A 57,671-nucleotide genomic window follows, 5' to 3' on the forward strand; every position below is an offset into this window, starting at 1 on the left:
TAAGGGTGATTGTCCAATTGTAGCTTTAAAACTACTATAATCAATTATCTTAGAAACAGCAGTATAGAGAAACAGAACTACTAAAAGAAGACTTATGGTTTCAATAGTTACCTTTCGCATAATTTTTGCATTGAATACTTAATTGTTCAAACTAAAAGTTAACAGTGGTTAAACTGGGTTTACGTAGTCATTTTGGCTCATGTACTCAGAAGCCAGGTCTAATTAAATGATCACTTCAACTCTATCAAAGCAGAGTTAGCCCTACTCTATAAATTTCAACATAGATGGATCACTCTCGTCAGGAATATAAAGTTCAGAAATCAAACTGCAATTAACACGCAGTGATAAAAAATTCCTAACTACAATTCCTTTTGATAACATCATATAATAGCAGAGAAACATAAAGCACAGTAATGAATCCGAACGATATTCAACAAATCCTCAAAAAAAATTGACTTAAATTCGAGGCTGTTCGGATACCAGTGTTCTATAAATCTGCTGAGAAAAGCCCTTCTAAAGATTTGGATCGGGCTTTAAATTGTAACTGGCGTTGTTACAATAGCAATAGACAATCTTACCTTTAGCCCGCCTCGGATTAACATCTAATTTTTCAAACAAGGCTTTTTCATTTCAACTGTGGTGTAGGATCTGTCTAGTTGCGACGCGACCTGTATACTTTAAAATGCGGCTGAAAGCATTGAAAACCAAGTCGGGAGTAGGGAAGATTCGGCACTGCTAAGGCCTGGCTATCGTCCTGAAATGAGTCTAGAAAGAAAAAACAATGCACGGAGTAATTGAGACCCATCATCAGATTGCCTGCTACGTTAGGACTATCAAAGGAGGAGTAATATCTATTGGCAAATTTCAATAAATTGAAATAGCTACGATTTAATCTGACAGTTAGGGTTAATTTTAAGTAACCACACTTTCAATCAACCCTTTAAAACTGCCAGACATGAATGTAGCAGCTAAGTTAATCAAAAACAAGGTAGGCTTACTCAGATTAGCCGAAGAATTAGGAAACGTATCCCAGGCGTGCAAAATATTCGGTTATAGCCGGGATAGCTTTTACAGGTACAAAGAACTGTTTGATGAAGGAGGCGAAGCCGCCTTGCAGGAAATCAGCCGAAAGAAGCCCCTTTTAAAGAACCGAATTGAGTCTCAAATTGAGAACGCCGTTATCGCAATGGCTACAGACAATCCTGCTTATGGCCAGCTCCGGGCTAGTAATGAACTTCGCAAGCAGGGTGTTTTTATTTCACCAGCAGGTGTACGATGTGTCTGGTTACGGCACAATCTGGAGACCTTTAAAAAGCGTCTGAAGGCCTTGGAAACCAAGGCCGGCAAGGAAGGCCTGGTGCTAACCGAGGCCCAGGTTATTGCCCTGGAACGAGCCAAAGAGGAGAAAACAGCGCACGGAGAGATCGAAACGCATCATCCAGGTTACCTGGGAGCGCAAGACACCTATTACGTAGGGACTATCAAAGGAGTCGGCCGGATCTACCAGCAAACTTTTATAGATACCTATACCAAGGTTGTTTTTGCCAAGCTGTATGACCGCAAAAATGCCCTTGTAGCAGCCGATATGCTCAATGACCGTGTAGTACCCTTCTACGAAGAATATGGTATTCGCCTATTGCGGGTTTTGACCGACCGGGGAACAGAATACTGCGGCGCCCGGGAGTACCATGAATACCAGCTCTATCTGGCTCTGGAGGACATTGACCATAGCAGAACCAAGGCGAGAAGCCCCCAAACAATGGTATTTGCGAACGGTTTAACCGGACTGTTCAGGACGAGTTCTTTGCCATTGCATTCCGGAAGAAAATCTACAATACGCTTGAAGAAATGCAGGCAGACCTTGAACTCCTGGCTTTATGACTACAATCATAAGCGGACACACACCGGAAAATACTGTTTCGGCAGAACACCTTTCCAGACTTTTGAGGAAACCTTATCTTTAGCAAAAGAAAAACAGCTGGACGATATACCGCCAGCTGCCTAAATATTTTTAACCCGACTGTTAGATCAAATCGGAACTATCACAAATAAATACATATGCAAAGGTCGCTTTTGCCTAGCTCTATAGCCCCAATGCATTTGTAACAGTCGAACGCCCGATGATCGCATCATTTTCTTCTACGAAGAATATAGCATTCGCTTGCCAAGGGTTTTGTTTCGACCCACAGCGAAACAGACTGTATCTTTGAAAAAAAGTATGGACAACATACGCCACCTGTCTAATATTTTATCCCAGCTGTTATCAAATTCGGTACTATTAAACAAAAATTTTAATTATAGCCGGGATTTTGTGGTTGTAAATTAGGATTTCTATCAATCTCAGTCTGTGGAATAGGATACAATTTGTATTCAGGCTTCCATTCCCCTCCTTTCAGATGAGTAATTGCAGGCATTATTACATCAGCCTTTCCAGAACGTTTTAAGTCAAACCATCTATGTCCCCATTCCGTAAACAATTCGGCAGTCCTTTCATACTCGAGAGCTGTCAATGCTTCCTCCTTTGATAAACTTTCTGATAACAAAGGCAGGGGATTAGGTACTGTTGTTGTTGGGGTTGCTCTAGCCCTATTGCGCAGGATATTCAAATCAGAAACTCCTTCGTTGATCCTACCTAGATTAATTTTTGCCTCCGCCCGAATAAGATATTGCTCTGCCAAGCGCATTACTACATGATACTCTGTAGGTGGCGTCGCCGCTGTTGGTAAAAAACGTACCTTATACTTAAATGGGAAATAATAAGTTTGTCCAGCTGAAGTGACGCTACCTATCCAACTAATCTTTCTCCTATCTCCTGGTTCAAAGACATTCACTTGATGATCACTTAACGACACGTTGGACGGAACAGAAACAAGTATAAATGTCAATCCATCATAACTATTATACTGAGGAATAACTGGCTGCAGCGACCAAATTACTTCCTTACTGTTCTTTAGAAAAACTTCATTTAGTTCCAATAGGGAAAACATAGATGTTTGATTTATGACAAGATCAGCCTCTTTCTCCGCATTTGCATAATCTTTTATATATAAGTATATACGTGCCAGCAAAGCACTTGCGACATACTTAGTTGGCCGTACCCTTTCAGTTGTCTTGACATTTGCAGCATCAAGGTAATTGCCATCCAACCCTTCTTTAGCATCTGACAAATCCAAAACAATTTGTCTATAAACCTCTCCTGCACTTCGTTTACCGGCAGTACTATTAACCTTGTAATCAGTCGAAAGAACTATTGGCACATCGCCATATAAGTTTACTAGATAGAAGAGACAAAGTCCCCGGATAAATTTGGCTTCACCTTCAAGTTGCTTTTTTACAGGTAGAGAAAGCTGCTTGGACTCATTCAGTCCCTCTAAAATTGCATTCGCATCATAAATATATTTATACAAATTAACCCATAATAAATACGACGATCCATTATTAGCTTGTAACGAATTTGTATAAAATTCTCTTTGAGAAATATCTATTGAAAAATTCTGAAGTTCATCTGAAGAAAGGCCGCATAATAAAGAAATACTACCGGAACCACTTGCAAACCTAGCGCTACTGGATTCAATCATTCCATTGTAAACCGCTAGAACCGCTGAAGTAGCAAGGGCATCGTTACTAAATACTGAGCTAGAAAAAACACTGTTAGGAGGTGCTTCTATTTCCAAAAACTTTCTGCATCCAACTTGAAAAATTAATAAAAAAAAGACGGCATAACGAACCATTAAGCAAAATAAATTCTTCATTTCTAACAATTTATAGCGTAACTTGAATACCTGCAACAATAACCTTAAGCGGTGGCAAGCCGTTATTTAACGTCTCCGGATCCAGACCTTGATACTTCGTAACGGTAAATAAATTTTGAGCTTGTACATAAACTTTAAACATTTGTAGGCCTATTTTTTTGTTTAGTCTATCTGAAAAACCATATGAAATTGCGAGATTGCTTAATTTTAAGTACGAAGGATTTGAATATTTATTGCTCCCGTTAGCAATACTCCTGGACCATGCAATATATGCCGGCGATGAGGTTCTTTGGGTAAATTTTTGAAATGATCGAATATCTCCATCTTTCGTCCATCTATCTAGCACAATTACTGGTTGATTGGACATCATACCGGGCGCATAACCAGTTGTAGTGAGATTATAGTTATTTCCAACCTGTTTAACAAACTGAAACAGAAATTCAAGGCTCCACGTTTTATAGTCTATACTATTATGTAAACCTCCGTACAACTCCTTTGAAGGATTAACCAATGATATCCGATCAGTTGAAAACGATGGGTTTGAAGTCGGGTTCCCTTTTATATCAACAAACTCATAAACTCCCGTTGACGGATTTACCGTTCTGTACAAATAGACACGCTGAATTGATAACGGCTCACCAAGTACAAATTGATTGGCGTAACTTGTATTTTCAAAATTCGGGAATCGAACTAATTTATTTCTGGGAACAGTTAGGTTCAAAGAAGTCTTCCATGAAAAATTCTTATTAGCAACGTTGATGCTTTTAACTTCTACTTCAACACCTGTATTTTGCACGACGGCTGGCAAGTTTGATGTCACTCCATTAAATCCCGTAATGTTGGGCAACGGATAGTTTACTAGTTGATTCCCCGATCTGTTTCTGTAATAATTTAAAGAGAAGAAAAGATGCTCTTTGAAAAAACCAAGCTCAATCGCCGCCTCCATCTTTTTGTTTATTTCCCAAGCATAGTCTGGATTAAACAATCTGTTTGAGTACAACCCTTTATCACCCAAGTACATTCTAGTTCTAGATATCCATAAATCCCAAAAACCATAATCAGAAATCAAATCATTTCCAGTTGTTCCATAGCTCATCCTGAGTTTCCCAAAGTTCAGAACAGAAAGATTTTTTTTAACAAAGTCTTCGTTTGAAAACAACCACCCTATGCCAACTGCACCAAAATTTGCAAATTGCCTACCTGGGCCAAATCTGCTTGAACCGTCTCTACGACCTGTAATGTTAAGTAAGTACCTACTATTTAAGATATAATTTACCCTACCAAAAATTGCTAAATATCGGTATTTACTATAGTCAGAGTTTGCAATGAAAATGCTTTGTGCAGACTTAATGTCTTTTAACTGTGAGTCATTAGTATATCCGGTAGCCGAAATGTTCGTGTTTTCTCGAACATTCTGCTGAATAGTTGAACCTACTAGCGCAGTAAGTTTACCTTTTCCAATCCCCACACTGTATTCGGCTTGTGGTTCTATGATCCAAGTCCTAATTGAAGCATTGGAAAAATCAGTAGACCCGGTTTTTATTGTCCCAAATGGGTTCAATGATGAAATAGGTATAGTATTAGTTTCGTCTAATGAAGTTCTAGTATATCCAAAACTTGATTTTAAAGTAAGACTAGGAAGTATTTTATAGCCAACAGTTGAATTAAATATTGTATTGTATGCACTTCCGTTGTACTTCTTTTTTATTTCTGAAAAAGGATTGACCCAAGTATTATTTTGCCAATTTAATGACCCGTCTTGATTATAGGCATTTGGCGCAACAGGAGGAAGGCTTATGGCCATATTTGTTAAATCAGCACGAATTAAATTATTATTATCTATAACATAATTACCGGTAAATGCAGCGGTAAATTTATCATTATTCGATTTGTGATTTATACTGAAATGCAGCGAGTACTTTTGATCAGAAAAAGCCCCCGGGAAAACTGTTGTTTCACGATAGTAGCCCGCGCCAAATAGGAATTGAGTGTTTGTTGTACCTCCTGATGTGGAAACTCTAGCATTTGTTAATCTTGATGTGCCTCCAATTAATTCATTTTGCCAATCTGTATATCTCGTTGTATCCCACTTAGTCAAATCATTGACACCAGAGGTGCCCGGTGTTAACAAAACCCCATCATTATACAAGGCTTCATATCGCATATCCAGATACTGTCTGGTATTAAGCAAATTCAATTTTCTTCCAATCTGCCCAAATCCTTGATACAGATTCAAATCAACTTTTGTTTTTCCATTCTTTCCCTTCTTAGTAGTAATTAAGATAGCTCCATTAGCTCCCCGGCTTCCATAAATTGCCAAAGCATCTGCATCTCTTAGCACTTCAATACTCTCTATATCACCTGGTGAAAAGTAATTTAAGGGGCTTCCACCGGCAATAATCGTTCCACCGCTTTGCACCAGAGTATTCGATACATAGGGAACACCATCAATAATATAAAATGGCTCATTTCCCTGATCAATACTATTTCTACCTCTAATTTGAACATTAAACCTGCTTCCTGGTAATCCGCTGGTCTGAGCAATCTGTATACCCGTCACTCGTCCTTGAATAGCTGCCAATGGATTACTTATTGGCTGTGTTTCTATCTCTTTCGATGTGACCCGTCCAATACTTCCAGTTAGTAATCTTCGGCTTACCGTTCCATACGCAATTACCACCTGTTCCTCCAAAGCACCAACAGCCCTTCTTAATTTCACAATCAATGTTTCAGACCCATTTATTCTAAATTCCTGCGGTTCATATCCTGTGTAGCTAACATATACTAAAGACATTTTCGGGACATCTGATAAAATAAATCCACCTTGACTATTGGTTGTTGTGCCTTTCTTTGTTCCTTTAATAACAACTGTTGCACCAGGCAATGGATAACCCTCTTCAACCGTCACCGTGCCTTTTATGGTACCCCCATGAGGTATGCTATCGGTTGCAGAAAATCTCTCAATTTGAGAGGCTGGCTTGCTATCCTGCAAAATCACAATCCCAGCCCCCCTGATCACCCACCGCAAGTTCCGCTTCCCCAGCAACTCCCGCAGCACGTCCCCCAGCTGCTCCCGCTTGAAATCCACGGACACCTTCTCCTTCTTGTCAATCAACTGCGTAGAGTAAGTGAATGAAAAACCGGTCTGAGCCTCTATCCGGAGAAAAACATCCTCAATGGGAGCATTGCTCACCTTGAGGGTAACCAGCGCAGCACTGTCCTGGTTGGCAGCGGCATGTACCTGTATGGTGAATGCCATAAGTGCAATAAAAAGCCATTTCCCTGGGAGGGAAGCCATGCGGTAGAGAGACTTCATCGAAAAGGTGTTTGCTAGTTCTGAAAATTATTTACTAAGTCTTAGATGAATTACATAGTCTACCGGGGTGAAAGACTATCATACATTTTCAAAAGAATTTGCTGTTTTCTAAAAAAAGCTCTAAAAAGACGGGAATTCTTTTGAATTTTCAAATGTTTGTTCAGTACAATTAGCACGCTAAAACTTAATAAACATTACCACCAAAGCCACTTGGAGAAGACTTTGAAAATAAGCCTCATACTTCTCAATGTTCTTCCTGGCAAGGCGCAGATGCGTCTTTACCGTATTCTTGCTAACGTTCATGATGGATGCAATATCGTTGTAACAGTGTTTTTCGACATAAGCCAGCCGCATGGCGGTTTGCTGCTGGTCGCTGAGGGTGGAAAGGATTTTGTCACGAAGGGACTTCTCATATCCTTCAATAGCGGGCTGGTAAGTGACCGGCTCCCCGGAGTTGGGGAACGCGGCATGTTCATCCATAAAAAACTGTGTTTGGTACCGCCGGAGGCGCTTCTGTTTGTTCAGATGAATAATGCATAGGTTATGAATGCCTTTTTGCAGGTAATACTTGAGCTGTGTAACCTGCTCCCATTTGCTGAAACGCAACACATGGTTCACAAAAAAGTCCTGCACCATTTCTTCGGCCTCCAGCCTGTCTTGCAGTATCTGGTAAGCCCTCGCAAATAACAGTTTCGCGTACTTCCGGTAAACTTCGCTGTAGGCTTCTTCCTTTCTTTTGGCCAGTCCTTCTAAAATAAGTACATCTTCCATACCCTGATGACGAGGTTAGATTTTAGTTAAATTGATGAACGGGGACGAACGGATGAAGTAAATCCGATAATAAAACTCAGGGATCGTTTTGGAATTTTTGTCAGGGCTACTTGCGAGAGAAACGAGTCTAATGGTTCCGTTTTCTACAACAATGATGAATTAACATTTCATTGTTAAATACGACTGCAATATGTTAATTTCATTATTCACTTTTTGTTAAGCTAACGTTAACATAAGGCCGCCCATACAGGGTACACTTCTCCAAGCAATCCTCCGAAAACAGCCACCACAAATAGATACAGCCAATTGTGGAAAAATACCTGAAAAATAAAGTTGGTTTACTTCACCCTGTTTTTGAGGCGTTTTTACAAAAAAATACCAGGCCTGGAAAGGCCCGGTGTATTTTTATGTGCTAAATGTACTTATAGAACTATCAGGGGAAAAGAGCCCTGTTGAGCTTTTATTTACAGTGCAATACGTTGTTTTCCCAATACATTTCCACCTGCCCGGTCTCATTCAAAACATCTATTACCTCCTGCACAGGCCGGTTGCGGTAAAGCTTCAGCCGGAATTTCCGCCCTGCCACATCCGCATTGTCCATCACCACCTTCACATCGTACCACCGCTCCACCATGGCGGCAATTTCCCGCATGGGGCTTTCTTCAAAATAATATACGCCGCGCCGCCACGTGATGAGGTCGTTATCAAAAGGCTGCACCTTTATCTGCTCCTCACCCCGTACCACGGCCTCTGTACCGGGCTTCAGCTCCACCTGCCGCTCCTCTGCGGCCACGGCCACCTTGCCGTTTACCAGTGAAGTAGTGATAATGCCCTGGTTATACGCATTCACGTTAAACTCAGTGCCGAGCACGGTAATATGGGTGTTACTGGTGTGCACAATAAAAGGCTTTCCTGCATCCGGCGCTACCTTGAAATAAGCTTCGCCTTTTATGTACACCTCGCGCTTTGCATCATTAAAATGGAAAGGAAATTTGATCTCTGAAATACTATTCAGCCACACCACCGTACCGTCTGCCAGCTTCACCTGGAAGTCTAGCCGGGGCGGTACCGTCAGCGTGTTCCAGCCGCTGCCGCCGTCTGCCCCGCCATTGTATTCCAGCTGCCGGTTGTTGGCGGTAAGGGTGGCATTGTCAAGATGAATGGTTTGCCGGCCGCTGTCATTCAGCGCAATTCTTTTACCGTTGGCCAGCTTCAGGGTTACACCGGCCGCACCGCCATCTGGGGCCGCCATTCCGGGATCTGCTGCATTGCGGGGAGAAAGCAGGAACCAGGTAGCACCGGCTGCCAGCAGCAGCACAGCTGTAACTCCGGTGAACAGGTTGCGGCGCTTCCGCTGCCGTATAATTGCAGCCTCATGCTGAATAAGTTCGTAACTGCGGGCCTCGTCAAAATTCCCCATGGCCTCCAGCGCTTCTTCTTTCGGCACCGCCTTCCGCACCTCTTCCCGCAGCCTGCGTGCCTCCTCACTGGTGGCCAGCAGGGCATCCAGCTTCTCCTGCTCCTCCGGCAAGAGAATACCGTAATGCTCCTTGAGAATGAGTTCCTGAATTTCTTCGTGGTCCATAAAAATTACCCGGCTTCTGTACTATGACGCTATTTTCATATGCACAGGGTGAACGGCAAAGGAAAGTCTTTTTTTATTTCAACGGTCAGATTGACAAAAAAATTGTCACAAACCTGTTTGCATAACAGGGAGCAAGATATTGAAACAGAACTGATTACTAAACATCCGCAAATTTGTTTGTCAGCGGATGATGGTAACACCGCGGGGAGCATTCACGGAAGTTTTCACCTGGCCGGCGGTATTTTTTTCATGCCGCACTTTTACCAGCCCATAAGGGGTGGGAAACGTGCCTTCGGCAAATTGCAGGTCTCCCAGGTGGGGCCTGATCCTGATCTTGCGGCAGCCGGGTGCGGCCACCTGTATGCCCAGCACATGTTCCGTCAGCCAGGGCGTGGGGCCGGCAGCCCAGCCATGGCACAGGCTGTGGCGCAAGCCCTTGTAACAATAGGCGCCGTAGTCTGCATGAATGTCTTTTTCACCGGGCCGGGGCAGCTCGTCTATACGCCCGGCGCCGGGTACCCACTGCAGGTTAAAGTCTTCCCAGAAAGTGGTGGCGCCCAGGTTGAGCATAGCGCCCCAATAGCTGCGGATGGCATCCATGGCGCCTTGGTAATTGCCGGCGCGGGCCATGGCCTGCAGCATATAGTAGCCGTAAAAGGTGGAGAAGTTTTCAGCGCCGTTCACGGAAATAATGGATGAATCCATCTCCCCCGGCCTTGCCAGGCCAGACAAAGCCATCAATGCGGCGGCCTGTTTGCTGTGATTAGGATCGGGCACATGGCGGCGCAGGCGGTTTACGGCACTGTCACAAGAGGCGGCGGCAGCGGGCTCCTGCAATACGCGGCACAACTCTGCTCCGGCCTGGAGGCTCCATATCATCATGGCTTGCAGGCCGGCGTGCACACCTTCAGGGTTTTCGCTGGAAGGCCAGTCAAGGAAGCGGTGGCCGTCCAGCTTTTCGCTGTTATTTTCATCTATGTAGCTGGCAATGTGCTTTAGCAGCGGCAACAGGTAAGCCTTCTGTTCCCGCAGGTAACGCAGGTTGCCATGGTGGCGGTACCAGTCACGGTGAATGATGACCCACCACATGGAATAGGTGCTGATGCCATTCATCCAGCCGGGCAGCGGCGTAATGTTGCGCACCAGGTCAAGACTGCGGGGCACTACTTCATTGTACCCGAACACGGCGCTGATGGCGGAGGTTTCAGGGTGCAGGTCTCCTACCCACACCAGCCTGTCACGCTTGATGCCGTCCCATAAATATTCCTGCATGTTCAGATGTACGGTGTAGGCGCCGGTCAGCCAGATCTTGTTGAGCACGGTATCGCTGCAACGGAAAGAGCCGAGGTACGGAATATTGCGGTAGCTGAAAATGGCGCGCGCTTCTTTCAGCAGCAGCAGGGGAGCATTATCTGCCACGTCTATGCGTACAAAACGGAAACCGGTATTGCCTATTTCCAGCTTGCCCAGCCATGGTACGGCCACCGTCATATCCCGCATGGCGTGATCGTTGGTGGCGCCTTGGAGGGTATCAATATCGCTCATGGCCTCACTGGCAGATTCCCCAAAACGGATGCGCAGCTTCACGGGCTGATTGCCGGGCCACATGCCGGTAACGAGTTGCAGGCCGCCATGGAGCTCTGTACCAAAATCAAGCAGGATGGAAGCCTGGGTGCTGCCGTCTGGCCGGAAGGCGGAAACATTTTTGCCTACAAGGTCTGCCTGGCCATTGCCGGGCTTCAGCAGGTTTTCAGGCTGCGTGATGCGCCCGGCCTGCCAAAGAATGCGCACGGGTGAAAGATATTGACGGGTGATGGTGGTGGTTTCCGCAGACCGGTTGAAGATGGGCGGTAACTGCGCCTGCGCATGCAGGCAGCACAGGGTGCATAATATAATGATGATGGTTCTCATGCTGATGTTTTAATAGCTCACGGCCTGCAAGGTTACAGGCCCCAGCAGTCCCGAGGCTTCATAAGTGCTGGCGGGTTTGTAAGGGTTTACATTGGTCCAGGTGGTGCGTTCATGGGCAGGCAGCTTGCTGTCTCCTATCAGCCGGTTCACCCAGGTGTTGGCCACGGCAATTTCGATGGTGTTGGCGCCGGGGCGTACCAGCTCTGTAACGTCTACCTGCCAGGGGGCCGTCCATGCCGTGCCTGCTTCCCGGCCGTTCACTTTTACGCCGGCAATTACCTTCACGGCGCCCAGGTGCAGGTACAGCCGGGCGCCGGCTGGCAGTGTTGCGGCGTTGAACGTGACGGTGTAAATGGCGGTACCGGAGAAGTTTTGCACGGCGGTATCTTTACTCCAGTCCCGCAAACTCGCCCACATGTACTCCTGGCTGCCGAATTGCACCTTCCAGGGGCCTTGTATGGTTTGCAGCACATCGGGCTGCGGGAAATTGGAGCGCACGGTGTTAGCGGCTTTTCCTGCAGGCATCTTTGCCGCGGAAACTTCTCTGAACACCACAAACCCGCTCTGGAACGGCTCCAGTTGCAACGGTACGGTGGTACCCTGCTGCCCGGCGGTATAGACAGGCAGCGGCCGGTGCTGGCCGGTAACTGCATCCCACCACTCCGGCTGGCGGCCACTCACCCGGAATTGGGCGCTGAATGAAATACTGCTGTCTTGCTGGTTGGTAACGAAATATATTTCTTCTGCGGGTGTGCTGCGGTGGGTGTACAACACCGGTACGGCGGCGGGCGCTTCAAAGTCCGGCCGCAATTTAATAAGCGCCATTACTTCCTGCACGCTCATGCCGGAGGCTATGATGCCTTTGCCATAACGCGCCCATTTTACGCGCTGCCCGTCTACTTTCCCCCACAACGTTTTTGCCAGTTGCTTCACTTCCCTGTCTGCAGCCGGATAGTTCTGCAAACTGGGCGAGCGTTCCGGCGCTGGGCCCAACACAATGCCTCCGGCAGCTACCAGCGCCTGCAAACGCCTGAGCAACTCCGGCCGCATGGTGGTCAGCTTGGGTAATACCAGCAGGCGGTACTGCATGCCGTCCGGCAAGGTGAAGCGGCCGTTCTGTACCTGCAGCCTGGTTTGTATCACCTCCGCGTTGATGTAATCAAACCCGTAGCCCGGCGGCAACGCGGGGTCACGCACGCCGGTCATTTTGGGTGCGTCTTCTCCAATGAAATAAGCCACATCATTGACCGGCAGCCCTTGCTGCAGCAAAAAGTTGCAGCGGCGGATGTAGTCTACAAAAGCTTTTCCCAAATAGAACCAGGTGTTCTTCCGGTTAAACTCCGTGCCGAAGCCGGCGTTGACGCCGGGGCTCCTTTCTTCATAAGGTTGCTGGATGTATACATGCAGCAGCGTGTGGTTCACGCCTTCGGTAAAAGACCAGTCACCGCGCTTTTTGAGCAGCGCAGGGTAACGCTGGTAAGCGCGGCCGCCGGCGGTGAAAGATTCTGCGGATACTTTTCTTTTGCCATAGATATGCGCGGCGGATGAGGCGGCCTTGTTCTCGATGCTGCCCAGGTCTCCTTCGTTCCAGAACTCCCCGCCTACTTCGTCAGACTGGCCGCCGTATTGCAAAAACTCACCGGGGAAGCCCCAGTGGCCGTAATTTTCCAGCCACACCCGCAGGCCGTTCCGGTGGCTCAGCTCCCGCAAACCGCCTACATAATCATATGCCACCCGGTCTGCCACCATGCGCCGCAGGTCCCAGAGGAAACGGTCGCTTTGGTCTGCGCTGCCAATGATGTGCCCGGTTAAAACGGGCAGCCATGGCAGCGGGTCATACCCGTATTTTTTCCGGAAGTCTGCGGCCATGCCGTCTGTCCAGTTCTGGGAGCCGGTTTCATAACTGTCTGCCACTACGTATTTTAAAGCGCTGCGCTCCGCCGCGGGCATGCTCTGCTGAATTTTGCCCACAAAAGCGTTGAAGTGAGCGGCCAGCGCCTGTTTGTTCATTTTGTCCACCTCCGGGCCCGTGCCTTCGGGTACGGCGGGTGAGTTGTTAACGCCGGTAGGCGCCATGCCGAAGCGGATGATGTCCCACTCACCCGGCGGCACGTTCCATTGCAGGCTGCCATCCGGCTGCAACCGGCGGCTGAGGTCTACCACCTTTGCGGGTGCGGTTACGGCGGCATCGGGTTCCGGGGAGGGCGCCCACTGGTATTCGTTCCATAGCGGCAAGGGCGTCTGGAACATTTTGGCGAGTTGTTTTTCTATGTAGCGCTCTACCCTGGGCGCGGCGCCCAGCGTAATTTCCGCGAAACCCATTTTGCCCCGCACACCGGTAAATACCAGCCTGAAGGCATGGCCCTTCACTGCCGGGAAGGAAATGGCCACAGGCCCGTAAGGCATGAAACCTACTGCTTTCTGGGGGTTGCTGCGGTCTACGCTGAACTGCCTGACGCTGCGGTACCGGCCGTTTTCCAGCACCTGCAATTCACAGCTGGCTGAAAAAGGCGCCGGCGCAGGGTACAGCACGAGGCTGCGGATGGTGACGGCGCCGGGGGCGCTGAGGTCAAGCGTAGCCGCTTTGGTACCGGCCGGGAAGAACGCAACGCTGGCGGTATCTCCGTCTGTCATATGGCCGATGTCAGGAATAGTGGCATCCGCCCTGATCTCTTTTACGGACTGATTTTCCTCCGCCGGTACGGCCAGCACGGCCACATCCTGGAAATGCGGCACGGGGAGCTGTAAACGGCTATTGAACTGCTGCGGCCCTTTTACCCGCTGCACCACCGGCGCCAGGTAACGCATGGCCTGCTGCGGCTGTACCCAGGGGCCGCCGGATTGGCTCCAGCCGGGACTGTTGAACAGGCCGATGTCTATGCCCAGCCTGCCTGCCGTGCGGATGGCCAGCCGGGTGATGCGCCACCAGTCCTGGCTGAACATTTTCACATTCCCGTACGGCGTTTCCGCGGCATTCATCCCGATGTTGCCGATGAAAGCGCGGCCGATGCCGACGGCGGCCATGGCCTCCAGGTCTTTCACCACGCCGCTGTCCGAGATATTATCACTCATCCAGTACCAGTAAATGGAGGGTTTCACGGAATCAGGCGGATGGGCAAAACCGGGGCCCAGCGAAGAAAGGGACTGCCCGGCGGCATGGAGGCATAGCGCCGCAAGCAGGCCCGTCAATATACAGTAGCGGAAAATAAACATAGGAAGCAGACGTGGAACTGATTATGGTCCGTCACCAAAATAACCGATTTCACCATAAACCCCATCCTGCACTCTCCTGCCCAACCAAGATAAGATATGCACAAAAAGTGCAAAAAAAACCGCCTTCGGAGTGCATTATCCTCTCAAGGACTATTATATTGTGATTGAATTACGTCGATGGTCAGCAAAATATATAAATCTATCCGCCAGGGTTGTGCTTTTGCCTGGATAAGTAAACGTGTAGCAAAATCTTAAAATCTATTTCGGGGCGATGTATTTGTGCCCTCAAAGTAAACAACAGTAGCAAAATCTTAAATCTAATTCGGGGTGATGTATTTACCCGTTAAAAACGCAAATGGTTAGCAAATTTTAATCTGCCCGGGCAAGGCACTTGCACGCGGGAGGAAGCATTTTTTCTATTGGGACTTTTCAGCAAAATTTAAATCATCCGGGAATCATGAAAGGTATCCATCCCATACCGCGTGCCAGTCAATATCAGTAACGATGTAAGGATATTTCTTGCCGTACAGGCACGGATACGCGCAATTGTAACAGATCAGCCAAATATTTTTCAATTCAAAATCTAAAATTCAGAACAATGAGAAGAACTCTCCGGTTATTAGCGGTCTATGCGTTAGTGATGCTGATGCTGCCTGCTGCGCTGCTGGCACAGCAGAAAGCTGTTACCGGCACGGTGCTGTCAGACGAAGGCGGCCCTATGCCTGGTGTAACGGTAAGAGTGAAGAACACTACCCGCAACACCCAAACAGACATTAAAGGCAATTTCAGCATCCAGGTAGCCGCGGGCGAGGCCCTGGTATTTTCCTTCGTGGGTTATGAAACCCAGGAAGTAACACCGGGAGACGGCCCGGTGAACATCACCATGAAAACCTCCGCCAGCTCGCTGGGCGAGGTAGTGGTAACCGCCATGGGCATCAAAAAAGAAAGGAAGGGCCTTGGGTACTCGGTGCAAGACATCAAGTCTGAGGAGCTGCTCAAAAACAAGGATGCCAACATCGTCAATTCCCTCAACGGTAAAATAGCCGGGGTGAATGTGACCAACTCCGGCGGCGCGCCCGGCTCTTCGGCCTCCATCATCATCCGCGGCGGTACTTCGCTGGAGCGGGACAACCAGCCCCTGTTCGTAATTGACGGTATGCCGATGGACAACTCTACCGGCCAGGGAGACAACAGCGCCTTTGACGGCAGCGTTAACCTCTCCACCACCAACAGCAACCGCGCCATGGACCTCAACCCGGAAGACATTGAGTCCATTTCCGTGCTGAAAGGCCCCGCCGCCGCCGCACTGTATGGCCTGCGGGCCGCTGCGGGCGCTATTGTGATCACCACCAAGAAAGGGGCGATTGGCAGCGTTACGGGTTCCGTTACTTCCCGTTACATCAACAATTGGGTGAACAAGCTGCCCAAGCAGCAGGGGATCTATAAACAGGGTTCTTATTATAATGGCAGCTATATTGCCAACACCACCCGCTCCTGGGGGGATAAATTTGCGCCCGGCGAAGCCATCTACGATAACATGGGCGATTTCTTTGAAAGAGCGCATGCGTTTGACAACAGCTTCACCGTTTCAGGCGGCTCCAAAACCGGCAACTTCTTCCTTTCCGGCTCTAACCTGATACAAACGGGGATTGTGCCTACTACTGACTTTACGCGTAGCACCGTACGTTTCAACGGGGAGCAGAAGCTGGGTATTTTCACCTTTGGGTTAACTGCTTCCTACGCGCGCAACGAGTCACAAAAAACCCTCACCGGCAGTGGCTTATGGGGCTCAAGCGGCAGCGGTTATATGGAGAGTATCATTGCCTGGCCCAGGAACGATGATATGAAGAACTACCTGAACCCGGACGGCACGAAGCGCAGGCTGATATTGAACCCAGACCTGGTGGATGATATCGATAATCCGTACTGGCTGGTATACAGGAACCCGCAAACTGACCGGAATACGCGTTTCATTGGCACCGTATACACCACTGCCAGAATCACCGACTGGTTTGATGTGACCTACCGGCTGGGGGTGGATAATTACACCACGCAATACACCAGCCTCACAGCACCGGGCTCCGGTGTAAAAGCGGCCTGGCAGAATGGTATGCTGTCTGAAACAGACCGTACTTATAACTACGTAAACTCCAACCTGATGCTGAACTTCCACAAGACTGCGGGAGATTGGGATTTAGGACTGCTGCTTGGTAATTCCACGGAAGATACCTGGCTGAAGTCCAACTCCATCAGGGCAGAAAACTTTGTGATACCCAACTTTGTGAGTATCAACAACGCTGCAAAAGAAAACCAGTACCTGTCCGAAAACCTGACACGCAGGCGCCTGGCGGGCTTTTATGGGGATTTGAGGGTTTCTTATAAAAACTTCCTCTATCTCAACGTAACAGGCCGTAACGATATTTCTTCCACTTTGCCTCCGCAGAACCAGTCATTCTTCTACCCTTCTGTGAGCGGCAGTTTTGTGTTTACAGAGCTGCTGCCGAAAAGCAGCATTCTTTCCTTCGGTAAAGTTCGTGCATCCTGGGCGCAGGTGGGTAAAGATGCCCCGGCATACCAGACGGCCACTTATCTCTTCGGCCCTGAACTTACAATTGGCGGTGGCTTCCGTAACTACTGGGCACGCGGTAACGCTGACCTCAAGCCGGAAACAACTACCTCTACAGAATTTGGTACGGAACTGCGGTTTCTGGACGGCAGGTTGGGCCTTGATGTAGCATACTATATTAACAATAGCCGGGATCAGATACTTCAACCTCGTGTAAGTAACGCCACTGCCTATATTCTCAGCTTTGTGAATACCGGCGAGATAGAGAACCGCGGCATAGAAGTGTCTATCAATGCCAATCCTGTCAAAAGGAAAGATTTTAACTGGGACGTGACGCTGAACCTTTCCCATAACAAAGGCCGCGTGAAAGCGCTGCCCGGCGCGCTGCCTATTCTGTATGTAACAGACGTGCAGGTAGGCAATGCCAAAGCCGCTTCTTTTGACAACGGTTACTTCATGGGCCTGAGCGGTACCAAATGGCAGACAGATGAGAGCGGCAACCTGCTGCTTGACTGGAATACCGGCTACCCTCTCACCAGCACCAACGCCACATCACTGGTGGGCAATCGTGAACCGGATATGATCGGCGGCTTGAACAACAGTTTCAATTACAAGAACTTCAACCTGTCTTTCCTGTTTGACTTCCGCCTTGGCGGTGACGTGTACAATGGTACAGAATACCTGCTGGTGGCTTATGGCCTTAGTAAAAGAACGGAGAACCGGAATGAAGACATCACCTTTACCGGAATGTCTTTGAACCCGGCTACCAAGCAATACGAGCCCGTTACCAAAACAGTGAAGGCTACAGAAAAGTACTATCGGGATATCTACTTGTCTCATGCCCCCTTCTTCATTGAGAAAGTGAACTGGCTCCGCCTCCGTTCCCTGTCACTCGCATATTCATTACCTAAATCAGCTCTGGGCGGCATCAACTGGCTGAAGGGCGCCACCCTTACCGCCACCGGCACTAACCTGCTGCTGTTCACCAACTATACGGGCATGGATCCTGAAACCAGTGCTGCCGGCGCAGGCGTAATAGGCTCCGGTTCTGTGGGCGTAGATTACTGCGGCGTACCTGCTACTGCCGGTTTGGCCATTGGTTTAAATCTTAAATTCTAAAAGTCAGGGAAATGAAAAAGATACTATATATGCTTAGTTTGTCCGCCGTTTTTACCTCCTGTAAAAAATGGGTAGATATCAATGAAAATCCGAATAGCGCCAACTCTACCATTCCAACGGCAGAACAGCGCCTTCCGCCATTACTTGCCCAGTTTGCGGACGCATATGAAAGTTCAGGCACAAGGGCTGCCTTTATTTCACAGCAGTTGGCTGTTACCTATGCGGTGAACAACAACTGGAACCTCACCCGCTGGTATTCCAACACATCCAGCGCCAACTGGCCATGGCAATGCTGGTATGTTAACTCCGCCGTAAATGTGGCGCCACTGATAGCCGCTGCAGAAAAAGTAGAGGCATGGCACTACATAGGTGCAGCTAAAATTGTGAAAGCATGGGGATTTGGTACTCTGGCAGACTTTTACGGCATGCTACCTTACGATGAGTTTGATAACAAAGACATACTGACACCCAAATTCGATGACGCTTCTCATGTGCAGGAGAAAATACTGGCCTTGCTGGATGAAGGCATAGCCGACCTGCAAAAGCAACAGGGCCCCATTGCGCCCCCGCTGTCCAAAGGAGACATCCTGAACAAAGGGAATGTTGATAACTGGATACGCCTGGCCTACGGCCTGAAAGCACGCTACCTGAACCATCTCAGCAAAAAAGCTGAATATAACCCGCAGGCGGTGCTGGATGCAGTGTCTAAGGGGCCGCAAACAGAAGCGCAAAGCAGCGTGATGCAATATGTAGATGAGGGGCCTACCGTTCCCAGCGCTGCCAAGGAAGCGCTGCAATATACCAATACCGGTACCACAGCGAGGGTAACTAAACTGTACGTAGATTACCTGACCAACAACTACACCGGTGCCCCCACCGGCGGCGCCAACATGTCAGACCCGCGTATTCCGTTGATGATACCGCACAGTACGGACAAAGCCGGCAACCTGGTACGCTCCAGAGGTGTAGATATGGCATCCGATCTGCCGAAAACCGGCCCATTAGGCTATACCTACAACGCAAACACCAACTCCTTCTCCAGCCCTGACTCCCAATACGTGGTAATGCGCAAAACCCCCTACGCCCCCACCGCTGGCCAGCGCATCCAGTCTACCGGCACCTGGTACACCGCACGTGGCGCAAAAGGGCTGCTGCTGACCAATGCGGAAATGCGTTTCATTGAAGCCGAAGTGAAATTCAAACAAGGCCAGGCCGGAGAAGCGCTTGCCGCATACAAAGCAGGCATCCGCGCCCACATGGCGCACCTGGGCATTGCGGGCACAACAATAGACAACTTCCTGGCCAGCACTTCGGTTGTGCAAGATGCCAACAACCTCACGCTCAGCCACATCATGATACAGAAATACCTGGCGCTCTCCTACTCTCCTGAACTGTGGGTAGACCTGCGCCGTATGGACTTCTGCACAGATGCTTCCGGCAATTACAACGAAGCGGCAGGCGTGTACAAAGGCTTCAAACGGCCTTCTCACGTATTTACGGAAGCATATCCGAACGCAACAGACTGGCCGCGCCGGTTTGCAGTAGCCAGCTACGAGATCAACTACAATCTGGTGAAAGTGAAGGAGGCCAATCCCAACGCGGACAAACCTACTTACCTCAACGAACCGGTCTGGTGGGATAAAAAATAGCCACCGCACCATTTGTTCCTGAAAGGGCTGAACATGTTTCAGCCCTTTTTTGTTGCATTAACTGGCACATCTACCCCTAAAATTCGCGCATCTGCCCGCCCGCCAGGTGGCATATTGGCCGCATATTTGTGCCATGTCCGTATTGTTCACCCGTAAATAACAGCATTATGTTTACACATACCAAAGCGTTCACCAGCTTTTCAGTTAATAATATCGAAGAGGCCAAAAAATTCTATGCTGAAATACTGGGGCTCAACGTAAAAGAAGGGAGTGAAGCCGCCATGCCTTTGCTGGAGCTGCAACTGGAAGGAGGGCATACCATCATGCTCTATCCCAAGCCCAACCATACACCGGCAACCTATACGGTGCTTAACTTCCCCGTAGACAATATTGAAAAAACAGTAGAAGAAATGACCGGCCGCGGCGTGAAATTCCTGCAATACGATGGCGAGATCAAAACAGATGAAAAGGGCATTATGCGCCAGGGCGGCCCGCTGATAGCCTGGTTTGAAGACCCTGCCGGCAATATTCACTCCATTATTGAAGAAAAGGCCAAATAGTCAACGATATGGGGTACAACCGCAACAAATAACAAAAGGTACGGCTCACACCGTACCTTCCTTTTTGCGATAACACGTACTATGTCCTAGTGTGATGAAACGAATTTCAGGCCAATGATGGAACAGATCAGCGTGCTGATGAAAAACAGGCGCCAGAAAGTAGCCGGCTCCTTAAATACCAGTATGCCCATCAACACGGTGCCTACCGCTCCAATGCCCGTCCATACGGCGTAAGCGGTGCCTATAGGCAGGGTTTGCTGCGCCTTGTACAGCAGCAGCATGCTCACCGTAAGACATATAAAAAAGCCCGCGCCCCACATGATGGACGTGCTGCCGGTAGTTTCCTTCATTTTACCCAGGCAGGATGCGAAGCCTACTTCGAACAAACCTGCAATGATCAATATGATCCAGTTCATATCTCCTGTTTTTAATTGCACTGCAAAGGTGGCATTTCTCCGGCTTCCGGAATTTTACAAATGATAAAAATTATTTCAGTTCGGCCCTGATGCGGCTGAGGGTTACCTGTGTAATGCCGAGGTAAGAAGCAATATACCCCAGCTGCACCCGGCGCAGCAGCTCCGGCGCCTCCTCCATCAGCGCCTTGTAGCGCTCCGTGGCGGTTTTGAACTGCCGGGAAATGAACCGCTCTTCGGTTTGTATCAGCTCTTTTTCCGTGAGCTTGCGGCCCCAGTTGGCAAACTGGAGGTCTGTCTGGTACAGGTGCTCCAGCTCCGCAACGGGCACCTTGTACAGCAGCGCGTCTTCCAGCAGCTCAATGGTCTCATAACCGGCGCTGTTGTTCACATACCCGTTGAAAGACATCAGGAAATCTCCCTCCATGCCGAACCAGAAGGTAAGGTTGCTGTCTCCCGTGCTGCAATACGCACGGGCAATGCCTTTTTCAAGAAAATACAGGTCGCGGCAGGTTTTGCCTTCCCGGAACAGGAGGTGGCCCTTTTTTAATTCCACAGCTTCCAGCATGGCAGTGAAGTGCTGAAGACGGTCTTCCGAAAGCGGGTATACAGATTTGATCCTGGCAATGGTGTGCTGCATCCCGCAAATTACAAAAAACGGCCGGCAGGCCCGGCATCAGCATCCGTCATTTTCATCTACCTTTGCCGGATGAATTATTTTTCAGCACTCCTTGACCTGTTGAAGACGGAACGGGAAGAAGACCGGAAACAATACCAGCAACTGATCAGCAGCAGCTCCGTGGGAGACCGGCGGGCGGCGGGCCTTACCTGGTACCCGGTAGCCGTCAGGGACACTGAAATGAGCCGGGGAGACTACCTTACGGTGGAGCTGGAGCGCACCACCCACCAGGACGTTCCCCACCAATTGCGCTTTGGCGTATCTGCCATGCTGTTTTCCAACCACAACCCCAAAGAAGATGCCGTAGAAGGCGTGAGTACCTGGCAGAGCGGCAACCGGCTGAAGCTCACCCTCAGAACGGACGAGCTGCCGGAATGGGGCCGCAACGGCAAGCTGGGCGTAGACCTGCTGTTTGACGACAACAGCTACGATGAAATGCAGAACGCTCTCAAGCAGGCGGCGGCCATCCAGGATAAAAAAGAAGGCCACCTGGTGCAGGTGCTCACGGGCGGGAAAGCGCCCACCTTTAACGATACGCTGCCACCCATAACCGTTCCCGGCCTCAACCCCTCCCAGCAGGCCGCCGTTAACCGCATACTGGCCGCTAATGACCTGGCCATTGTACACGGCCCGCCGGGCACCGGCAAAACCACTACCCTGGTACAGGCCATCAAAGCCCTGGTGCGAGAGGAAAAACAGGTGCTGGTAGTAGCGCCCAGCAATGCGGCGGTTGACCTGCTGAGTGAAAAACTGGCCGATGAAGGCCTCAACGTATTGCGGGTAGGCAACCCTGCCCGCGTCAGCGAGCGGCTGATGGCCCTCACACTGGATGCCAAAATAAGCGGCCACCCGTCTATGAAAGACATCAGGCGCCTTAAAAAACAGGCCTCGGAGTTCCGTGACATGGCCCATAAATACAAACGCAACTTCGGCAAGGCGGAGCGTGACCAGCGCAAGGCCCTGTTTGACGAAGCGCGCAATATTATGAAGAGCGTAGAAAGCACGGAGCAGTACATCACGGAAGACCTCATGGGCAAAGCGCAGGTGATCACTGCCACCCTGGTGGGCGCCAACCATTACACGGTACGCAACCTCCGCTACAAGACCGTAGTGATAGACGAAGCGGGCCAGGCGCTGGAGCCCGCCTGCTGGATACCGGTGCTGAAAGCGGAAAAGGTGGTGCTGGCCGGAGACCACTGCCAGCTCTCTCCTACTGTGAAGTCTGCCGAAGCCGCCCGCAACGGCCTCAGCACCACCCTGCTGGAAAAAATGGCAGGCCTCTACCCCCAGGCGGTGTCACTGCTGGAAGAACAGTACCGCATGCACGAAATGATCATGGGCTACTCTGCCGCCGTGTTTTACGGAAGCAGGCTCACCGCTCATGCCTCCGTAGCAGGCCACCTGCTGCACCCCGGAGATACGCCGCTGGCCTTTGTAGACACCGCCGGCTGCGGCTTTGATGAAACCACAGACGGCACCAGCACCACCAACCCGGAAGAAGCGGCTTTCCTCTTCAAACACCTGCTGCAGCTGGTAGAAGAGCTGCAACCACATTACCAGGCGGATAACTTCCCCAACATTGCCATCATATCCCCCTACCGGCAGCAGCTGGCGCTCCTCAACGAACAACTGGAGCATGCCGCCGCGCTGCAGCCCTACCGCCATAAAATATCCATCAACACCATAGACAGCTTCCAGGGCCAGGAGCGGGACGTGGTATACATCAGCATGACCCGCAGCAACCCTGACAGCAAGATCGGCTTCCTGTCAGACGTGCGCCGCATGAACGTGGCCATGACCCGCGCCCGCAAAAAGCTGGTGGTGATCGGGGATAGCGCTACCCTCTCCCAGTTGCCCTTTTACGCAGATTTTATCAGCTACGCGGAGCAGCAGAACGCCTACCGCAGCGCCTGGGAGTTTGCGGATAATTGAGGCTGACGCGGCCGGAAGCAAGGGCGCCCGCGCAGGAATGTTGCCCGCAACAAAAAGCCGGCGCCAGCCTGGACAGACCGGTAAAAAAAATCCGCCCCTCTTTATGGATTCGCTTCAAAAACGGCATCCTGCCCTTGTACTATGCATCACTTCAATTCTGATGGTATGAAATACTGGAGCCTGTTTCTGATACTCATTTGCGCCTGTGCAGGCAAAGCCTTTGCACAGACCCTGGACTACGCCTCGAAAAAAGAAAAGATCTACATCCAGACCAGCCACGTGTTTTTCAAACCGGGCGAGGAAGTATTTTTCAAGCTGTACCTTGTCAACGCCCAAAACAACACTCCCTCTTCCGTGAGCAATACGGTACATGTAGACGTGCTGAACCCGGCCGGCAACGTTGTAACAAAGCTCACCTATCGTGTTGCCAATGGTTACACGGAAGGCTCCTACGCCTTTGGCCCCGCAGCGGCCGGCGGCATCTACAAGCTGCGGGCTTATACCGCGTGGATGAAGAATGAAACAGACAGTACCTTCTTTACGAAAGAGCTGACCGTGCAGCATGTGATCTCTCCCCGCATACTGATGAAGCTGGACTTTCCGGAGAAAGGTTATGGGCCGGGCGGCACAGTTACGGCACATTTCTCCGCCCGCTCCCTGGCAGACAAGCCGCTGGCCAATCAAACATTTGAATACACCGTTTCCCTTGCCGGGCAAGCGGCGCAGCCCGTTACCCTGCAAACAGACGCGGCGGGCAAAGCTGACATACAATTCCGCCTGCCGGCCAGCCTCAACACTACAGACGGTTTGCTGAATATAAAAGTGCAATACGATGCTTATGTGGAAGCCATTTCGCGCAGCATACCCATTACCCTCAACAAGGTGCAGCTGCAGCTGATGCCGGAGGGCGGCACGCTCGTAGCAGGCCTGCCCGCTAACATAGCCTTCAAGGCCGTGAACGAATTTGGCAAACCGGTAGATGTAAAGGGAGAGCTGAGAGACGGCAGCGGTGAAACAGTAACCACCTTGCAAAGTTTCCACAGCGGCATGGGCCGGTTCACCTTCACACCCCGCCAGGGCAACACCTACGAGGTGGTGCTGACCAGCCCTGCGAATATTACACAACCTTATCCCTTACCCCCCGCCTCGCGGGAAGGCCTTGCCCTGCAACTGACGCAGGAGAACGGCCGGCTGCTGATGCACCTGCACGCCACGCAGCCGGCAGATGTAAAAGTTACCGGCTATACAAAGGAACACCTGTATTACACGCAAAACGTACACCTTAAAAAAGGCGAGCAAACCTTGTCTATTGACCCTGCGGCCTTCCCTGCCGGCATTGCGCGGTTCACGGTATCTCAGGCCAACGGCCTGCCATTGGCGGAAAGGATCATTTTTCTCAACCCCGGAAAAATGCTGCAGGTAAAAATGACGCCGGACAAGGCGCTGTATATGCCGCGGGAGAAAGTGACCATCAACATGAAAACCCTGGATAACGACGGGAAACCTGTACCCTCCAACTTTTCACTGGCGGTGCTGGACGACAAGCTGTGGACGTTTGCAGACGACCAGCAAGACCATCTCATATCCTGGCTGATGATGAGCTCGGAACTGAAAGGCAAAATAGAAGAACCGCAATTTTACTTCAGGAAAGATGAAAAGAAGGCCCTCCCCGCGCTAGACCTGGTGATGCTCACGCACGGCTACCGTTATTTTGATTTCCTGCCTGCCGTGAAAGAAGGGAACAAGCTGCAGTTCCTCCCTGATGTGCAAAACATCATCACCGGCAAGGTGGTGAACGGGCGGGATGAGCCGGTAAGGGCCAAGGTATGGGTAGTAACGAGGAATAACATAGCCATGCAGCTTGAAACTGGGGATGACGGAACATTTTTCTTTCCCGGCCTGCAGCCTGACGGTTATTACATGGTGGTAGCCCAGTCACTGCAAAAGAAAGAACGCATCAGGCTGGTGCTATCAGAAAACGGCCCTGTACGCTATGGCAACGCAGCCGCGCTGGCCCGCCCGCCCTTGCCGGCACAGGCGCCGCCGGTGGCACAGGAAGACCGGTTGCTGGAGGAAGTGGTAGTAGTGGGCTTTGACGCGCAACAGAAACGAAACGTAACCGGCGCCGCAACTGTCATTACCGGCCGGGAGCTGAACGCGGCTTCCGTCAACGATGCGCTGGCAGGCAGTGTAACAGGCGTGAACGTAGTGGAGCGCGTCAACCCCGCGCAAGACCCCAGCGTACAGATACGCGGCAGCACTTCCGTTACCGGAGACAATAAGCCGTTGATGATCATAGACGGCATACCTACGGAATGGACAGGCAACAACCTCGATCCCGCTGACGTTACTTCCATATACATTGTAGGGGGGCCGGCAGCCACCGCCATTTACGGCAGCCTTGGCGCGCAGGGCGTTATCATTATAGAAACTAGGAAGAACAGCGAGTCCCGGCTGCGGTGGAAACATACGCCCAAAGTATTCTTCGCGTCCCGGGAGGTGCAGCTCAAAGGCCCGGGCCTTACGCCTGTACGCCGATTTTACGCTCCGCAGTACGCCACCACGGAAACCGCGGAGAGAACGGATTTCAGGGAAACCATTTACTGGAACCCCGTGGTGCAGACAGACAAGAACGGGGAAGCCAGCGTATCTTTTTACAACTCGGACGCCACTACCACTTTCAGGGCCATTGCCGAAGGCATCGGCTACAACGGCCTGGCGGGGCGGGCGGAAACCACCTATGCCGTACGGCCCCTGCTCAGTGTAGACGCCAAAATACCGCCGTACCTTACCGTGGGAGATAATGCCCTCATTCCCCTGCACATCAAAAACAATGATGCCCGGCCGCTGCAGGCTGCCGTGAAAGTGGAGTTTGCTGAAAGCGTGAAAGCCGGCATCTTCAACAAAAACATCAGCATAGCGCCGGGCGCAGCCACGGTACTGCACATACCGGTTACCGCCACTTCACCGGTAGCAGGCAGCCTTCGCTTCACCGTGAGCAGCGGGCAGCATACAGAAACCGTTTCGCTGCCCGTTACGGTGGTGCACAAGGGTTTCCCGGTGGTGGAAACCTTTGCGGGCAACCGCACTGCGCAGCACCCGTTCACCATACACAAAATGGTACCGGGCAGCCTGCGGTACGAGCTGAAGGTATTCAACAATCCCGAAGGCCAGCTGCTGGACGGTATAGCCTCCATGCTGCGGGAGCCGTACGGGTGTTTTGAGCAAACATCGTCCGCCACCTACCCGAATATTTTTATCCTCAAATACCTGCGGAAAGCCGGCCGCTCCAACCCGGATACGGAACGCAAAGCCATGGACTACCTCGAAAAAGGATATAAACGGCTGATCAGTTTCGAAACCGCGGAGGGCGGCTTTGAATGGTTCGGCAGAACGCCGCCGCATGAAGCGCTGACGGCCTACGGCCTGATGGAGTTTACGGACATGAACGAATTTATTGAAGTAGACAAACAGCTGCTGAAACGCACCAAAAACTTCCTGCTGGGCAGAAGGGACGGCAAAGGCGGTTTCCTGCTCTCCACCACCGGGTACGACAGGTTTGCCACCGTGCCCAACAAGATCGCCAACATTTACATTGTGTACGCCTTCAGCCATGCCGGGTACGGCGCTGAAATAACGCGCGAGTATGAGCATGCGCTGGCGGATGTGCTGCAAGGCAATGATGCCTACCAGCTTTCCATGATGGCGCTTGCCGCGGCCAACATGCAACGGCAGGCGGATTTTGCCCGGCTGATGAACATCCTGCGCGGGCTATACCGGCAAAAGAATTTCAAGGCGGCCACCAGCGTGGTCAATTCAAAGGCTGCGTCTCTCAAGGTGGAAACCAGCGCGCTCTACCTGCTGGCGCTGGCGCGGGAAAAGGAACCTGACCTGCCGCTGATGGCGGAGTTGATGACAGACATCATGAACAGCAAATCTTATTTCGGCTACTCCTCCACGCAGGCCACCGTACTGGCGCTCAACGCCGTGATTGCCTACGCCAGAACATTCGGAAAAGCGGCCGCGGAAACAGATATCCGTTTTCTGCTGAACAACCGGGAAGTAAAACCGGGCATCATTCCCGCCACTGAAACACCGTCCGCCAATAACTTCCAGGTGAAGTACAGCGGTGCGGAAAACAGGGTGCCTTACAATATGGAAGTATCTTACTACACTTTTACGCCGCCCGGCAGCACCCTTGCAGAACTGCGCCTGCGCACGGCATTGGCAAAGCGGCAGGTTAAAACCGGTGAAACGGTGCGCATGGAAGTAGCGGTCACCAATGAAAAAGCAGTGCTGCAGGGCATGTCTATCGCCAAAATCGGTATTCCGGCGGGGCTTTCCGCCCAGCCCTGGCAACTGAAGGAGCTGACGGAGAAAAATGAAGCGGCCTACTACGAAATATTCGATAATTACCTGGTGCTCTACTGGATGGGTTTTGCGCCCAATGAAACCAAAACCCTGCGGCTGGACCTGAAGGCAGACATTCCAGGCACCTACAAGGCCAAAGCCAGCAATGCCGGGCTTTATTACATGCCGGAGCATAAACACTGGAACGAGGGGCTGGAGGCGGAAGTATTGCCGTAAAAAGAGTATATTTGTCAACACCAAATTGTTACAGCTATGTCATTATTATCGAACAGCAATAAGAAAGACGGCAAGAAAGGGAATAAAAAGGCCAACAACTTGCCTGGTGTAAACAATACATTCCAGAAGCCGACCAAGGCACAGTCCTTCTCCAAAAAACCGCTGAAAACCGGCGGTACGCGGGGTAGCTGATACGCTGATGAACGCATTAAAATTAAAAAGGGAGGCGCAATGAAGTGCCTCCCTTTTTTGATATAAGTACTCCCTGTCATCAGTAAATGACCTTTAGTTCAGAGCGCCTGTTTTGCCGCTGCTGCTCTTCCGTGCAGGGCACCCCGTCTTTACAGGCGTTGACGAGGAATTGTTCTCCAAGATTGAGATAATACATCCGTTTTACCTCTATCCCTTTACCCGCCAGGTATTCTATCACCGCAAAGCAGCGCAGGGCAGAGAGATCGGTATTATAGTCATCCGTACCGCGGCTGTCTGTATAAGACAGTACGGTCAGTTTCCAGTCAGGGTGTTGTTTCAGCACACCGCTCACGTAATCCAGCACCTTGCGGGATTCCGGCAGCAGCCTGGCGCTGTTGAAGTCATACAGGAAGCGCAGTTTTTCCAGCTCTGCGATCAGCTTCTCTTCTTCAGGCGTGGGCGCTTTTTTGCCCCATGGCGTAGTGCCGCCGGGCGCTGCAGGTTTGCCCGCTGCCTGATCTGGCACATTTGTGCCCGGTTGCCCGCCGGTGGCGGCCGGCACGCCTGTGAAGTACGCCGCGTCCATAAAGCGGTACACATCGTCAGCCCCCAGGCCGCCCGGGCGGTTGGATGAAAAGTAACCTTCGTAGCCGTTGGGCTTTAATATCAATCCCATGTCATCTGCCCCGGTGTTGAACGGGGGCCGCAGGTTTACCGGGGTTTCCCAGCTGCTTTTGCTGCCCGCCGCGCGGAAAATATCGTAGCCGCCCATACCGGCATGCCCCTTGCTGGAGAAATACAAGGCACCTTCTTCATTGAAAGTGGGAAAAGTTTCCGCGGCTACTGTATTTAACCGGGCTCCGCAGTTCACTGGCTTGCCCCAGGTACTGTCTGCCTGTTTTTCACTGTACCAGATATCTGTTTGCCCAAAGCCTCCCGGCCTGTCAGATACAAAATACAGCACACTGCCATCCGCGTTGAGCGTGGGATGGCTGGTGGAGAACCCGTCCATATTAAGGGCGGGCAATATTTCCAAGGGGGCCCAAACATTGTCTTTTTTAACGGTATAATACAATACCAGCCTGCGCCGCCCTTGCACGTAACCTTTCTTTTGCTGCAGCTCCGGGCGGTCTTGCTCGTTGACGGTTACATACAGCGTATCTTCACCGGCGCTGAAGCAAGAGGGGCCTATGTGATAACGGTATTTGCCCAGCAGTTGCGGCAGCATTTCCTCCAGGTACATGGTGGCATTGCCTTGCGCGTATTGCTGGTAAATGTAGGCTTTGTAATAAGGCTGAAAGGAACGTTTGTCTGTGGCGGGATTGTTCTCGGCGCCATCGTTCAGCACCATTTTTCGGTAACCGTTAGATACCAGCAGCAATCCTTTCCGCACCGCGCCGCTGATCCATTCGGAGTTGGGCGTGTTCAGCTCCCGCAGGCCGCCCAGGTTGCTGAGCTTCACCGCCTGCTGCTGCCAGATCAAAGCACTGTCGCACCCCTGCAAGGCAGCGGCTTTCATGGCCAGGCTGTCTGGCTGCGTGGTACTGAACCGGCTGTACTGCTGGCGCGCGGCATCATACTGCTCCAGGTTACGCAGCACGTCCCCATAGGCAAACATCGCCGCCGCGGGGCTTCCCGGCCGCTGCACGATCTCTTCGTACCAGGCCGCCGCCTGCTGGAAATTACCGGTTTCCCGGTGGCAGTTGGCCAGCTTCACCAGCAGCTCCAGCGGGGCGCGGGCAGGCTTTTTCCTGGCCACGCGGTTAAAGAGGCTGCCGGCCAGCGCATATTCCTGCCTTGCGTACGCTTCTTCGGCCAGGCGCAGCTCGCTCTTTTGCTCCTGCGCCGCCAGCCCCAGGCTGCCGGACAGCAGCAAAGCGCAGCATGTAAATCGTTTCAGATAAAGGGAGTATGAATGTATCAAGGTTCGGCAATTTTAAATTAGAAATAGCGCGGGTTGGCCAGTGAATATTTTTTGGACGGGAACAGGAAGCCGATGGATATTTCATGAGAACCGCCCTGGTGCCCCGCCATTTTGTTAACGTTCAGATCATACGCGTAACCGATGCGCAATCTTTCATTGGCGTAAAACTCCGCCATAATGCTGGCAGCGTTCACAGCACTGAGGTCTTCCAGCAGATGGTTTTTGTTCCAGATCTTCACATTGGTGCGGTAAGACCCGCCTATCCATATTTTGTCGGCTATCAGCAGAAACGCGTTGAGGTCTACACTGGTGGGCCCTTTGAAATCTTCTTTCACCATCAGTGAAGGTTTTAGCTGCAGGGTGGAAGAAAGCGGTATCATGGTGCCGGTGGTGAAATAGAGATGCTGCGTTTTGCGGATGGTGGCGTAGTTGTTGCCCTTCCAGGAGTAGCGCGTAGCATCTGTGTACAATGCAAACAAGTCCATCACGGATACGCCGGCATAAAAGCGGGGGCTGTAATAATACACCCCGAAGCGGGCATCGGGCACCCAGTTGCTGGCCTTGCCGGTGGGGATGGCCTCATCGTCGTTATCTACGTATTGCAAAGCCGTGCCGTCTATGGCGTACTGGGTAACGCCTACGCCAATGCCCAGGCACAGGCGGCGGGTATTCTCAGCGTCCAGCGGAATGCGGTAGGCGTAAGAGCCGTAGAGAGACAATGCTTCCTGCGGGCCCAGCTGGTCTACCATCATCTGCAGGCCAAGGCCTACCTTCCCGTCTGGCGCATTGGTGAGGCCATCTATAGAAACGCCGCCCGTACGCGGCGCTCCCGGAAAGCCCGCCCACTGGTGGCGGTAAATGGCGTTCAGGTACCAGTTCTCTTTATACCCCGCATAGGCAGGGTTTACGCTGAGGCCGTTAAAAACATACTGGCTGAACTGCACGTTCTGTTGTGCCTTGCCAGGTATCACTGCTGCGGCCAGCAACAGGAGGGTCAAATAGATCGTACGTTTGCGCTGCATAATGTACTTTTTTTGTGGCGCCCGGCGCTGCCTGCTTGCGGCAGCGCCGGCTATCCACATCAGGTTATTATCTCAGTATTTCCACCCAGCCTTTGTGAATGCTGTTGCCTTCCGGTCTTCTCACTTCAAGGATATAGTAATAAGTACCTTCATTCAGGCCGGAACCGTTCCAGTCGTTCCGGTAATCTTTACTCTGGTATACCATGCCGCCCCAGCGGTTGTAGATGTAGATCTTCGATCCCGGGTATTTCTCCAGCCCGCCAATGATGAACCTTTCGTTCTTGCCATCACCGTTGGGGGTGAACACGTTCGGGAAATTGAGGTCTTTCTGTTCTACCGGTACGCTGGTAGCGGGCGCTCCTGCCTGCGGCGACGGATGCGGCTCATTGGCGTTGGCAGGGTCTGCCGGCAGCGTGGGCTGCTCGCCCTGACCGTTGCCGTTGTCTACCATGGCCGTGTTGGTAATGGCCGTGATGCCGCTCAGGCTGCTGCTCACCGTTACCGTAAAGCTCACGGTAGCCGTAGCGCCTACCGGTATGGCGGGGATGTTCCAGCTCAGCGAGTTGCCGCTGCGTATACCGCCGTTGTCTATGCTTTCGAATTCCGTTCCCTGCGGCACCACGTCTTTCACCGCTACGTTGCTCACCGGTACGTTGCCCAGGTTGCGCACGTGCATGGTGTAAGTGATGCGGTTGCCGGGTCTTACCGTACCGCCGGCGCCTGAAGGCGCGTAGGTAGCGCTCTTCCAGTTCACCGTTACTGCGCCACCGCCGTCTACCGGTATGCTGGTAGCAGGTTTGGACGGGTCAGGGTTCGGGAGCGGGTTGCCCGGGTTGTTCGGGTCTTCCGGCACGGTGGGCTTCATACCGCCGCCACCGTCTGTTTGCGCGGTATTGACAATATTGGTAACACCGGTGAGGTCATTGCCTACTACTGCGGTGAAGCTTACGCTTTGGGTGGCGCCGATGGCTATTTCCGTAATCGTCCAGCTCAGCGCCCTGTTCGTATGTACGCCGCCGTTGGCAATGCTTACAAAGTTGGTACCTGCGGGCACCGCGTCTGCTACTTTCACATTGCCCAGTTTCACGTTGCCATTGTTGCGTACGTGAATGGTGTAGGTGATCTGGTCTCCGGGGCGTACTGCGCCGCCTGCACCGGTACCGCTGTAGCTTACGCTCTTCCAGCTGATGGAGCCGTCTCCGCCGTTATCTACCGGTATGCTGGTAGACGGTGTGTTCGGTGTGGGGTTGGGCTGCGGATTGCCGGGGTTGGCCGGGTCTTCCGGCACGGTGGGCTTCGGCCCTGCCCCGCTGCCGTCATCTACCTGCGCGGTGTTGGTAATATTGCCGGCGCCGGTCAGGTCATTCACCACTTTGGCGGTGAAGCTGCGGGTGGCGGTAGCGCCGGGCGCTATGGCGGCAACCGTCCAGGTGAGGCGGCGGCCTGCGGGCGTAATACCGTCCTGCGCGCTTACAAATGCCGTGTATTGCGGCACTTCATCTGTAATGATCACCTGTTCCAGCCGCACATTGCCGGTGTTCCGTACGTGAATGGTATACGTGATCTGGTCACCGGCTTTCACTGCGCCGTTGGCGCCGGTACCGGTGTAGCGCACGCTCTTCCAGCTGATGGAGCCTTTCACGTCATTGTCCGCAATGGTTACAGTGGCCTGGTGGCCCGGTGCGGCGGCCGGCTGGAAGCTGCCCAGCGTAGCGGTGCTGCCGTTCACCACCGTGAGTATCACTGTTCTGTTACCATCTACAATGGCATTGTCTATTACGTTCAGCGGAACTTTTACTTCGGATGCACCGGCTGGTATCACTACGGTGGCGCTGATGGCCTGGTAGTCTGTACCCGGCGTGCCCGTGCCGCTTACTCCCAGCTGTATGCTGATGTCTTCTGCGGCCGTGATGTTGGCCGGCAGGCTGATCACGTATTCGCCGTTCACCGGCCCTGTTTCATGCGCATCTGCTACGCTGGCCCTGATCTGCAGGCTGCGGTTGGCCGCGGTGTTATCATTGTCCGCAATCATCACCGTGGCTTTGGAGGCCGCGCCCGGTGTAAAGTTCACCGCGGTGCCATCTATGGTGGCGCTACCATTGCCCAGCGTCATGATCACGCTGCGGCTGCCGTCTATGATCAGGTTGTCTATCACATTGACAGGTACCTGCACTGAATTGGCATTGGCCGGTATTTCCACGGTGCCGGCCAGTGGCGTGTAGTCTTTGTCTGTAGCCGTACCGCTCACTGTGTATTGCACCGTTACCGGCATGGCAGCGGTTACGCCTGCCGGCAGGCTGATGGTGAACTCGCCGTGTTTGGCGGGCTCTGCCGCATCCGGTATGGTGGCGGTTACGGTGAGCACCTGGTTGAGCGCTATGGCGTCGTCATCCGCTATGGTAACCGTAGCTGTATTGGCCGTGCCTGCGGTGAAGCTGCCTGCGGGAGAAGCGGAAGCGGACGGATCAAGCGTAAGCACTACTGTTTCATTGCCTTCAATGATCTTGTCGTCTTTCACTTTCACCGCTGCCGTTACGCGGCTGCTGCCGGCGGGCAGTACAATGCCCGTGCCCATGCTTTCATAGTCCGTACCGGCCGTTGCCGTACCTGCTGTAGAGAACACTACGCTGATGTTGTGCGCGGTGGTGTAGCGGGTACCCGGCACCGCTTCCGGCAGCCTGATCTCAAAGTGGCCGTTGGCGGCAGGCTCTGCCGCATCGTTGAGGCGTACCACTTCCAGCGTACGCGCTGCAGCGGTGTTATCATTGTCTTCAATATTCAATGTAGCCGTATGGTTGCTGGCATCTGCCGGGTAGTACACATCAATGCCCATGCTGTTTTTGCCGTTGCCGCCCAGCAGCTGGAGGGTAACCGGTTCCGTGCCTTCAATGATGTAATCATCTGTTACGGTCACGTCTACATCCACCCCGTTGTCACCTGCCGGTATCACCACGCTGCCGATGTTGTAATCTACACCAGCTATGGCGGCGCCGGACAGGTTGTACATGATGGTGATGTCTTGTGCCGCAGTGATGCCGCCAGGCAGGCTTATCCTGAACCGGCCGTTCGTGGAAGGCTCTGCTGCATCGCTCACACGGGTTACGGATACCGGGTTATCTGCCGGGGCGTTCACGTCTACAATATTCACAGTGGCCGTTGAGCTGGCCGGGTCAATGGTGAAAGGCACGGCGGAGCTTGCGCTCGTCAGTGTCATCACCGCGTCTTCGGGGCCTTCAACAATACCGTCGTTATAGGCTTCTACATCTATCCATATCTCGTTGGCGCCGGCAGGAATGGTAACGGTGCTGCCGCTTACCAGGTTGCTGCCCTGCATGAGCTGGTAATCTGTGGTAGCGTTGCGCACTGCTGCACCGCTCATGCTGAAGGTAACGGTGATGTTGCTTGCGCTGGTGTAACCTGCAGGCAGGCCCAGGCGGTAACGGCCGCGCACGGTGCCCTCTATGGCATCTGACACTTTGGTCAGCAGCACCACGCGGGCATTGGCCGCCGCATCATCATCCGTGATGGATACAGTAGCGGTGCTGGCTGCGCCGGCGGTGTAGTTGAACAGCCCGTCGCTGCCGCCGCTGATGTGCATGATCACTGTTTCAGTAGCTTCAATGATCTGATCGTCCAGCACATTCACGGGCACGGTTACACTGCCTTGCCCGGCCGGAATGGTAACAGGCATCACGATGGCGCTGTAATCTGCACCCACTGTAGCCGTGCTGCTGTTGTCTATGGTGAACTGTACCGTTACCGGTCTTGCTGAAGTGATACCTGTGGGCAGGCTGATCACAAATTCACCGCCGGTGGCCGGTTCTGCCCCGTCTTTCTGCCGGGCTACGCCCAGCTGCAGGTTGGCGGCGGTGTTGTCATTGTCTGCAATGTTCACCGTGGCAGGCGTACCTGCGGGCGTGAGAGTGTAAGTAGCAGCGCCAATGGTGGCCGTACCGTTGTCAATGGTCATGATCACCGTGCGGGTGCCGTCAATGATGCTGTTGTCTATTACGTTCACCGGTACTTTCACGCTGCCGGTATTGGCCGGTATGGTAACCGTGCCGCTCAGGGCCTGGTAATCCGTACCGGTGGCGGCCGTGCCGCTGATGGTGTAGGTCACTGTAGCAGGCACTGCCAGGGTTACATTGGCAGGCAAGCTGATGGTGAGCTCGCCGTTCACCGGCCCTGTTTCGTTAGCGTCTGCCACTGTTGCCGTGGCGGTCAGCTGCAGGTTGGCCGGCGTGAGGTCGTCATCCGCAATGGTAACAGTGGCGGCACTGCCTGCGGGCGTGTATACGTCCCCACTGGCAGCAGTAGCATTCGCCAGCGTCAGTATCACGGTTTCATCGCCTTCCAGTATGGTGTCGTCTTTCACCGTTACGGGTACAAACACGCTGCTGCTGCCGGCTGGCAATATAATGCCCGTGCCTGCATCTTCGTAATCCGTACCGGCTGCGGCAGTACCGCTGGCGGCAAATACTACGTTGATATCTTCAGCTACCGTGTAGCGTATGCCGGGCGCCGCTTCGGGCAGCCTGATCTCAAACCGTCCGTTGGTGGCCGGTTCTGCGCCGTCTGTTACCCTCACTGCTTCCAGTGTGCGGTTGGCGGCGGTGTTATCATTGTCTGTTATCTGTATGGTAGCGGTGTGGTTGGCCGCATGTGCGGGGAACAGCAGGTTGCCGCCGTTCACGTCCTGGCCGTTGCCACCCAGTACACGCATGATCACGCTTTCCGTGCTTTCGATGATGTAGTCGTCTTTCACGGTCACTACTACATCCGCGCCGTCTGCCCCGGCCGGAATGGTAACCGTACCCGTGATGTAATCGGTACCGGCTATAGCCTGGCCGCTGAGGGCGTAAGACACGGTGATGTCTCTTGCCGCTGTGGTGCCTGCGGGCAGGCTTACCCTGAACTTACCGTCTGTAGCCGGTTCTGCCGCATCGGCCACATGGGTGATGCTGATGGCGCCGCTGGCGGCGGCGTTCACGTCTACGATATTCACCGTAGCAGATGCCTGCGCAGGGTCAACGGTGAAGGGCAGCGCGGAAGCAATGCTGCTGAGCGTCATGATGGCCTGCTCCTGGCCTTCAATGGTACCGTCATCCACCGCATCTACATTCACCAGCACTTCACCTGCACCGGCAGGGATGGTAATGGTGCTGGCGCTGATCACCGCGCCACCAGGCACTTCGGTGAACTGGTAGTCCGTACCGCGGGTGGCGCTGCCGCTCACGGTAAAGGTAACGGTGATATCCTGCGACGCAGTAATGCCGGGCTGCAATGCAATGCGGTACTGGCCTTTAGCCCCGCCTTCCACGGCGTCAGACACCTTGCTGATCTGCACCGCGCCGCTGGCGGGGGTGAGGTCATTGTCTATGATGTTCACGGTAGCCTGGGCCACGTCTGCGGTGAAAGCAATGGGCGTAGCGCCGTCTGCTTCCAGGCCGGTGCCGCCGGTGATGTTCATCACCACGGTTTCGGTGAGCTCTATGATACGGTCGTCAGTGACCTGTACCGGCACTGTTGCGCCGGGCGCGCCGGCGGGTATCACAATGGTACCGGTAATGGCCTGGTAATCCGCACCGGCCGTGGCGGTAGAGGCCGCATCTATGTTATAGTTCACTGTAATATCCCTGGCGGCGGTGAGCCCGTCAGGCAGCTTGATGGTAAAGGCCCCTGCGTTAGCGGGCTCTGAACCGTCTGCTGTTTTTACAATGCTCAGTTTCAGTTGGTCTGCGGTATTGTCATTATCCGCAATATTCACCGTGGCGGCGTTTACCGGCGCTGCGGCGGGCGTAAAGAGGCCCAGGCCGGAAGTGCCGCCGGTAACAGTTACTACTACGGTACGGTTGCCGTCAATGATCATGTTATCGATCACTGGTACCGGTACGGTTACCTGTTTCTCTCCTGCTTTCAGGATAACGGTACGCTGCATGGGCGTGTAGTCTGTGCCTTCTGTAGCGGTGCCGCTGAGCGTGAAGCTGATCTCCACGTCTTCCGCGGCAGTAATGTTTGCATCCATAAAGCTGAAGGTCACTTCACCGTTCACCGGCCCGGTTTCTGAAGCGTTGGCCACACTGGCCACGGCTTTCAGCACGCGGAAGGCGGCGTCGTTGTCGTTATCCGCAATATGCACGGTGGCGCTTGCAGGCGTGCCGATGGGCACTGCCGCATTGCCCATGCTGGTAATGGTAGCAGATTGCAGGGCCAGCTGCACGGTTTCAGACGGTTCAATGATATCATCGTCCGTTACTTTCACCGTTACGGCCACTTCTCCGCTGCCGGCAGGTATGCGTACGGTGTTGCCGGTAATGGTGGTACCGCCGGCGTCTGTCAGGGTATAATCCGTACCGCGGAGGGCGCCGCCGGTGATGTCAAAGGTTACGTCAATATCTGCCGTGGTGGTTTGACCGTTGGCCAGGCGGATGGTGAACATGCCGTTTGTAGCCGGTTCTGCGGCGTTGGCGGCAGACGGTATCACTTCTACTTTGGCATTGCCCAGGTCATCATCTGCAATATTCACCGTGGCGGTAGCAGCGGCGCTGTTCACACCGATGGAGCCTACATTGGGCGTAGTGCCGCCGGTGAGGGTGATGATGGCGCTGCGCGTACCGTCAATGATGGTGTTGTCTTTCACCTCTACCGCAACGGTTACGGAAGAAGCACCGGCCGGGATGATGGCTGTGCCGGTCAACATCTCGTAATCCGTTCCGTTTACGGCAATGCCGGTCATGTTATAGCTCACTGTGATGGCCTCTGTAGCGGTAACACCGCTGGGCAGGCTGATGGTGAACTGCCCGTCTGTACCGGGCTCTGCGGCGTCCGGCTGCGTGGCAGCCACGGAGAGCTGCGTCAGTGCGGCATCATCATCTGCAATATCTACCTGTGCGGAGGCTGCGGCTGCGTCTACACCAATGGAGCCTGCGGTGAGGGTGGTGCCGCCGGTAAGGGTGAGCACTACAGGGCGGGTACCGTCAATAATAGTGTTGTTGATCACTTCCACCGGTACCGTCACGTCATCGCTGCCGGCGGGGATGATGACCGTACCGCTCAAGGTTACATAGTCTGTACCGTTAACGGCCGCGCCGCTGAGGGTATAAGCTACTTCCACATCCTGCGTGGCAGTAACACCGGCAGGCAGCTGGATGGTGAACTCACCATGCGTAAGGGGCTCAGCCGCGTTGGCTTTGCTGGCGGTAACAGACAATGAAGCTTTGGCAGCATCATCGTCGGCAATCAGCACGGTGGCGTTTTGCGCCGTACCATCCACGCCAATGGCCACAACCTGTCCGTTTATTGTGGTTTCCCCCCTGGTGATGGAGATCTCTACCGTCCGATTGCCGTCGATGATATTATTGTCTATCACGGTTACGGGTATCTTCTCACTGGTTGAACCAGCTGCGATGGTCACGGAACCGCTCAGCAAAATATAATCCTGGTCTGTTGCGCTGGCATCTGCGCCGGGGGCGGCAGTGCCTGCAACGGTATAAAATACGGTAACAGGCTGCGTGGCGCTCACACCGGAAGGCAGGCTCACCGTAAACTCTCCATGGGTGGAGGGCTCTGCGGCATTGGCCTGGCTGGCGGTTACGCCCAGCTTCATGCTGGCGGCATCATCGTCATGTATCACCAGGGTGGCCTGGTTACCCGGAGCTGTGGAAGTAAATGCCCCCAGGGTGCTGCCGGCGGGCAGCTCAATGCTGGTGATGCTCATTACCACGCTCCTGTCTCCATCTATGAGGTTGTTGTTGATGGGCACAATGTTTACGGTAGCGGCAGGCTGGCCTTTAGGTATGGTAACGGTCAGCGGTATAGTGGTATAGTCCGTGCCGTTCACCGCCTGGCTGCCGGTAAGCGCTACGTGTACGGTAAGGTCTTCTGCCACCGTAACACTGTTGGGCAGGCTGATGGTGAACTGGCCGTTCACCGGAGTGGCTGCTTCCTGTGCATCCGGCAGGTTGGCCGTAATGCTGAGGTTGCGGTTGGCCGCCGTGCCGTCATCATCATGAATGGTGAGGGTAGCGTTCAGCGGGCTCACGCTGAACGTACTGCCGTACGGGTTGCCGCCTGTTACGGTGATAGCGCCCGTGGTCAGTATTACGCTGCGGTCCCCATCTATGATGTTGTTATCTACCGGGGTGATGGTAACATCTATATAGGATTGGCCGGCCGGTATAGTAGCGGTGAAGCTGCTGATAGCCTGGTAGTCTGTACCGTTTACGGCCTTGCCGCTCAGCGTATAGGCCATGTTCAGGTCACGGGAAGCTGTTACACCGTTGGGCAGGCTCAGCCTGAAGATGCCGTTCACCGGCGCAGCGCCTTCCATGGCGTCTGGCTCCTCTACCGAAAGTATCAGGCTGGCGTTGGCGGCTACATTGTCATTGTCCGCAATATTGAAAGTAGCGGTGTTTTCGGTAGCGTGTGCCGTGAACGTTGCAGCCGGCGCGCTGATGCCGCTGCTGCTGATGCTTACGGTCACGGTGCGGCTGCCGTCTATAACAGTATTGTCTATCACGGTTACCGGTACATCTATATAACCTTCACCGGCGGGGATGACGGCCTGGCCGCTCAGCTGCACATAGTCACGTGTGGTGGCCGTAGCGTCTGCGCCAGGTACTGCTGTGCCGGCAATGGTATAATTGATGGTAACGGGCTCGTTGGTGAGGATGAGATCGCTGCCGCCAACGGTACCGGGCAGCTTGAAGCGGAACGTGCCATGTACAGGGCCGTTCTCGTCTCCATCCGCGCCTGTTTTCAGTACGCTGACCACGCGGTTCTCCGGCTTGTCATCGTCATCGGTAATGGTCATGCTGGCGGTGGCTGCTGCTGCCGGTGTAAAGGCGCCAACGGAAGAGGCGCCGCCGGTTACACGCAGTATTGCCAGCTCATTGCCTTCTATGATGTAGTCATTAACAATGGTTACCGGTATATCTACAAAAGGCTGCCCTGCTGTGATAGTGGCTGTGCCGGTATTGGCAACAGGGTCATAACCGGTAATGGTGAAATCACTGCCGTATGTGGCGGTGCCGGCATCCAGCACGTAGTTCACGGTAACGTCTCCCGCGGCGGTGAGACCGGCGGGCAGGCTGATGCGGAACACGCCATCGTTGGTACCAGCGCCCGGTTCTGCGGCATGGCGTTGTACGGCGGCGCTCAGTGTTTTGTTGGCGTCATCATCATCTGCGATATCCAGCGCTACGTCAACCGCATTTACGGTATACGCCAGGGTACCGGCTGTAGCAGACTGCAGGCGGATGATCACGTTCTCCGTGCCTTCAATGATGTTATCGTTCTGTACGGGCACGGCAATATCTGCGTAGTTGTCGCCGGCATGGATCACCAGCGTGCCGCTCAGGGCGGTGTAGTCAACACCCGCGGTGGCGGTGCTGCCGGTTTGCACGGTGTAGGTTACCGTAACGTCATTGCCGGCCTTGAGCGTACCGGCCAGCTTCACGCGGAAGGCGCCCGGCGTGGTTGGCTCTGCGCCATTGGTCTGGCTGGCGGCGGTGATGCTCAGGTCATAACCCGCATCGTCATGAATAAATACGGTGCGCTGGGCGGTGCCTTGCACGGCCAGGTTCAGCGTACCGGCAGGAACTGTGGTGGCAGCGCCATCCAGGCGAACGATCACAGACTCCTCTCCTTCTACCAGGTCATCTGCCACCGCTTTGATGGGCAGGTCTATCTGAGACTGGCCGGCAGGTATCCTGATAGTACCTGTACCGGTGGCGGGATCGTAACCACCACCGAAGGATGCCGCATCTACCGTGTAATCTGACGGCTGTGCGGTACCTGTGGGCAATATGGTGAATGATACCACCACATCCGCGCTGGCTACCGCCGCGGGATTGGTCAGCGCAAAGCGCACGTAACCGTCTGCGCCGTTCTCGAACGCGTCACTGGTACCGGTGGCGCTGATCTTCGCGGTTTCTTCATTGTCTGTGATATTTACAGTGGCTTCGTTATTGATTGGCGAAGCGGTAAAGTCATAGTTCACGCCGCCATAGGTACCGGTAGCCGCGGTAGCGGGCAGGGTGAGGATGACGGTTTCCGTGCCTTCCAGCAGGTTATCGTCTTCCACCTCTACCGGCACTACCACGCTGCCCTGGTTGGCGGGCAACTGAACGGTAGTGTTAATGGTTTTGTAGTCATCTACCATAGTGGCTGTTCCGCCGGGGGTAATAGAAATATTGAGCGGAATGGCAGATGTGTAACGCTGGCCGGCAGTGTGCTCCGGCAGGCGTATTTCAAACAGGCCGTTGGTGGCCGGTTCAGCGCCGTCGTTCAGTTTCACTATTTCGAGTACGCGTGCTGCGGCGTTCGTTACATCATCGTCTTCAACATTGATGGTGATGTTATTGTTGGCGGGCGTTGAGCTGGCGGGCACATACAAGGTGCTGCCGCCGTTAATGCGGTTGCCGCCCAGCAGCTGGATATTGATCGTTTCTGTTGCTTCCAGGATGTGATCGTTGTTTACCGGAATATCCACTATGGCTTCCGTTGCTCCGGCAAGGATGGTTACATTGCCGATAACCTGGTAGTCTACTCCCTGTGCCGCAGTGCCGCCAATGGTAATAGATACTTCGGTGTTTTCCAGGAATGTGTTGCCTGACTCAATGTATACACGGAAGCGCGCGTTATCCGCAACAGTACCACCCGGCTCGCGGCCGTCTTGTACATGCGCTATAGCGAGTACGTTGTTCGGGTCAGTGGAGTTTACATCCAGTATGTTCACTGTAGCACTTGCAGGGCTCAGTGTAAACGGATCCCCATTGCTATTGGCGGCGTTTGAAAGGGTCAGCACCACTGTTTCGGTAGGCTCAATTATGCCGTCGTTTACGGCCGCCACGTCAATTATCACCGAAGATTGACCTGCGGGAATGGTAATCGTTTTAGATGCTTTATTCAGATGGGGAGCATCTACCAGACTATAATCAGCGCCTTCTATGGCCCCGCTCAGGGAAAGGTCATACGTTACTGTAATTGGCGTTGAACTGGTCACTCCCTGCGGCAGCGATATTTCGAAACGGCCTTGCGCACCGCCTTCCACCGCGTCGGATACACGGGTAAGCAGCAGCACGTTGGAGTTGGCGCCGTAATCTTCGTCTTCAATATTCACAGTAGCCGTATTGGCGGTTGCAGAGGCTGTGTAATTGTTCGTGCCATCTGTTCCGCTGTTGAGGTCTACCTTCACGGTACGCCTGCCGTCCATCACGTAGTTGTTGATCACATTCACGTATACGCGCACGTTCTCGTCTCCCGCCCTGATAACGGCCGTGCCGGCAAGCGCGGCAAAGTCTGTACCCGGTACCGCGGTGGAGCCGGGGTCATCAAACGTATAGGTCACGGTAATATCCCTCGAAGCGGTAACACCCGTGGGCAGGGCAATAGTGAAGTAGCCGTTTGTACCAGGCTCTGATGCGTGCTGTGTAGCCGCAATGCTCAATACCTGGTTACCTGCTGTCACATCATCATCCGCAATGGTGATTTCAGCCGGTGTAGTGCCGGCAGACAAGGTGAGGCCGGTGGCCGTTGCACTGCTCAGCGCCATGGTAACGATCTCGTCTCCTTCAATCACCAGGTCATCCTTCACACGCAATGTTACCGACACGCTGGTTTGACCGGCGGGAATGGTAATGGTGTTGCCGCTGATCAGTACGTTACCGGCATCATACAGCTCATAATCAGTACCACGCACGCCAACGCCGTTCATGTTGAAGGTAACCGTAATGTCTGTTGCGGCGGTAACACTGCCGGGCAGGCCAATGGTAAAGGTACCGTCTTGCGTGGCCGGGGTGGTGCCCGGCTCTGCAGCGGTATTGTCTGTAGCCGTTACCGTTACCTGCGTGCTGGCAGGGTCTATCCGCTCATCGTCAAAAATGAGGAGCGTAGTGGTACGCAGGGCGGCATCATCCGGGTGGGCAGGGTACAGGCCGCCGTTACCATCACCCAGGTCAATCACTATCGTTTCATCTGTTTCGATCACATCATCGTTCACGATGTCAATTTCAGCTATCACTTCGCGCTGACCGGAAGGTATGGTAACGGTGCCCGTCACCGGGTAGGTGTAATCGGTGCCGTTTGTGGCAGTGCCTGATACATTCAGGGTATAATTGATAATAATATCTTCAGAAGAGCGTACACCCTCAGGCAGGCTCACTTTGAAAGCGGCTTTCTGCGGCACGGTGTTGCCCGGCGCTTTCTCATAACCGTCCTGCACCTTGCTGATGCTGAGGTAACGGGCAGAAGGCGGGTTGTTGTCTTCTATCTCCACGGTGGCCGCAGCCGGGGCGGCGTTGGTGAAGGTGAAGCTGGTGGCGGTAGCGCTCACCTGGTTGAGTATGACGGTTTCGTTGGCTTCCAGCAGGTCATCCGGCTGCACGGCCACGTTCAGCGTAACGCTGTTCTGACCGGCGGGGATGGTGATGGTGCCGGTGTTGGTTGCCGCATCGTAACCTGCCAGCAGGTAATCTGCGGTATAAGTGGCCGTGCCGGCGCCCAGGTTGAAGGTAACCAGTATGTCTTCCGCACAGGTAACGTCCATGGGCAGGCTGAAAGTGAACTGGCCGTTTACAGGGCCGGCTTCTTTGGCCGGTGTAAGGGTTGCTGCTACTTTCACTACCAGGTTGGCTGCTATGTTGTCGTTGTCGGTGATATTCACTTCTGCTTCAAACTCCGTGGTGTGCAGGCTGTAAGGCGTGGCGCCTGCGGCGGAGATTAATGTCAGCTTCACGGTTTCCGTCAATTCTATTACCTGGTCATCCACTACAGCCACGTTCACGTCTGCCCCGTTGCTGCCGGCAGGTATCACTACTGTGCCGGTGAGGGTGGCGGCATCAAGGCCGGTAATAGTATAGTCATCTACGTTAGCAGCGGTGCCGCTGATCTGGTATTGCACCGTCACGTTTTCCGCTGCCTGCAGCGTACCGGGCAGTTTGATCCGGAACTGGCCGTTGGTACCGCCTTCGGCGCCGTCCGTGTTTTTGATCACACTTACTACGCCGGTGGCGGTAGTGAGGCCGCCAAAGGTGGAGAAGGTCTGTATATCACTGAACTCAACGTATTTCACGCCGTTCTCTTCACCGTTGGCGCTGGCCTGAATTTCCGTCATGTTGTTCAGGCCGGTTTCCGTCAGGTCTGCCAGCACCGCATTCACCGTACCGGTATGTTTGAACCATTTCCAGGTTTGGGGGGCGGTAACGCCGCGGGTGTTGGCGAGATAGTTTTCCGCATCGGCCTTTTCCGCATCGTTCCAATAGAAACGCACTTTCACACCGCCGTTGGCAGTGAGCGGGGCGCCGGTGTAAGTGATCTGGAGCATGCGGCGCATGAGCTGCGTGCCGTAGTCGGTACCGCCGGCTTTACCCAGCTCTGTACCCATGTCTTTCATCACGTTGATGTAGGCGGCAAAGTCTGATGGATTGATGGTGTTGCCGTTGGGATCTATGGCAGCCAGGTATTTTTCCGGGTCTGCCGGGTCCCTGAAGTAGAGCATGCCGTTGGCATCCAGGCAGGCGCCGGTAAGCGTGGCCTCCGTACCGTCAGGTACCAGGTAAGCCCCGGCAGACACCAGGTTGCGGGTTACCAGTGTGAACACGTCCCCATTGGAGAGGCCGCTCACATTGTCAAACCTTACTTTATCCACGTCCAGTTCGGTAGCGGGCAGCAGGATGTAGTCTGCAGGTGTAAGGGCTGCAAAGTTACCGGTGCCGGTTTTGTCTACCAGCAGGGCGTAGTGCTCCAGCGTTGTGCCGGCACGGGTAATGCCGGTGAGGTCAAACTCAAGATCTACCGGTTGCGCGGCATTGTCAAAGTTGGTGAGCTGCACCTTCCATTCACGGGTGATGCGCTCCGTGATACAACCCGGCAGGTCTGCACCGGAGGCGGTTACCGCACCGGCGTTGCTGGCCCAGGTCATATAACTTTTATCTGCAGTAAAGCTGTTGCTGTTGGATAGATTGTCTACGGCAATGCTGCCCAGCCCAATAGTCAGCAGGGAGCCTGCATTGATGCTGCGGCTTTGTTTCTGGTACAGGGCGGTGGCATCGTCCCGGCCAATGCCGGCAATGTTGGCATTGTAGGTACCGTTGGCAGCGGCATCCCATGTTTTGGTGGTGCCGTCTGTAGCCAGGTAATCCTGCGGGGTGCTCTGGTCTAGCGTGATGCCGTATTTAATGCCCAGGTAAGATTCTACCTGGCGGGTTTGTGTGGAGGTGAGGGCAGATTTATAGACCACCACTTCCGGTATTTTACCGTTGAATATGCGGTTATCAAAGGTTGCGGTGCCCGTGGTGCGACCGCCAACTTCAAAGAAGCTGCCGTCTCCTTGCGTAGCGCAGCTGGCGGCAATGGCGCCTTGTTTGCCATTCAGCCAGGTGCCGCCGCCCAATGTGTTATTAGGCTGCAGGTAAATGCCCCTGGCAATGACCGGCCCGGCCGCCGAGGGTGTGCTTTGGCCCGGCAGGCAGCCATTACCGTCTATCGTAAAGGCGCCTGCGCTGCTATATATCAGTCCCCTGCCGGAACCGGAAGGGTCTTGATTCCAACGGCCGTTGGAGGCAAAAATACCGCCCAATCCGTTAGCGGGCAGGCCTTCCGGAGCGCTCACGCTGAACATGGCGATATCAGTGGAGCTGTTCCATGAGCCGGCCGCATTTCCTTTCAGGGATTTGGCTGGCGCGCCGGAGAAATCTATAGCGGGGTTGAAATTCACCGCACCCGGTACTTTTACGATAGCAGCTGATGGCACAACCGGGTCGGTATGCGCAATAGCAGCCGGCCGCAGTTCCGTGGTCACATATCCGCTGCCGCTTTGGTCATTCCATTGCTCCACCTGGTCAACGGCATCCGCCTGCACGCCGGCATCGGCTTTTATCCAGAGGGAGCTGCCGATCACACCGCCGGGCGCGGCTACAAATGCTGCGAAGGTGAAATATTGCCCGTCGTTCAAAATCACATTGGCGATATAATAATCTTCTCCGTTCAGGGTGATCTCTGAAACGGGATATGCTGCAGGCGCACTGAAGGTGTTGCTATTATCTACCAGCAGCTGCAGGCTGTTGATGCTACCTGACGCCACGTTCTTCGGTACTGCTATCTGCACTTCGTTCACAGTACCGGTTTTCTGGGCCTTCCATACGCGTTCCATGCGGTAGTTCACAGCCGGGTTGCCTGTGATGGCGGTATTGAACGCGGTGCTGGCGCCATCGTCTCCCCAAACCAGGTAAGACCGGTCATCAGTGAAGGCTTGATTATTTTCTGTATTGGTTTCAGCCAGCGAGCCCAGGCCGATGGCTACCTGCAGGCCGGTGTTCACACTGCGGGACTGCTTCTGGTTAAGGCCTTCCACATCGTCTCTGCCGATGCCGGTGATGTTATTTTTATAGGTGGTGTTGGCGGTAGCGTCCCACACTTTGGTGGTGCCGTCAGTAGCCAGGTAATCCGTGGCCGTAGTCTGGTCAAGCGTATAGCCGTATTTGATAGCCAGGTAGGTGCTCACCCGCTGCCGTTCAACGGGCGTCAGGGCGGTGGGGTATACGATCACGTCGCCCATGGTGCCGCTCCATAGCTGGCCGGAGCCCACGTAAGCCCCGATCTTCGCTGCGGTAGATCCCGTATTCCAGGTTTTGGCAGCGGTGGCCAGCTGCCGGGTTTTACCATAAATGGTGGCCGCACCACCATTCCCGGCCCAGGTGCCTGCCAGCTCGTTGGGCTGGGCCAGCTGCCAGAAACCGGGAGAAGCCACGTCATTGGCAGTGCCAACAAATTGGCCGGCTCCCACGATGTTGGCTAAACCAGCGCTTTGTGAAGTAGTAGCTGTACCCCAACTGATAATATAGCGGTTTACGGCAACATTATCCGCCTTGCCGACGCCATACAGCGTTCTGGCCGCAGTACCCCGCGGCAGCTTCATCACATCGAGGTCCATAAAATGCGCGGCACCATCAAACTTCACCACAGGGTTGAAGTTGATGTTATCTGCAGCGTTGTTCATGAAGAACGGCTGGTTGAGCCCGTTGGTTTGCACCGCGTTGTTCAGGTCTGAGGCATAATCCGTCCAGCCGCTGATGGCGGTGTTGTCCGCTCCGGTAGAAGTGCCGATGTCAGGACGCAGCCAGAGGGATGTACCCACAACGCCGCCCGGCGCCTTGATGGATGCCGCATAGCTGAAGTACTGGCCGTTGGCCAGATCAACCGTGGCGGTATAATGCTTCACACCGTTCAGCGCGGCTTCCGTCAGCGGGAGGAACTGGTCTGTTCCATCCAGCGTTTCATCGTTGCTGATAACGAGGTAAGTTTCTTTGGCATTGGGCAGCGCATCGTACGGCACGGCTACCTGTACATTGCCGATGGTACCGCTCTCCTGTACTTTCCATACACGCGCCATGCGGTAGTTCACCGCAGGGTTACCGGTGATGGGGGTTTTGAAGAGGCTGCTGGCGCCGTCATCTCCCCATACCATATATGCTTTGTCAGCTGCAAATTCATGGGTATTCGCGCCGTTGGTCTCCGCCAGCGCGCCCAGGCCAATGGCCAGCTGCATGCCGGCGTTGACGCTGCGGCTTTGTTTTTGCACCAGGTCTTCCGCGTCATCCCTGCCAATACCGGCAATATTATTTTTATAGGCGGCATTGGCGGTAGCGTCCCATACCTTGGTGGCGCCATCCGTAGCCAGGTAATCCGTAGCGCCGTTATTCAGCGTAATACCGTATTTGATAGCCAGGTAGGTATTCACCCGCTGCTGCTGCAAGGCCGTCAGCGGGCCGGCATATACGATCAGTTCGCCCATGCGGCCATTATAATATACGCTGGCATTGGCGCCTACCTTGAATGGATAGTTGCCACCTGCCAGAACAGTGGTTTTGTCACCGGTGAGCACGCTTGTGCCGTTCCGGTAAATGGCTTGTTTGGCGGTGGCCAGTGAAAGATCGCTGGTGGTTGTCCAAAGCAGCGTCTGGCCGTTTACGCCGCCTGTGTTGAACTGTATCCGGTTGGCATAAGGAGCATCCCAGTATACAATATTGTCAGACCATGTGGCATGCAGGGTAAACTGGCTGTTGATAACATTGCCAAGACCCGTTTCTGTAAAGATCACCGTAGCATTGGCCGTTGCCTGGTTGCTCACCAGGAAGGCGGCGGCGCCGTTGTAAGTGCCGTTCTTCAGGAAAGAAGCACCGGTCAGTGTGCTGGCCACGCCGTCAAACTTCACTACAGGGTTGAAGTTGAGGTTGCTGGCGGCATTATTCAGATAAACAGGCTGGCTGCCCGCTACAGCTTGAGATACGGTGTTGCCGTTAGGGCTATAATCGTTCCACTCTCCTATGGGTGAATTATCTCCCGTGGCCGATGTACCGTTATCCGCACGCAGCCATATCAGCGAACCGCTGCTTACACCGCCCGGATATTTTACAGGCGCGCCAAACGTGAAGTAAATACCGTCGGCCAGCAGGCTGCTGCTCAGGGTGATCTCCTTGTTGGTGTTCAGCGGCAGCTCCTGGTTGATGGTGGCAAAAGTGGGGTCTGTGCTGATCAGCATGTAAACGTCCGTTCCCAGCGCGTTCGTTTTCAGGGTAAGCGGCTGGTCTACCCAGTTGCTGGTTTTGTCTACCTGCCATACCCTGGCCAAACGGCGGGTAACATTGGTGGCGCTAACGTTGACGGCGTAAGAAGTGCCTGACAGTCCGTTATCCGCAAATACGAAGAAAGATTTATCGTTGTTGATGGTGCTGTTGTTCTGCTCGTTGGTGATGGCAACGCTGTTGCCCAGCGCCAGTGTAATAAAGGCCTCGTCAGCGCTGACAGATTGTTTGGTATTCAGCGTGGTCTCATCATCCCGGCCAATGCCGGTGATGCGGTGTTTGTAGGTGGCGTTGGCCGTCCAGTACGCACTGCCGTCAGAAGCGAGGTAGTTTGTGGGGGTGGTCTGGTCAAGTGTGAGGCCGTATTTCAGGGCAAGATAAGAAGATACCTGCTGGCGCTGCACATCGTCCAGCACACGGTTGTAAGCCACTACCTCAGCTATATCTCCCATCCAGAAGAACGTACGGGAACTCATTGTTCTGGAGCCTATTGACACGAGGTTGGCCGTTGCCGGCGTGATGGTGTTGTTACCCTGACCACTTAGCAGGTTGTTGGCGTATACCTTAATGCCATTAGTGGCATTGGTTTGCGTGGCGGCAAACAGGTATGGCCGGTTCTCTATCAAACCACCGGGAGAAGTTCCATGCTGAATGAGCGTACCGTTATTTTCCAGGTATTGCAGCTGCGCAGTGCCGGCAATCCTGAATTCCATACCTTGAGCGGAGCCCAGCGCACCAGCTCCTATCAGGTTCCTGGCCGCGCCGGCGGCATTATAGCCTTGCCCTTTTGCCACGGCAAAAACAGTGGAATTGGCAGGGTCTATCCGGGTGGTATTAATGTCCATGAAGTCATTTGTACCATCAAAGCGGAAAGCATAGTTAAAGTTGATGCCGCGGGCGTCTGTAATGGTCTGGTTAGCCAGTACAGGCTGGCTGGCGTCATTGCCCAGGCCGCTGTAGTCAAACCAGTCCGTAGTGCCGGACACCATATCATCCGCGCGCAGCCAGAAAGCCATACCGTCTTTTACGGTATTGGGCCCGCGAACGTAGCGGGAGAAAGTAAAGAAGGAGCCGTTCGGCATCTCGCTGCTGTTCAGCGTAACGGTGCCGCCAGCGCTCAGCTGCTTCCATACCGGTGTTCCGGTGGTGAAGTTGGCGCTGTTATGGAGCAACAAGTACACATCATCATTCCCGTTTTCCAGCTTCACCGTAATTTCAGCATCCGTCCAGCTGGCAGACTTCTCCACTTTGAATATCCGGCTCATGTGCGAAGCCAGACCTGCCCCGCCAATGATAGATATGCGGTAAGCTGCGGCAGCATTGTTATCTGCAAAGGTGAAGAAAGAAAGATCGTTTGCAATAGTGTTGCTATTGGCTGCGTTGGACGCTTCTACCGTATTGCCCATGGCAACGGTCACGAGGGAGCCGTTGCTCACGGAACGGGATTGTTTCTGGTATAGTGCAGACGCATCATCCCGCCCGATGCCTGTAATACGGGTGTTATAGCCGGTATTGTTAGCGGCCGTCCACATCAGCGTGGTACCATCACTGGCCACGTAATTGGTAGCGGTACTTTGATTGAGCGTGATGCCGTACTTGAGGGCGAGGTAAGAATTGACCCGCAGTATTTCAGCCGCGGTGGGCGTTCTGTGGTACACTACCACTTCAGACAGGTGCATGCCCAGCCCGTCACCGTTATCTACCACATCACCCACGTTATAAATACCGGTAGCATTGCCGATGGTGCCGGGTGTTTGGGCTGTGCCCAGCAGTCCGTTCAGGTAGCCCCTGCCCGTACCGCCGCCGCCTACAAAACCGGCAATATGCGGTTTGTTGTTCCAGGCGCCGCCTGCCGTGAGGCCCGCAGTAGCGCCAATCAGCTCATAGCCGCCGCCTGCAACGGTGGTCACATATTGCACGCGGCCCTGGTTCCCGGTTTCCCCTACCACAAAAACGTCTGTACCGGTAGTGCTTACCTGCGGAGACAATACGAAGAACATGGCGAAGTTGGCGGCATTGGCCATTTTCAGGTCAGTACCGTCAAACGCGTCTTTACTCATGTTGGTGAAGCCCAGGGAGGGGTTGAAGTTCATATTGGCAGGCAGGTAATCGATGGTGCCTACCGCCTTCGTGGTATGGTTGCCCAAGCCGGAATAGTCTTTCCAACCGGTAGCCAGGGAACCGGCGGTTACCACGTCTTTATCTGACCGGAGCCAGAGCTTGATGCCGGTAGATACGGCGCCGGGGCCGTTGATGTTTTTGGCGAAGGTGAAATAGGAACCATCCGGCAGCAGGCTGCTGTTAAGGGTTACCTGGTTGTCAGCATTCAAGGGGTACACATTGTCTCCCGCGCCAAACACGTTGTCGCTGCTCACCAGCAGGTAAATATCGCTTTCCGTATCTGTCAGCGCCAGCGTAACATCCTGGTCTGCCCAGTTGGTTTTGTCAACTTTATACATGCGCGGTGTACGTACCGAAACACCGCTTATGCCGTTCACGCGGGCAGTGTAGGTGAGCGCACCGTTGTTATCGCTGAAGGTGAGGAAAGAAAGATCGTTCGTAATAATATTGTTATTGGCGGGATTTGAGGTAGCCACGGAACCGCCGAGCGCCATGGTAACAGTAGCGCCGGCTGCCTGCGAGCGGCTTTGTTTCTGGTACAGCATGCCGTTATCGTCACGGCCAATGCCGGTGATCCGCTGGCCGAAACCTGTATTGTCTGCCGCTGCCCACATGAGGGTGGCGCCGTTGCTGGCTACATAGTCCGTGAGATTGTTGGCATTGTCCCGCAGGGTAAGCCCGTATTTAAGGGCCATGTAGCTGTTCAGCTGTTTGCGTTCTATATCTGCCAGCTTGCGGGAATACATGATCACTTCAGGTACCCGCCCATTGAATGCGGAATTATGACCCGCGCCTATGTAGTACTTCCCGGCTGCCGGAGAAACAAAGTTGGGCGTCAACGCCGCTGTTTCGCGCACCAGTTGCTGCCCGTCAAAACTGAGGGCCCAGTCATTGGTGGCGCTCCAGGCATTCATCAGTTTGGGCAGCTGCATGTTCATGCCTCCCAGGGCATACCCCGGGCGAGTGAGGCGGCCAAAATGGAGGTAGATAGACCCGTTATTATATGGATAATGTACGTTGGTGGCGCTACCGCCCCCGCCGCCCAGTTCATACGGGAAACCGTTAACAGCGGTTGCCGCCAGATTGGAGTACTGTACGGAAAAAACTTCCCCCGCTGTTAAGCCGCTGGAGAAATCGGGCTGGGCAACAAAATAGTTGGCCCCAGGGAAGTTGATGGCGGGGTTGAAGTTGACGCCAGCCTCTTCCCAATTCAGTACGGTGCCGCCGGCCTTTGTCCATGCTCTTCCTGCCGGCGCCTGGTCTACCCATTTGGTAGCGTTTCTGCCATCCAGCGTTACATCCTGGTCTGCTTTCACCCAGGAGATCAGCCCGGCGCTGACACCGGCGGGGAATTTCTGCAAACGGCCAAAAGTAAAGTAAGCGCCATCAGGCAGGTCTGCACCTTTCACCGTGGCCGCTCCCCCGTTGCTCAGCGCCACTTCTTTAGTGATGGTACCAAAAGCGGCATCTGTGCTGATGAGCAGGTAATTGTTGCTGCCGCCGCCTTCCAGTTTAAGCGTTACATCTTGTGCATCGTCCCAGCTGGCCGTTTTCTGCACGCGCCATACGCGGGGCATGCGTTGGGTAGAGGTGGTGCCGGTGGCGGGAACAGGCTGGTTATAGGTAGTATTCCCGTTGTTATCGCTAATCACCAGGAAGGCGATGTCATTCGTCACGCTATTGGCATTCAGCCGGTTGGCAGATGCCACCGCCGTACCTAACGCCAGTGTAACCACGCCCGCATCCCGGCTGATGGATTGTTTCTGATGCAGCCAGGAAACATCGTCCCGGCCTATGCCGGTGATGCGGAAGCCGTACCCGGTGTTGGCCGCAGCGGTATACATGTCTGTTCCGTTGCTGGCCAGGTAATTGGTGGCGGCCAGCGTGGCGCCGTATTTCAATGCCAGGTAGCTTTCTATTTTCAGCTGGTCTGTTGCGCCGAGGGCCGAAATATCTTTATATACGATCACTTCCGGTATAGCGCCGGCATAATAGTCGGTTCCCGGCCATACGCCTATATGAGAGGCATAGTTCCCCCCGTTGCCGGTAAAGTTGTAGGCGCCGGGCTGATCTTTCACCAGCACATTGTCTCTTGTGGCGCGCATGTTGGCGGGCGTTTTGGTGAAGCTCCATACATGCGCCTTGTTCAAGGTACCGCCCCACGCTATGTTCAGCCTGTAGCCATACGGTGCGTCCCAGAGCAGGGTGCCGTTGGCCCATGAGGGCGCGGCCCCCGCACCATAACCGTTGGTGGTCATCTGGTAGAATATGGCGCCTGACTTCAATGCAGCAGATGAGGATACGCCGAACACGGCAATATTGTTCATATTACCGTTACCCAGCACCGAAGTAGCCGGGTCTACGATGTTGCCCTTACCAAAAAACTGCGGTCCTGCAAAGGTAGCCGTTGTGTTAAAATTGATACCGTCCACACTGTCTACGCCAGGTTTGTTGGCAGACGCAGGGAGGTTCCTGGCGTTGCCGCTGATATCGCTCCACTGGGTATTGCTCAGCCCCATATCCCCGCGGTACCAGGCGCCGATACCGGTGGTAACGCCGCCTGGGCCGTTAATGGAAATAGGCCTGGGATCACTGAGCTCAGACGTGCCTTTGGCCGTGGTGAGCGTGGCCGTCCAGAAACCGCCGCCTGCGCCTGTATAGGTCACCGCATGCGTAGAAGTTCCGGCTGCCACGTTAGTGAACGATGCTACCGGTTGCCGGCCGCTGTTGGGACTGGTGCCTACTTCATTCGCATACAGGTCTACCGTATACAATGTACCCGCCGCATCTGTTGCAATGGCGGGAACAGTGATGTTAACCGTGTAATTGTTGCCGGCGGTACGAACGGAAGAAGCGATAACCGGACGGTTAGCGCCTTTATAATTGCCGTTGGCCGCAGCCGCAATGAAAATGCCCTGGCCCGTATTATTATAAATGCTGTTACCGGTAATCAGCACCCCCTGGCTGTTATCATTCGTATGAAAGTAAACACCATCCGCGCCATTATTATATATCTGGTTGTTGCCAGTGATGGAAACCGGTTTTACCGCGTTGAGGCCGGCATGGAACCAGATGCCGTACGAGGCATTGTTACGGACAATATTACCGGTTATGGCGTATTCTGCCGTTGCATGGCCCATATGCATTACAATACCGCTGCGGGCCAGGTTTTCGAATGTATTGCCGGTGATCCTGACGTTTGACCGGGGGAACAAACCGCTCAACTCAATACCGTCTCCACCTGCCAGGGTGGTATTACTGACCCTGGAGTTTTTCAGTTCAAAGCCTGTGGTGGCATTCAATACTATGATCCCGTCTCCCACATTGTCTATCTCCGCGTTATCTACTACCACATTGGTGGCTCCGCGGAAGGTCAGGGATTGTGACACGGTATTCCTTACAGCAACATTTGTAAGGGTTACATCTGTAGCCCCGGCGTTAAACAGCAGGCCTCCGGCCACCTTGTCTGCCGGGTCTCCACCTATTTCCACATCGGTCATGGTCAGCCCCGTAACATTATGCAGGAAGCGTATGCAACTGTCGCTGGCGTTATGGTTGATGAGGGCATTGGTAAATTCGGATGCAGTGATGGTAACATTCTGCGCGGCGTTATCAAAGCGGAGATTGCTGAAACCGCCCTGCAGCACTTTTGTGTTGAGTATCTCCAGGTTGTTTACCGTTCCCTGGAAATGGATACCAAGGTCTGCCTCCGGGTTGGCAGGTACGGTAGGCGCAGCGAGGTTAATATAGGAGTTCTGTATTTTTACATTTTCGGTGGCCCCTGCCACCCGGAAACCATAGTCCACCCCGTTAGTCCAGTCTGAAAAATTAATATTATCGAACGTAGCGTTTTTGAGGCTGCCCTGTACCCTGATGCCACTGGCCAGCGGTTCCATCTGCACATCCTTTATCAAAGCGGTATCCAGGGAAGCCGTACCCATGAAGTCCATAAAGCTGGCTCCTGTAGCCGTTCCGGCGGAGTTGCGCCCTGTCACCTTCACGTTCTCTATGGTCAGTGAGGCATGCCGGCCGGCTGTAAACGCAAACGCGCGGCCGGGCGCGGAGGTGGCAGAGGTGGCCTCCAGCCCCATGTCTGAAGTAATATTGCGGATGGTCAGCCGCCGGGAATCGCCCGTTACCCCTACCAGGCAGTTGATAAGGTCTGCCGCCGTGCCCGTGGTATTGATCTTCAGGTTCTCGATGGTCACGTCTTCCGTATTGGCGTTCACCGTTACACCGGAGCCCCTTATATTGAGGATTTCCAGGTTCCTGATGGTGACGGCGCTGGCGTTAACGATGAACGGATTAATAGCCGCCCCGACATTGGCGTTGATCGCTATCTTGTTCTCCCCGTCTATGGTAACACCGGCCACCGTAATTGCCGGCAGGTTGCTGGCAATATTGATGGTACCGTGTACGTTGAACACAATGCTGTGCGGTCCCGCACCGGCGGCATTCACGTCAAGGATGGCCTGCCGCAGCGATCCGGCGCCGGCGTCAAAGGTGTTAGTGACAGGGAAGGTCTCCGCCTTTGCAAAGGCAGTGGCCATCAAACAACACATCGCCAATAAAAAATGCCTGAAATAGGAATGAAAACGTACAGGGGAAAAATTTGTAGAATTCCTCATAGGGTACTGGTTAATGAAAAACGGTATACGGTATGGTGAAGGGGCGACTACTCCCTCAATTGGGTGAACGGTTTTACAAGGCGCTAAATTAACAAGTTCCCTCCGGGCCGCTTATAGAATAAGTACGCACAAACTGTAGAATTAATTCTACATAACATAAAATTTCAAATAGATGTACCCCGATTCCCGGAAAACATTACTTTTGTTCTGTTCCCCCTGTTATATCCGGAACAGGTAAGGGAACCTAACTATCGCTTACTATGAAAAACATCCTCATCGCGGACGATCATACCATAGTCCGTCTAGGCGTTGCGCATATTGCTTCAACGCTGCCTGTACCTGTGATCTGCCACGAAGCAGAAACCTTTGACAAGGTGATCACCTTGCTTGAGATACAAGACTTTGACGTATTGATACTGGACATCAACATTCCCGGCGGCAACAACCTCCAGATGATAGATGCCGTGAAGCTCCGCCAGCCACATATCAGGATACTGATGTTTTCAGGCTACGATGAGCAGCTTTTTGCCATCAATTACCTGCAGGCCGGGGCAGACGGCTACCTGATCAAGTACTCTCCGGAAGAAGAGATCAGGCAGGCTATCAGCACTGTGCTGAACCGGGAAAAGTACATGAGCGCCGCTACCCGGCAGCAATTGCTCAACATGCTGGCCTCCCCGCGGGAAGCCACTGCTAACCCCCTGGCCGCACTCTCTGCGCGGGAAGTGGAAGTGATGAACCTGATGACGAAGGGTGTGCCTGTTGCCAGCATTGCCAAAATGCTGCACCTGCAGATGACTACCGTCAGCACCTATAAAACCCGCATTTTTGATAAGCTGGGTATCAATAACATTGTGGAGCTGCTGGAAAAAGTGAAGATGTACAGCGCGGCCGTCTAGTTGGCGGGTAACAATATTTCCATGCTGGTGCCAACATCGCCGTTGGAATGCACCACCAGTTTTCCGTTGATCTGCTGCAGCAGCTCTATCACTATCACCAGCCCTATGCCTTTCTGCGCCAGCGGCTGCCGGTGATCTGCCGTTGCAACCGGGTTGCCGTTGATCCATTCCCGTATTTCCGGCTGCATGCCGATGCCCGTGTCTGTAACGCGGATGGATACACCTCCCCCGTCCTCATAAGAAGCAGCCAGGCTCACGGAGCCCTGCAGGGTATATTTCACCGCATTATCCAGGAGGTTATTCACCACAATGGCCAGCAGCTGCCGGTTTACGGGCACCTTGATGCCCCTGCAGGCATTGTTATGGATCTGTACGGCGCGTATTTCCGCAATAGGTTTGAAGATGCCCACTTTCTCCTCCAGCAGCTCATGCAGGTCTACCCGCTCCTTGAGGGAATGCGCCTGCACCGCTTCCATCTTCATGTACTGGATGAGGTTCTCTATCATATTATACATGCGGTACAGCGCGTCATTGATGGCCTCTGACTTTTTATCGGGCTTGCTGCCCGCCTGCGAGAGCAGCATCAGGTATTTCATGGGGGCTTTGATATCATGCGTAATGGCGGTGATCAGCCTTTGCTGTATAACGCCCTGCTTGCGCAGCTGCCTTTCCGAATCGCGCAGGGAGGCCAGCGTTTCCTCCAGCTCCTGCGTTCTTTCAGATACATGCTGGCGGAGCTGCCGGTTCTTCCGGCGGATGTTGGCCGTGCGCAGGCGGATGTATACGTAGAGCAGCAGCAGAGCCAGGCAAAACATCAGCATCCTGAACGGCAGCGTGGCAAACCAGGCCGTTTCCACTATCAGCGTTACTATTTTTTCCGTATAGTTATCCGGCCCAAACCCGTTCACCTTGCGGACGCGCACGCGGTAGGTGCCGGAGTGCAGCCTGGAGAAGGCAATAATGCCGCTGTTTTCTACCGGCAGCCAGGCATCGTCATCACTGCCTTCTATGGAATAACGCAGCTGCAGGTTGTAGGCATCCCCGAAGTAGGGTGTGCTTACATGCAGCGCCAGGCGGAGGAAGTTGCTGGGAAGAAAAAGCGTATCAGCTGCAGCCAGCGGTTTGGCATCCAGCTCCACCTCGCTGAGAAATAACCCGCCCTCCGGCAGGTCCGGACGGATACTGTCCGGCGCAAACCGCAGCAAGCCGTCCAGCGAAGGCAGGGACAGGTCACCGTTCTGCAGCTGGAG

General features: G+C 53.5%; 21 protein-coding genes (2 of these 21 cut by a window edge). 8 read left to right on the forward strand and 13 right to left on the reverse strand.

Annotation, left to right across the window (positions count from 1 at the left end; genetic code table 11):
* On the reverse strand, positions 1-120 hold the 5' portion of the coding sequence (locus ABDW36_RS13370) for a MauE/DoxX family redox-associated membrane protein (protein WP_343702410.1). 309 nt of this gene lie to the left of the window's left edge; only the first 120 of its 429 coding nucleotides appear in the window; the start codon lies at positions 118-120; its stop codon lies off the left edge, out of view.
* 835 nt (positions 121-955) lie between these two features.
* Between ABDW36_RS13370 and ABDW36_RS13375 the strand changes: the two genes are divergently transcribed.
* The gene (locus ABDW36_RS13375; protein WP_343702411.1) at positions 956-2,005 is read left to right on the forward strand and encodes an IS481 family transposase; all 1,050 of its coding nucleotides are present in this window, start codon (positions 956-958) and stop codon (positions 2,003-2,005) included.
* Between the two features lie 286 nt (positions 2,006-2,291).
* Here ABDW36_RS13375 and ABDW36_RS13380 read toward each other — a convergent pair whose 3' ends face one another.
* The 6 genes from ABDW36_RS13380 to ABDW36_RS13405 all read right to left on the reverse strand — a co-directional run bounded on the left by ABDW36_RS13380 (position 2,292) and on the right by ABDW36_RS13405 (position 14,524).
* Positions 2,292-3,752, reverse strand: a complete 1,461-nt coding sequence (locus tag ABDW36_RS13380; protein WP_343702412.1) for a RagB/SusD family nutrient uptake outer membrane protein — start codon at positions 3,750-3,752, stop codon at positions 2,292-2,294.
* Positions 3,753-3,762: 10 nt separating this feature from the next.
* Positions 3,763-7,068 (reverse strand): SusC/RagA family TonB-linked outer membrane protein, encoded by a 3,306-nt coding sequence (locus ABDW36_RS13385; RefSeq protein ID WP_343702413.1) that lies wholly within the window; start codon positions 7,066-7,068, stop codon positions 3,763-3,765.
* 177 nt (positions 7,069-7,245) lie between these two features.
* The gene (locus tag ABDW36_RS13390; RefSeq protein ID WP_343702414.1) at positions 7,246-7,839 is read right to left on the reverse strand and encodes a sigma-70 family RNA polymerase sigma factor; all 594 of its coding nucleotides are present in this window, start codon (positions 7,837-7,839) and stop codon (positions 7,246-7,248) included.
* Positions 7,840-8,299: 460 nt separating this feature from the next.
* Entirely contained in the window at positions 8,300-9,424 is a 1,125-nt protein-coding gene (locus ABDW36_RS13395; protein ID WP_343702415.1) for a FecR domain-containing protein, read from the reverse strand.
* 180 nt (positions 9,425-9,604) lie between these two features.
* Positions 9,605-11,335, reverse strand: coding sequence for an alpha-L-rhamnosidase C-terminal domain-containing protein (locus tag ABDW36_RS13400; RefSeq protein ID WP_343702416.1), 1,731 nt, complete (start codon positions 11,333-11,335; stop codon positions 9,605-9,607).
* 9 nt (positions 11,336-11,344) lie between these two features.
* Entirely contained in the window at positions 11,345-14,524 is a 3,180-nt protein-coding gene (locus ABDW36_RS13405) for a glycosyl hydrolase (RefSeq protein ID WP_343702417.1), read from the reverse strand.
* A gap of 622 nt (positions 14,525-15,146) precedes the next feature.
* On the opposite strand from ABDW36_RS13405, the gene ABDW36_RS13410 reads away from it, so the two are divergent.
* From ABDW36_RS13410 to ABDW36_RS13420, 3 genes are all read left to right on the forward strand, one after another.
* Positions 15,147-18,233, forward strand: coding sequence for a SusC/RagA family TonB-linked outer membrane protein (locus ABDW36_RS13410; RefSeq protein ID WP_343702418.1), 3,087 nt, complete (start codon positions 15,147-15,149; stop codon positions 18,231-18,233).
* A 29-nt stretch (positions 18,234-18,262) separates the two neighbouring features.
* Positions 18,263-19,882 carry a SusD/RagB family nutrient-binding outer membrane lipoprotein gene (locus tag ABDW36_RS13415; protein WP_343702419.1) on the forward strand — a complete coding sequence of 540 codons (1,620 nt, stop codon included), beginning with the start codon at positions 18,263-18,265 and terminating at the stop codon, positions 19,880-19,882.
* 167 nt (positions 19,883-20,049) lie between these two features.
* Positions 20,050-20,442, forward strand: a complete 393-nt coding sequence (locus tag ABDW36_RS13420) for a VOC family protein (protein ID WP_343702420.1) — start codon at positions 20,050-20,052, stop codon at positions 20,440-20,442.
* 86 nt (positions 20,443-20,528) lie between these two features.
* Here the strand turns inward: ABDW36_RS13420 and ABDW36_RS13425 are convergent, their stop codons facing one another.
* Positions 20,529-20,858, reverse strand: coding sequence for a multidrug efflux SMR transporter (locus tag ABDW36_RS13425; protein ID WP_343702421.1), 330 nt, complete (start codon positions 20,856-20,858; stop codon positions 20,529-20,531).
* A 70-nt stretch (positions 20,859-20,928) separates the two neighbouring features.
* Entirely contained in the window at positions 20,929-21,495 is a 567-nt protein-coding gene (locus tag ABDW36_RS13430) for a Crp/Fnr family transcriptional regulator (RefSeq protein WP_343702422.1), read from the reverse strand.
* A 69-nt stretch (positions 21,496-21,564) separates the two neighbouring features.
* Here ABDW36_RS13430 and ABDW36_RS13435 point away from each other — a divergent pair, with 69 nt between their 5' ends.
* The 3 genes from ABDW36_RS13435 (at position 21,565) to ABDW36_RS13445 (ending at position 28,245) form a co-directional block, all read left to right on the forward strand.
* Positions 21,565-23,466, forward strand: coding sequence for an AAA domain-containing protein (locus tag ABDW36_RS13435; protein WP_343702423.1), 1,902 nt, complete (start codon positions 21,565-21,567; stop codon positions 23,464-23,466).
* A 165-nt stretch (positions 23,467-23,631) separates the two neighbouring features.
* Entirely contained in the window at positions 23,632-28,053 is a 4,422-nt protein-coding gene (locus tag ABDW36_RS13440) for a TonB-dependent receptor plug domain-containing protein (RefSeq protein ID WP_343702424.1), read from the forward strand.
* Between the two features lie 36 nt (positions 28,054-28,089).
* A complete protein-coding gene (locus ABDW36_RS13445) occupies positions 28,090-28,245 on the forward strand; it encodes a hypothetical protein (RefSeq protein WP_343702425.1) in 156 nt (51 codons plus the stop codon).
* Positions 28,246-28,324: 79 nt separating this feature from the next.
* On the opposite strand, the gene ABDW36_RS13450 is transcribed toward ABDW36_RS13445, so the two are convergent.
* From ABDW36_RS13450 to ABDW36_RS13460, 3 genes are all read right to left on the reverse strand, one after another.
* The gene (locus tag ABDW36_RS13450; protein WP_343702426.1) at positions 28,325-30,169 is read right to left on the reverse strand and encodes an OmpA family protein; all 1,845 of its coding nucleotides are present in this window, start codon (positions 30,167-30,169) and stop codon (positions 28,325-28,327) included.
* A 17-nt stretch (positions 30,170-30,186) separates the two neighbouring features.
* Positions 30,187-31,191 (reverse strand): type IX secretion system membrane protein PorP/SprF, encoded by a 1,005-nt coding sequence (locus ABDW36_RS13455; RefSeq protein ID WP_343702427.1) that lies wholly within the window; start codon positions 31,189-31,191, stop codon positions 30,187-30,189.
* Between the two features lie 67 nt (positions 31,192-31,258).
* On the reverse strand, positions 31,259-55,444 hold the full coding sequence (locus ABDW36_RS13460; RefSeq protein ID WP_343702428.1) for a Calx-beta domain-containing protein: 24,186 nt from the start codon (positions 55,442-55,444) through the stop codon (positions 31,259-31,261).
* A gap of 338 nt (positions 55,445-55,782) precedes the next feature.
* On the opposite strand from ABDW36_RS13460, the gene ABDW36_RS13465 reads away from it, so the two are divergent.
* On the forward strand, positions 55,783-56,421 hold the full coding sequence (locus ABDW36_RS13465) for a response regulator transcription factor (RefSeq protein WP_343702429.1): 639 nt from the start codon (positions 55,783-55,785) through the stop codon (positions 56,419-56,421).
* Here ABDW36_RS13465 and ABDW36_RS13470 read toward each other — a convergent pair.
* Positions 56,418-57,671, reverse strand: the 3' end of a protein-coding gene (locus tag ABDW36_RS13470; RefSeq protein WP_343702430.1) for an ATP-binding protein. It continues 1,755 nt past the right edge of the window; the window shows 1,254 of its 3,009 coding nt (coding positions 1,756-3,009); its start codon lies beyond the right edge, outside the window — the gene reads right to left on this strand; it ends in the stop codon at positions 56,418-56,420. The genes ABDW36_RS13465 and ABDW36_RS13470 overlap by 4 nt on opposite strands.

Origin of the sequence: Chitinophaga sp., assembly GCF_039596455.1 — a bacterium.
Classification (GTDB): domain Bacteria; phylum Bacteroidota; class Bacteroidia; order Chitinophagales; family Chitinophagaceae; genus Chitinophaga.

Coding starts and splice junctions, on each gene's coding strand:
- ABDW36_RS13375 (WP_343702411.1), top strand. CDS start 956: ATGAATGTAGCAGCTAAGTTAATCAAAAACAAGGTAGGCTTACTCAGA.
- ABDW36_RS13380 (WP_343702412.1), bottom strand. CDS start 3,752: ATGAAGAATTTATTTTGCTTAATGGTTCGTTATGCCGTCTTTTTTTTA.
- ABDW36_RS13385 (WP_343702413.1), bottom strand. CDS start 7,068: ATGAAGTCTCTCTACCGCATGGCTTCCCTCCCAGGGAAATGGCTTTTT.
- ABDW36_RS13390 (WP_343702414.1), bottom strand. CDS start 7,839: ATGGAAGATGTACTTATTTTAGAAGGACTGGCCAAAAGAAAGGAAGAA.
- ABDW36_RS13395 (WP_343702415.1), bottom strand. CDS start 9,424: ATGGACCACGAAGAAATTCAGGAACTCATTCTCAAGGAGCATTACGGT.
- ABDW36_RS13400 (WP_343702416.1), bottom strand. CDS start 11,335: ATGAGAACCATCATCATTATATTATGCACCCTGTGCTGCCTGCATGCG.
- ABDW36_RS13410 (WP_343702418.1), top strand. CDS start 15,147: ATGAGAAGAACTCTCCGGTTATTAGCGGTCTATGCGTTAGTGATGCTG.
- ABDW36_RS13415 (WP_343702419.1), top strand. CDS start 18,263: ATGCTTAGTTTGTCCGCCGTTTTTACCTCCTGTAAAAAATGGGTAGAT.
- ABDW36_RS13420 (WP_343702420.1), top strand. CDS start 20,050: ATGTTTACACATACCAAAGCGTTCACCAGCTTTTCAGTTAATAATATC.
- ABDW36_RS13425 (WP_343702421.1), bottom strand. CDS start 20,858: ATGAACTGGATCATATTGATCATTGCAGGTTTGTTCGAAGTAGGCTTC.
- ABDW36_RS13430 (WP_343702422.1), bottom strand. CDS start 21,495: ATGCAGCACACCATTGCCAGGATCAAATCTGTATACCCGCTTTCGGAA.
- ABDW36_RS13435 (WP_343702423.1), top strand. CDS start 21,565: ATGAATTATTTTTCAGCACTCCTTGACCTGTTGAAGACGGAACGGGAA.
- ABDW36_RS13440 (WP_343702424.1), top strand. CDS start 23,632: ATGAAATACTGGAGCCTGTTTCTGATACTCATTTGCGCCTGTGCAGGC.
- ABDW36_RS13445 (WP_343702425.1), top strand. CDS start 28,090: ATGTCATTATTATCGAACAGCAATAAGAAAGACGGCAAGAAAGGGAAT.
- ABDW36_RS13455 (WP_343702427.1), bottom strand. CDS start 31,191: ATGCAGCGCAAACGTACGATCTATTTGACCCTCCTGTTGCTGGCCGCA.
- ABDW36_RS13460 (WP_343702428.1), bottom strand. CDS start 55,444: ATGGCCACTGCCTTTGCAAAGGCGGAGACCTTCCCTGTCACTAACACC.
- ABDW36_RS13465 (WP_343702429.1), top strand. CDS start 55,783: ATGAAAAACATCCTCATCGCGGACGATCATACCATAGTCCGTCTAGGC.